Source organism: Bradyrhizobium sp. Arg237L, assembly GCF_029990105.1.
GTDB lineage: Bacteria > Pseudomonadota > Alphaproteobacteria > Rhizobiales > Xanthobacteraceae > Bradyrhizobium.
The window spans coordinates 57,672-115,342 of the sequence record NZ_JAQMIL010000019.1 but is presented as its reverse complement, the minus strand read 5'-3'; the positions used below and the strand labels follow the sequence as shown (position 1 = coordinate 115,342).

General features: G+C 62.6%; 52 protein-coding genes (2 of these 52 cut by a window edge). 33 read left to right on the top strand and 19 right to left on the bottom strand.

Translation table 11 applies throughout. The annotated features are described in order from the left end of the window. The 9 genes from OZ411_RS14340 to OZ411_RS14300 form a co-directional block, all read left to right on the top strand. Positions 1-98: the 3' end of an amidohydrolase family protein gene (locus OZ411_RS14340; RefSeq protein WP_282528464.1), read on the top strand. The gene continues 925 nt to the left of window position 1, outside the view; only the last 98 of its 1,023 coding nucleotides appear in the window; its start codon lies off the left edge, out of view; it ends in the stop codon at positions 96-98. Between the two features lie 5 nt (positions 99-103). Continuing rightward, the gene (locus OZ411_RS14335; protein WP_282528463.1) at positions 104-949 is read left to right on the top strand and encodes an iron-sulfur cluster assembly protein; all 846 of its coding nucleotides are present in this window, start codon (positions 104-106) and stop codon (positions 947-949) included. Positions 950-1,040: 91 nt separating this feature from the next. Further along, complete coding sequence (locus OZ411_RS14330; protein WP_282528462.1) at positions 1,041-2,672, top strand: molecular chaperone GroEL; 1,632 nt, start codon at positions 1,041-1,043, stop codon at positions 2,670-2,672. Positions 2,673-2,984: 312 nt separating this feature from the next. After that, positions 2,985-3,479, top strand: coding sequence for a hypothetical protein (locus OZ411_RS14325; protein ID WP_130577621.1), 495 nt, complete (start codon positions 2,985-2,987; stop codon positions 3,477-3,479). 121 nt (positions 3,480-3,600) lie between these two features. Then, positions 3,601-5,643, top strand: coding sequence for a sigma-54-dependent Fis family transcriptional regulator (locus OZ411_RS14320; protein ID WP_282528461.1), 2,043 nt, complete (start codon positions 3,601-3,603; stop codon positions 5,641-5,643). A gap of 14 nt (positions 5,644-5,657) precedes the next feature. After that, a complete protein-coding gene (locus OZ411_RS14315) occupies positions 5,658-6,107 on the top strand; it encodes a hypothetical protein (protein ID WP_282528460.1) in 450 nt (149 codons plus the stop codon). A gap of 26 nt (positions 6,108-6,133) precedes the next feature. After that, positions 6,134-6,427, top strand: coding sequence for a hypothetical protein (locus OZ411_RS14310; protein ID WP_282528459.1), 294 nt, complete (start codon positions 6,134-6,136; stop codon positions 6,425-6,427). An 8-nt stretch (positions 6,428-6,435) separates the two neighbouring features. Continuing rightward, positions 6,436-7,551, top strand: a complete 1,116-nt coding sequence (locus OZ411_RS14305; RefSeq protein WP_282528458.1) for a WD40 repeat domain-containing protein — start codon at positions 6,436-6,438, stop codon at positions 7,549-7,551. 20 nt (positions 7,552-7,571) lie between these two features. Beyond that, entirely contained in the window at positions 7,572-7,805 is a 234-nt protein-coding gene (locus OZ411_RS14300) for a hypothetical protein (RefSeq protein ID WP_245475742.1), read from the top strand. Positions 7,806-7,819: 14 nt separating this feature from the next. Here OZ411_RS14300 and OZ411_RS14295 read toward each other — a convergent pair whose 3' ends face one another. The 6 genes from OZ411_RS14295 to OZ411_RS14270 are packed head-to-tail and all read right to left on the bottom strand — an operon-like array spanning position 7,820 to position 14,039. After that, entirely contained in the window at positions 7,820-8,854 is a 1,035-nt protein-coding gene (locus OZ411_RS14295; protein ID WP_282528457.1) for a tripartite tricarboxylate transporter substrate binding protein, read from the bottom strand. Beyond that, a complete protein-coding gene (locus OZ411_RS14290) occupies positions 8,847-9,986 on the bottom strand; it encodes a mandelate racemase/muconate lactonizing enzyme family protein (RefSeq protein WP_282528456.1) in 1,140 nt (379 codons plus the stop codon). Before OZ411_RS14290 ends, OZ411_RS14295 begins: the two co-directional genes overlap by 8 nt. Positions 9,987-9,995: 9 nt before the next feature. Next, the gene (locus OZ411_RS14285) at positions 9,996-10,958 is read right to left on the bottom strand and encodes an NAD(P)-dependent oxidoreductase (protein WP_282528455.1); all 963 of its coding nucleotides are present in this window, start codon (positions 10,956-10,958) and stop codon (positions 9,996-9,998) included. Then, positions 10,951-11,856, bottom strand: a complete 906-nt coding sequence (locus tag OZ411_RS14280; protein WP_282528454.1) for a fumarylacetoacetate hydrolase family protein — start codon at positions 11,854-11,856, stop codon at positions 10,951-10,953. The genes OZ411_RS14285 and OZ411_RS14280 overlap by 8 nt, the downstream gene beginning before the upstream one ends. Positions 11,857-11,871: 15 nt before the next feature. Next, positions 11,872-13,011 (bottom strand): mandelate racemase/muconate lactonizing enzyme family protein, encoded by a 1,140-nt coding sequence (locus OZ411_RS14275; protein WP_282528453.1) that lies wholly within the window; start codon positions 13,009-13,011, stop codon positions 11,872-11,874. Positions 13,012-13,070: 59 nt separating this feature from the next. After that, positions 13,071-14,039 carry a tripartite tricarboxylate transporter substrate binding protein gene (locus tag OZ411_RS14270; protein WP_282528452.1) on the bottom strand — a complete coding sequence of 323 codons (969 nt, stop codon included), beginning with the start codon at positions 14,037-14,039 and terminating at the stop codon, positions 13,071-13,073. Positions 14,040-14,117: 78 nt separating this feature from the next. On the opposite strand from OZ411_RS14270, the gene OZ411_RS14265 reads away from it, so the two are divergent. Next, a complete protein-coding gene (locus tag OZ411_RS14265) occupies positions 14,118-14,852 on the top strand; it encodes a GntR family transcriptional regulator (RefSeq protein ID WP_282528451.1) in 735 nt (244 codons plus the stop codon). Between the two features lie 49 nt (positions 14,853-14,901). On the opposite strand, the gene OZ411_RS14260 is transcribed toward OZ411_RS14265, so the two are convergent. Beyond that, positions 14,902-15,780: an IclR family transcriptional regulator gene (locus OZ411_RS14260; protein ID WP_282528450.1), complete on the bottom strand. Its 879-nt coding sequence runs from the start codon at positions 15,778-15,780 to the stop codon at positions 14,902-14,904. Between the two features lie 105 nt (positions 15,781-15,885). Further along, on the bottom strand, positions 15,886-16,800 hold the full coding sequence (locus OZ411_RS14255; protein ID WP_282528449.1) for a dihydrodipicolinate synthase family protein: 915 nt from the start codon (positions 16,798-16,800) through the stop codon (positions 15,886-15,888). Between the two features lie 242 nt (positions 16,801-17,042). Between OZ411_RS14255 and OZ411_RS14250 the strand changes: the two genes are divergently transcribed. The 7 genes from OZ411_RS14250 (at position 17,043) to OZ411_RS14220 (ending at position 27,262) form a co-directional block, all read left to right on the top strand. Beyond that, positions 17,043-18,380, top strand: a complete 1,338-nt coding sequence (locus tag OZ411_RS14250) for an MFS transporter (protein ID WP_282528448.1) — start codon at positions 17,043-17,045, stop codon at positions 18,378-18,380. 69 nt (positions 18,381-18,449) lie between these two features. Further along, positions 18,450-19,607 (top strand): ABC transporter substrate-binding protein, encoded by a 1,158-nt coding sequence (locus OZ411_RS14245; protein ID WP_282528447.1) that lies wholly within the window; start codon positions 18,450-18,452, stop codon positions 19,605-19,607. A 55-nt stretch (positions 19,608-19,662) separates the two neighbouring features. After that, positions 19,663-20,544 (top strand): branched-chain amino acid ABC transporter permease, encoded by an 882-nt coding sequence (locus OZ411_RS14240; RefSeq protein WP_130577607.1) that lies wholly within the window; start codon positions 19,663-19,665, stop codon positions 20,542-20,544. Continuing rightward, entirely contained in the window at positions 20,545-21,543 is a 999-nt protein-coding gene (locus tag OZ411_RS14235) for a branched-chain amino acid ABC transporter permease (RefSeq protein WP_130577606.1), read from the top strand. Then, positions 21,527-23,023 carry an ATP-binding cassette domain-containing protein gene (locus OZ411_RS14230; protein ID WP_282528446.1) on the top strand — a complete coding sequence of 499 codons (1,497 nt, stop codon included), beginning with the start codon at positions 21,527-21,529 and terminating at the stop codon, positions 23,021-23,023. The genes OZ411_RS14235 and OZ411_RS14230 overlap by 17 nt, the downstream gene beginning before the upstream one ends. Before the next feature lie 102 nt (positions 23,024-23,125). Next, the gene (locus OZ411_RS14225) at positions 23,126-24,535 is read left to right on the top strand and encodes an FAD-linked oxidase C-terminal domain-containing protein (RefSeq protein WP_282528445.1); all 1,410 of its coding nucleotides are present in this window, start codon (positions 23,126-23,128) and stop codon (positions 24,533-24,535) included. 381 nt (positions 24,536-24,916) lie between these two features. Then, positions 24,917-27,262, top strand: coding sequence for a TonB-dependent receptor (locus tag OZ411_RS14220; protein ID WP_282528444.1), 2,346 nt, complete (start codon positions 24,917-24,919; stop codon positions 27,260-27,262). 78 nt (positions 27,263-27,340) lie between these two features. On the opposite strand, the gene OZ411_RS14215 is transcribed toward OZ411_RS14220, so the two are convergent. Together OZ411_RS14215 and sdhA are read right to left on the bottom strand one after the other, a co-directional pair. Beyond that, positions 27,341-28,156, bottom strand: a complete 816-nt coding sequence (locus OZ411_RS14215; RefSeq protein ID WP_282528443.1) for a 4'-phosphopantetheinyl transferase superfamily protein — start codon at positions 28,154-28,156, stop codon at positions 27,341-27,343. Positions 28,157-28,358: 202 nt separating this feature from the next. Further along, a complete protein-coding gene (gene sdhA / locus OZ411_RS14210) occupies positions 28,359-30,155 on the bottom strand; it encodes a succinate dehydrogenase flavoprotein subunit (protein ID WP_282528475.1) in 1,797 nt (598 codons plus the stop codon). 371 nt (positions 30,156-30,526) lie between these two features. Here sdhA and OZ411_RS14205 point away from each other — a divergent pair, with 371 nt between their 5' ends. The 10 genes from OZ411_RS14205 to OZ411_RS14160 all read left to right on the top strand — a co-directional run bounded on the left by OZ411_RS14205 (position 30,527) and on the right by OZ411_RS14160 (position 44,401). Beyond that, on the top strand, positions 30,527-31,468 hold the full coding sequence (locus OZ411_RS14205) for an alpha/beta hydrolase (protein ID WP_282528442.1): 942 nt from the start codon (positions 30,527-30,529) through the stop codon (positions 31,466-31,468). Between the two features lie 152 nt (positions 31,469-31,620). Then, positions 31,621-32,544, top strand: coding sequence for a LysR substrate-binding domain-containing protein (locus OZ411_RS14200; RefSeq protein ID WP_282528441.1), 924 nt, complete (start codon positions 31,621-31,623; stop codon positions 32,542-32,544). Between the two features lie 68 nt (positions 32,545-32,612). Then, positions 32,613-33,890, top strand: coding sequence for a 4-aminobutyrate--2-oxoglutarate transaminase (gene gabT / locus OZ411_RS14195; protein WP_130579797.1), 1,278 nt, complete (start codon positions 32,613-32,615; stop codon positions 33,888-33,890). A gap of 76 nt (positions 33,891-33,966) precedes the next feature. Next, a complete protein-coding gene (locus tag OZ411_RS14190; protein ID WP_130579798.1) occupies positions 33,967-35,262 on the top strand; it encodes an ArgE/DapE family deacylase in 1,296 nt (431 codons plus the stop codon). Positions 35,263-35,337: 75 nt separating this feature from the next. After that, positions 35,338-36,927 (top strand): ABC transporter substrate-binding protein, encoded by a 1,590-nt coding sequence (locus OZ411_RS14185; protein WP_282528440.1) that lies wholly within the window; start codon positions 35,338-35,340, stop codon positions 36,925-36,927. Beyond that, positions 36,924-37,946: an ABC transporter permease gene (locus tag OZ411_RS14180; protein WP_282528439.1), complete on the top strand. Its 1,023-nt coding sequence runs from the start codon at positions 36,924-36,926 to the stop codon at positions 37,944-37,946. Before OZ411_RS14185 ends, OZ411_RS14180 begins: the two co-directional genes overlap by 4 nt. Before the next feature lie 8 nt (positions 37,947-37,954). Continuing rightward, entirely contained in the window at positions 37,955-38,794 is an 840-nt protein-coding gene (locus OZ411_RS14175) for an ABC transporter permease (RefSeq protein ID WP_282528438.1), read from the top strand. Beyond that, a complete protein-coding gene (locus tag OZ411_RS14170; RefSeq protein WP_282528437.1) occupies positions 38,791-40,446 on the top strand; it encodes an ABC transporter ATP-binding protein in 1,656 nt (551 codons plus the stop codon). Before OZ411_RS14175 ends, OZ411_RS14170 begins: the two co-directional genes overlap by 4 nt. Before the next feature lie 34 nt (positions 40,447-40,480). Beyond that, positions 40,481-42,040: an acetolactate synthase large subunit gene (locus OZ411_RS14165; protein ID WP_282528436.1), complete on the top strand. Its 1,560-nt coding sequence runs from the start codon at positions 40,481-40,483 to the stop codon at positions 42,038-42,040. Positions 42,041-42,076: 36 nt separating this feature from the next. Then, positions 42,077-44,401 (top strand): molybdopterin guanine dinucleotide-containing S/N-oxide reductase, encoded by a 2,325-nt coding sequence (locus tag OZ411_RS14160; RefSeq protein WP_282528435.1) that lies wholly within the window; start codon positions 42,077-42,079, stop codon positions 44,399-44,401. A gap of 30 nt (positions 44,402-44,431) precedes the next feature. Here the strand turns inward: OZ411_RS14160 and OZ411_RS14155 are convergent, their stop codons facing one another. From OZ411_RS14155 to OZ411_RS14130, 6 genes are all read right to left on the bottom strand, one after another. Next, positions 44,432-45,142: an ABC transporter ATP-binding protein gene (locus tag OZ411_RS14155; RefSeq protein WP_282528434.1), complete on the bottom strand. Its 711-nt coding sequence runs from the start codon at positions 45,140-45,142 to the stop codon at positions 44,432-44,434. Then, on the bottom strand, positions 45,139-45,891 hold the full coding sequence (locus OZ411_RS14150) for an ABC transporter ATP-binding protein (RefSeq protein WP_282528433.1): 753 nt from the start codon (positions 45,889-45,891) through the stop codon (positions 45,139-45,141). Before OZ411_RS14150 ends, OZ411_RS14155 begins: the two co-directional genes overlap by 4 nt. Then, positions 45,888-46,724 (bottom strand): branched-chain amino acid ABC transporter permease, encoded by an 837-nt coding sequence (locus OZ411_RS14145; RefSeq protein WP_130579807.1) that lies wholly within the window; start codon positions 46,722-46,724, stop codon positions 45,888-45,890. The genes OZ411_RS14150 and OZ411_RS14145 overlap by 4 nt, the downstream gene beginning before the upstream one ends. After that, positions 46,724-47,602, bottom strand: a complete 879-nt coding sequence (locus tag OZ411_RS14140) for a branched-chain amino acid ABC transporter permease (protein ID WP_282528432.1) — start codon at positions 47,600-47,602, stop codon at positions 46,724-46,726. The genes OZ411_RS14145 and OZ411_RS14140 overlap by 1 nt, the downstream gene beginning before the upstream one ends. Before the next feature lie 73 nt (positions 47,603-47,675). Continuing rightward, positions 47,676-48,899, bottom strand: coding sequence for an ABC transporter substrate-binding protein (locus tag OZ411_RS14135; RefSeq protein WP_282528431.1), 1,224 nt, complete (start codon positions 48,897-48,899; stop codon positions 47,676-47,678). 208 nt (positions 48,900-49,107) lie between these two features. Beyond that, entirely contained in the window at positions 49,108-49,746 is a 639-nt protein-coding gene (locus OZ411_RS14130; protein WP_130579810.1) for a MarR family transcriptional regulator, read from the bottom strand. A gap of 211 nt (positions 49,747-49,957) precedes the next feature. On the opposite strand from OZ411_RS14130, the gene OZ411_RS14125 reads away from it, so the two are divergent. Beyond that, on the top strand, positions 49,958-51,460 hold the full coding sequence (locus tag OZ411_RS14125; RefSeq protein WP_282528430.1) for a 4-hydroxyphenylacetate 3-hydroxylase N-terminal domain-containing protein: 1,503 nt from the start codon (positions 49,958-49,960) through the stop codon (positions 51,458-51,460). A 53-nt stretch (positions 51,461-51,513) separates the two neighbouring features. On the opposite strand, the gene OZ411_RS14120 is transcribed toward OZ411_RS14125, so the two are convergent. From OZ411_RS14120 to OZ411_RS14110, 3 genes are all read right to left on the bottom strand, one after another. Next, positions 51,514-52,710 carry an amidohydrolase family protein gene (locus OZ411_RS14120; RefSeq protein ID WP_282528429.1) on the bottom strand — a complete coding sequence of 399 codons (1,197 nt, stop codon included), beginning with the start codon at positions 52,708-52,710 and terminating at the stop codon, positions 51,514-51,516. Between the two features lie 23 nt (positions 52,711-52,733). Next, positions 52,734-53,315: an amino acid synthesis family protein gene (locus tag OZ411_RS14115; protein WP_282528428.1), complete on the bottom strand. Its 582-nt coding sequence runs from the start codon at positions 53,313-53,315 to the stop codon at positions 52,734-52,736. A 142-nt stretch (positions 53,316-53,457) separates the two neighbouring features. Then, a complete protein-coding gene (locus tag OZ411_RS14110; RefSeq protein WP_282528427.1) occupies positions 53,458-53,877 on the bottom strand; it encodes a MarR family winged helix-turn-helix transcriptional regulator in 420 nt (139 codons plus the stop codon). A gap of 344 nt (positions 53,878-54,221) precedes the next feature. On the opposite strand from OZ411_RS14110, the gene OZ411_RS14105 reads away from it, so the two are divergent. The 5 genes in view from OZ411_RS14105 to OZ411_RS14085 are tightly spaced (at most 27 nt apart) and all read left to right on the top strand, a layout consistent with a single transcriptional unit that may run on beyond the window. Beyond that, entirely contained in the window at positions 54,222-54,752 is a 531-nt protein-coding gene (locus OZ411_RS14105) for a flavin reductase family protein (protein WP_282528426.1), read from the top strand. A 27-nt stretch (positions 54,753-54,779) separates the two neighbouring features. Next, a complete protein-coding gene (locus tag OZ411_RS14100) occupies positions 54,780-56,279 on the top strand; it encodes a 4-hydroxyphenylacetate 3-hydroxylase N-terminal domain-containing protein (protein WP_282528425.1) in 1,500 nt (499 codons plus the stop codon). Positions 56,280-56,297: 18 nt separating this feature from the next. Further along, on the top strand, positions 56,298-56,678 hold the full coding sequence (locus tag OZ411_RS14095; RefSeq protein WP_225705032.1) for a cupin domain-containing protein: 381 nt from the start codon (positions 56,298-56,300) through the stop codon (positions 56,676-56,678). Further along, positions 56,668-57,273, top strand: a complete 606-nt coding sequence (locus OZ411_RS14090) for a UbiX family flavin prenyltransferase (protein WP_282528474.1) — start codon at positions 56,668-56,670, stop codon at positions 57,271-57,273. The genes OZ411_RS14095 and OZ411_RS14090 overlap by 11 nt, the downstream gene beginning before the upstream one ends. Continuing rightward, positions 57,270-57,671, top strand: partial view of a TIGR02444 family protein gene (locus tag OZ411_RS14085; protein WP_282528424.1) — the 5' portion only. The gene runs 174 nt beyond the window's last position; only the first 402 of its 576 coding nucleotides appear in the window; it begins with the start codon at positions 57,270-57,272; the stop codon falls past the right edge of the window. Before OZ411_RS14090 ends, OZ411_RS14085 begins: the two co-directional genes overlap by 4 nt.

Sequence of the window (57,671 nt, the reverse complement as noted above, 5' to 3'; positions counted from 1 at the left end):
AGATCCTTGGTCTCAACGCTGCGCGCCTCTACGGCGTGGACGTCGAGGCGCAGAGGGGCAAGGTCGCGGGAAGCGCGCACGCGACCGCGGCGGAGTGACAACGATGGATGCTGTCCTTCTGCATCATGACCAAAGGACCCGCGAGGTGTGGGCACGCCTCGCGTTGGTCACCGATCCCGAGTTGGACGAGTCGGTCACAGAGCTTGGATTTATTGAGCGTGTCACCATCGATGATAGTTGCGGGGTCGATATCGTCTTTCGCCTGCCGACCTATTGGTGTTCGGCGAACTTCGCGTTCCTCATGGCCGACGACATGCGTCGGGCGGTTTCCTCGCTGCCGTGGGTTCGCGAGGCGCGGCCACAGCTCCGGGATCACATGGTCGCGGAGGAGATCAATCGTGGCGTCAGCGAAGGCAAATCATTCGGCGACGCACTCAAGGACTTCGCCTCTGGAGGGTCGCTCGAAGAGGTGCGCGAGAAGTTTCGCCGCAAGGCGTTCGAGCGACGCCAGGAGGTCATGATATTGGCCTTGCGCGAGGCCGGTTATGACGACCAGGCGATTTGTCAGATGAATCTGAGCACCTACGACAAGGTCGATTTCGACTCGGAGGAGGCCGCGCACCAGAAGCCGCGCTATCGCGAGCTTCTGGTTGAACGGCGCCTTGCCTGGCTGCCCGGCGATCAGGCCTTCGTCACCTATGACGGGTGCTCCATCAAACGCTACGAACTCGCCTCATATCTGCAGCGGTTGCGGGGGGTTCGCATCAACATGGAGTTCAATAGCTCGTTGTGCAGAGGTCTTCTTGCGGCGCGCTATCGCGAACCCGAAGGGAATAGCGCGGGACGGACTCCTGTCGACGCGGCGCCGTGTGGAGGCTGCGGCAGTGGCTGTGCCGCGCGGTCCGTCGAGCCGCCCGTGACGGCCGAGAATTCCGCGGCGCTTGCATGAGGCAAGCGGCTTGCTGGTGCCAATAGCGGGAGCGGTCAGCAAGTCCGCCCCAGCATATAAACAAGAGACGACCACGTGGGAGTAAAACGCTATGCCGAAAGTTCTGCTGCATGACATAGAGGCCCGACGCGCTCTCGCACGCGGAGTCCAGAAGCTCGCCGCCGCGGTCGAATCGACACTCGGTCCCAAGGGCATGAACGCGATGGTCGACCGGCCGATTGGCACACCCATCGTATCGCGCGATGGCGTCACCATCGCGTCTGAAATCGAATTGCCCGACCGCTTCGAGAACATGGGCGCGCAGGTGGTGCGCGAGGTCTCGATGCAGACCAACGCAGTCGCCGGCGACGGTACGACAACGGCGATGGTGCTCGCAAACGGCCTGATTCAAGGCGGGGTGGCAGCCCTGGAGCGCGGCGCCAAATCGGTTGATCTCTGCAAGGGTATTGATCGCGCCGTCGAGGTCGTTGTCGAGACCCTGAAGAGTTCGGCAATTGGCGTGTCGGACCGCAAGACGCTGCAGGCGGTGGCGACGATCGCGTCGACCGACTCCCATCTGGGCGATCTAATCGCGGAGGCGGTGGAGCGTGTCGGTAAGGACGGCATCATCAGTTCCGAGTACGGGCTGACGACCAGCACGACGCTCGAAGTCGTCGAAGGCATGTCGTTCGACCGCGGTTACATCTCCCATCACATGGTGACGGATGTCGAGAAGATGGAAGTGGTGCTGGATCAGCCCTACATTCTTCTGACTGATCTTAAGATCAAAACGCCGAGCGAACTGTCGGCGCTGCGCGCGACGGTCGCCGCGACCGGGCGACCACTTGTCATCGTCGCTGAAGAGATTGCGCCCGAAGTCGTCGTTACGCTGCTTGGCGATGGCAACCGTGGCAAGGTGCTGGTGGTCAATCCACCCGACTATGGCCACTGGCGCAAGGCGATGATGGACGATCTCGCCATTATAACGGGGGGACGGGTAATCGCTCGCGAGCTTGGTGGCAAGTTGGAAGAAACCAGCCTTGCCGATCTCGGAACCGCGCGGCAGGTTCGGGCAAGTGGGCGCGAAACGGTGATCATTCGCGGCGGTGGCGACGACGCGGCGATCGCGGCGCGGCGCCAGCAGGTGGCCAAGCAACATGATCTGGCACCACCCAACATCGAGCAGGACAAGCTCAAGGAGCGGCTGGCGAAGCTCTCAGGCGGGACGGCCGTGATCCTTGCGGGTGGCGTCACGCCCGTCGAGCAAAAACGGACGATCCAGTTGATCGACGATGCGCTCAGTGCGGCGCGTGCTGCAGCCGAGGAGGGCATCGTGCCGGGTGGCGGCACCGCATTGGCGCAGTGCGCGCCGGTGGTCGTGCGTACGCTCGGCAACGTCAATGGCGACCTCGGCGAAGGCATCAAGTTGGTGCGCGAAACACTATCCCGTCCCGCTGCATTCATTGCCCGGAATGCGGGCTATGATGCGGAGAAGGTCGTGGCCGACCTGCTGAGCGCGCCGGCGGGCGTCGGATTCGATGCCGCGAACGGTGTCTTCATCGACATGGTTTCAGCAGGGATCGTCGATCCGGTGCGGGTGACTTATACCGCGCTTCGAAACGCGGCTTCCGTCGCCACGCTGGTGCTGACCACCAACACGCTTGTTGCCGACGTGCCGGAGCACCTCGATCCGACACAGGGGCCGGCACTGGGCGGCGGGGCAGAGAAGCTTGGGCGTGCATGAGGCATGTGTCCGCGGTCCGTGTTCCGCCGCGCCGTCCAGGGATCCGGCGAGCGGGATATTGCGGCCAGATACTCAGTTCTATTGAGAAACCGAGTGCCCAGCGACGCGCGAATCGAACGTCGCGGCATCGAAATCATCACCGGGGAAGGAGAGGTTATGCGTAAGCACGCTGCGGCGTAACCTTTGTGGTCGAACGATTGGACGGTGACAACTATCGAGAACGGGTTACAATCTTAAAAGCTCCGGCGTGAGCCGAAGGAGGTGATGCACAAGCCTCCACGGCCGTCCGACCAACCGGGGCGGGAGGAAAACATGGTCCACATCATTTCCAAGCGCGACGGTCCGCACCGGGAAGAGGTGGCGGCGAAGGACTTCATTCAGAAGAACCGCACGAAGATCGACGCGATCGCCAATCATCTGACGGCTGGGCGCTGGCAGGAATTGCGCAATCCCGCCCCTGTTCCGCAACCCCAGCCATCAGGCAAGCTCTGGTTGACGCCGCCAGGCCGCCCCAGAGAGATGGAACCCTATGTACGGATCAGTCTTAACGGCCGTGTCGTGATCGCTGATCTCGCATCGGGGCGACAACTCCATTTTGTCGGCGAACTGCGCGGAAAGGGCCAAGCGCGATACTTCGCTCTGGCCACGCGCGAGAACGGAATCTTCGATCCGCTGGATGAGGAGCTCTGCAAGGTCCTCGCCGACCTTGAGGGAGTGAGTGTGCCCGACGAGGTGTCCGAGGAGCGCCTGGAACAGGTTATCGCCCGCCGTCTCGGGTTGGATGCGATCGCCAAAAGCGTCGAATGATCTCCGTAAACCGAACCTGTGGGGATGACGATCCCGATTAGGTCCGATTCAGGTCGCTTCTGCCGATCGGGTTGCTGTTTGCCAACGTACGTATGGTGCTCCAATGCTGACGGAAACGCTCATGGCTAAGCCGCCGTTCTCCCTGGAAGGCTACAAAGTTCCGGGCGCCACGGACGCGGAGCAGGGGCGGCCATACGATGAGCGAGAAACCAACAGGGCGTGGGAAAACTTTCTGACGTTCGGAGACCTCAGGCGTGAGAACGCACCGGTGCGAGGCCTCATCGAGGACTCTTGGCAGCGCAGTGTCAAGTCCGGGGTCAATGCTCATGGCAACGGCAGCAATCTCGTCGCCTCGCCGGACGATCTTTACGAACTGCGTCTGAAGAATGATGACTTGCTTGATTCGAGCGCGGAGACCTTTCGCCGCGTCGCGCAGGTGCTTGGCGACGCGGCCACGATGGTGGTCATCACCGACAGCAATGGCGTCGTGCTGGACGTGGGGGGCGATCGGCGGACGATTGATGCGGGCCACGATATTCGCCTGGAAATCGGCGCCGCCTGGGGCGAGACGATCACCGGCACCAACGGCATCGGCACAGCGCTCGTCACCGGAAAACCGGTTCATGTCCATGCGGCCGAGCACTTTTCCGAGGGCATCAAGGCATGGACCTGCGTCGGCAGTCCCATTCGCAGTCCGATCGACGGCAGCATTATCGGCATCGTCGATTTTTCCGGACCCCAGGCGATCTTTCACCGGCATAATGTGGCGCTGGCGGTCGTCGCGGCCAATCATATCGAACTTGCGCTCTCGGAAAAGATTCGCATCGAGAGAATGCGGCTGCTCGAGGCGAGCATTTCTCGAATGCCCGGGATGAACAGCGCTGACGGCGTCGTAATTCTTGATCGGTTCGGCAGGGTTGTTCATCACAACGACATGGCGTCGGTCCGCTGGCGGCGGATTGCGCAGTCGCAGGACTTGAGCATCGGAACGCAGCTAATCCCAAGCAGCGAGGGCTTCTTGGCTAGAGAGCTTGCGAATGGACTGCCCGAGGAACTGCGCGAGCAGCGGATCGAGCCGTTGGTGGTCGACGGGGTGGTGAAGGGCGCGATGCTGGTGCTCGCATCGAGGCCGCGCGTGAATCCTGCCGCATTCCAAATGTCGCCGGCAGCCCACGCGGCACTCATGTCGGCTAAGGAAGCAATTGTCGGATGCAGTGAAGCATTGCTGCAAACCGTCGAGAAGGTTGAGCGGGCGGCGCTTGGCCGGACGGCAATTCTGCTTGAGGGCGAGACGGGGGTCGGCAAGGAACTATTTGCGCGCCTGGTTCACGCCGCCAGCCAGAAGACGGGCAAGGAGCCGTTCATTGCCTTCAATTGCGGTGCGGTATCGAAAGAGCTTCTCGGCGGCGAATTGTTCGGCCATGCGCCAGGCGCCTTCACCGGCGCCACGCGCGAGGGGAGGCCTGGACGGTTTGAGTTTGCCAATGGCGGCGTGCTCAGCCTCGACGAGATCGGCGAGATGTCACTGGATCTGCAGCCTTATCTGCTCCGCGTGCTGGAAGAGCGCGCGGTATACCGGCTCGGTGAGAGCAAGCCGCGCCCGGTGGACGTCCGGCTCGTAGCGTCGACCAATCGGAACTTGAAGCAGGAAGTGGCGGAGGGACGGTTCCGAAAAGATCTGTATTTCCGGATCGGTGTCGTCAAATTTATCATCCCGCCGCTTCGCGAGCGCTTGGGCGACGTCGAGATATTGATCGATCATTTCAATAGACAGTTCGCCGCGACCTATAGCACCGAACCGCTGCGTTTCGAGGCAGCCACGATGGAATTGCTGCGGCGCTATAGCTGGCCGGGAAACGTTCGCGAACTGCGCAATCTGATCGAGAACCTTGTGCTGATGACGCTCACCGGCATCGTCACCCCCAGGGACTTACCGGAGGATTTCCGGGAAGCTGCGGCTCAGATACCCTCGGCGCGCTCGCCGGCGGAGCATGACCCAGCGTCGGGAGGCGACGAGATCGCGCGCTTCGACGAGATGGAGCGTCGGGCCATCGAGAGGGCCGTCGCAAACGCTGGCGGCAACATTGCCGCCGCCGCCGAAAAGCTGGGGCTTTCGCGTGCCACGCTGTATCGCAAATTGCATCAATACCGTTCGCGGACCTGAGGATAGGGCCAGGCATGCCGACTGTCTGGGATGAACAGAAGGGCGAAGGAGAGCCGGTCGCTGCGGCGACGGTGGCGTCGCAGATCCTTGCGCGCGCGGACAGCGACATAACCTTTATGGTGCACCTGATCGGCGAAAGCCAAAATCTCCTGGTGCGGCATTTCATCGTGTTCATCGAGACCGAACTCGCAAGGCGCGGCATCAGTTATGGCGCACATCCGCTACTGCGTCCCTTCATCGAAACGCATGCACGCGAGCTGACCGATTTCATCTTGCAGGGGATCGGCTTACGGCATCAGTTCGGCCTGCAGACGCTCGAGACGATGGCCGGCGATCCGGCGCGGTTGCTCAGGGTCGATCTGTGGGACTCGCTGCAATCTCACATCAATGATGCGCAGCAACACTTCGTGTCCGGTGTCGGTGGCCTGCAGCGAATCCTGGTTCAGATCGAGACAGATTCATGAGTGGCGATTCTCCGACGCTTGTGGAAATGTTGAAGCAGCGGTTGCTGGTCGTTCAGGAGATATCGTCCGCGCAATCGCGCAATCTTCTGAACCGTCAGCTTGGCGGCGGGGCGGAATTCGAGATTCAGCGGATCGAGCGGGAGATTGCGGCGACAGGCGCCTCGCATGCGCTTGCCACGGCCCTCGAGGACGCGCGGGGACGCTTGCAAAACGCAAATGCTGGAATGGCGGTATGCGATGCTCATTGCGCCGCGCTGGAGCGACGCCTCGAAGAGCTGGACAGGTGGATTGCCGACGCAGGTTGGCCCATCCGAATGTGAGGCGATCGATGGACACGATGGAAGCAGAGACCGTAACGCTCTATGAATTGCTTGGACGGCACTGGACTCTAGGCGCGCCCGTTACCAGTGTGGCGTTCGACCCCGTGGGACAGATGGTTGCGTTCGCGCTCGCCGATGGTGCATTGGCGATAGCTCCCCTGACTGACATCGAGCCGCCGCAGGATCGCTGTCGTATCGCGCTCGACGGAGGCCGGGCAACGATTTCACCGCGACGGAAACCGGTGCCACCGTTGACGAAAGTCGCAATCAGTGATGCTCCATTTCATCTCGCCCCGCTCGGGACTTCGGGCTTCATCGCAAGTGATCGCAGCCGATTGTTGAGCGTGTCGGCATCCGGTGTCACACAGCTAGCCGCAAACCATGGTTCGCCGATTGATCTCGTAGCGCCGGTGCAGGCTGGCGGCATCCTGGCTGCCTCTGGCGGGTCGGTCATATCTTATGACTCCAATGGCAACGTCGGCTGGCTCCAGGAGCGTGCGGGAGGAAATGCATCGGCAATCGCCGTATCACGGGATAGTCGGCGCTTTGCGATGGGAGTCGACGGCTGTCTGCTCATTCGTGCCTACGGGCCACGACCCGAGCCGGCGGCCTCATTCGAGTTAGGCTCCATCTCAACCTTGTCATGGAGCCCCGACGGAAGCTGGTTGGCCATATCAGCCGCAAAAACGGGCATTGTGTTGCTGCGCCTTGCCGATGCGCGGATCGTCCGGATTCCCGGCTATCCCACGAGCGTTGCGTCCCTTTCGTGGAGTGCAGACTCTCGCGTCCTTGTTACGAGCGGAGCCTATCGGATGATCGCATGGGACGTTTCGAGTCTCAACGACGCCAGCGAACAGCCGGTCAACCTCGCGACCGGCCGCGCCAGATTCGTCCTCGTCGAGGCGGTGGATATGCACCCGGAGCGTCGGCTGGTCGCAGCAGGTTATGGCGACGGCGTGGTCGTTGTCGCAAGGATCGGAGAAGCCGACGAACTGGTCGTCAAACAGCCCGGTCGAGGTCCTGTCCACGCCTTGCAATGGTCCCGCGATGGTCAGCATCTTGCAATTGGAACAAGCGACGGGGAGGCGGCAATCGTGACGTTTCCGCCGAACGTTTTCAAATAACCGGACCCGGTTTAAACAGCTTGATCTGGCTGCAGGCGGAGAGCCGTGCCGCGATCATCAGGAGGAAAATCATGACAGCTACTCGATCGCCAAATGAAGCCGAAAGCAAAGACCAGTTCTTCAAGGAACTGGCGGAGCTTTCCGAGCGGATGATCGCCGCGCATGGAAAGGAGTTTTCGATGGGCGCTCTGGTGCTGGCCGCAAGGTTCATCGCCGAGAATAAACCGTTCGAGCGAAGCGCAGTAACACAGTGACGTGCAACGAAAACTTACTCCGGCTGAATATTGGCGTCCTTCACGACCTTGGCCCACTTCTGGATCTCGCTGCGAATGTGATCCGCGAATTGCGAGGGTGAGCCGCCAACGGGGTCGACGCCCTGATCCTGGAATCGACGCTTGACGTCGTCCGTCCCGAGGATCGCATTCAGTTCTGAATTCAGTTTGCGGACGATCTCCGGCCGCATCCCGGCAGGCCCGACGATGCCAAACCAGACCGTGACCTCGTAACCGGGAACGCCGGCTTCCGAAACCGTCGGAACGCTTCCCGTAAGCGTCGAGCGTGCCGTGCTGCTGACGCCGAGCGCGCGCAACTTGCCGGCATTGACCTGCGGCAGCACGTTTGGCGTATTGTCGAACGCCGCATCGATGTGATCGCCAAGCAGATCGTTCACCATCGGTGCGCTTCCCTTGTAGGGGACATGCACGATATCGATTCCGGTCATGCTCTTGAACAACTCCATTGAGAGGTGGTTCGACGAACCGATGCCCGTGGACCCGTAAGAGACCTTGCCCGGATTGTTTCGGGCGTAGTCGACGAAATCCTTGACCGAATGGATCGGCATGGCGGGTCTTACGACGAGAAGATTCTGCGTCTGACCCGCAAAAATCAGCGGCGTGAAGTCCTTTACGGTGTCGTAAGGCAGGCTCCTGTAAATGCTTGGGTTGGAGCCGAACGGAAACGCCACGCCGAGCAGTGTATATCCGTCGGGTGCGGATTTGGCGACCGCGTCGGTCCCGATCAGCGTGCCGCCACCCGGCCGGTTCTCGACGACGACGGGAACGCCCCATGCCTCCTGAAGTTTTTGCGACACGATCCGGCCCAGCGTGTCGTTGAACGCGCCCGGTGGGTAGGGAACGATGTAGCGGATCGTGTGGCTGGGGTAGGTGTCCGGATCGGCTGTTGCAGGCGCGACAGGGGTCTGCGCGGAGGCCGCGCCCGTCAACAGAAGCAGGAACGCGCCGCAGGCGAAGTAAGCAAGACGCGTGGCGCGCGATTTGACTTCAGCCTGCAGCGGTTCAGACATAGCAGGGGCCCTCGATCAGCGGATGCGCGTTGATGAAAGCCTCGTTGATCTCGACCCCGAGGCCAGGTGTTTCAGACGGCTTGACGCAACCTTCGGCGTCGAGCGTGTACGGGACGCCGCCGACCTCGTCGCGGAACGGATTGTGCTTGGCGACGTCGCCCTCGAAATAGCCGGGGGCATCGACGGCCGCGAGCACGTTGATGGTTGCCGCCATGTTGATGCCGGTCGCGGAGGTATGTGGATTGAAGGACAGTTTCCACGCATAAGCCATCCCGGCGATCCGCATCGCCTCGGTGACGCCGCCGGTCTTGGACAGATCCGGCTGCACAAAGCTGACGGCGCCATCCTCGATCAGGCGGGTGAATTCGAAGCGCGTGAAATGATTTTCGCCGGCCGCCAGCGGCGTCGAGCCGAGCGAGGCGGCGGTCCGGTACGAACGATAATCCTGCGCCGGGAACGGCTCCTCGAGCCATCCGATCTCTAGCTCGTCATAGGCCGGCATCACGCGGCGCACGTCATCGACCGTATAGCCGGTGTTGGCGTCGACCAGAATTTCTATGGTGTCTCCGACCGCCTCGCGGACCGCCGTGGCACGCGCTACGTCGTCGCGCGCATTGTCGCCGACGCGAAGCTTGATCGCCCTGTAGCCCTGCGCGACGTAGCCCAGCGCCTCCTGCGCCAGCGACTCCGGCGCCTGCCATCCGAGCGAGATGCCGCCCGCATAGGCCTTGATCGGCTTTGAGGCGCCGCCGAGCAGCCGGTACAATGGCCAGCCCGCCGCCTTGGCGCGGATATCCCACAGCGCCAGATCGAGGCCGCTGAGCGCCATTGCGGCGGCATAGCCCATGCCATGGCTCGCCAACTGCATCTGGTAGACGCGCTGCCAGACCCCGACCACGTTCATCGCATCCATACCGACGACCAGTTCGGAGATCGTGGTGTCGATCAGCTTCGCGATCGCACCGGGGCAGCGGCCGTGATGGGCTTCGCCCCATCCGACGAGGCCCTCATCCGTCGTGACCTTGACCAACACCGCGTCGCGCTTCACGGCACGGCCGATGCCCAACCGGACGTTCTGGCCCTGCGGTACGGGATAGGAGATCGGGACCGCCTTGATCGATGTGATACGCATTTTGAAACCTCAGACCGTCTTGTGTTCGGGATTGACGAGATTGAGCGGCTGCTCGCCGCGCAGGATTCGGAGCATTTCTTCGGCCGAACCAACCGCCATCGCGCGGCCGCTGGAGGCGGTGATCCCCGCGGTATGCGGCGTTAGCAGCAGGTTGGGACAATCGAACAGCGCATCGTCGGGCGGCAGCGGCTGGACATCGAACACATCGAGCGCGGCACCGGCGAGCTTGCCTGACCGCAACGCGTAGATGATGGCGGGCGTGTCGACCACGGCGCCACGCGAGACGTTCACCAGGACGGATTGCGGCCGCATATGTGCCAGCAGATCGTGGCTGACGAGCCTGCGCGTCTCGTCGGTCAGCGCGCAACAGACCACCACGGCGTTGCTCCGCGCGAACAGCTCCACGAGCGTGACTTCCTCGACATCAGGCGGCAGCGATCCCTTGCGGCGCGACGTGCCGAGCACCTTCATGCCAAAACCGTTGCTCGCGATGTTGGCGATGCGGCGCCCGATCGTTCCTACGCCGAGGATGCCGAGTGTCGTTCCGCTCAACTCGGTAAGGCCGTCCGCCATCGCGCGGCTGGTCGCCCAGCCTTCGGCGCGCATCAGCGCATCCACGCGCTGCAACGGCCGGCGCAGATGCATCAAGGCCGACATGACATATTCGGCCACCGCGTTGGTGTTGCTTCCGGGCAGGTTCGCAACCGCGACGCCGCGTGCCGTGGCGGCTGCGACCGGGATGAAGTCGAGGCCGACGCCGTGACGGACGATACCCTTGAGGCGCGGCGCGTGATCGACGATGTCGTCGGGCAATTTCGCGCGCACGATGATGCCATCGGCGTCAGCGGCGCATTGGCGCAGCGTCTCCGGCCTGGTGTCCGACGCGACGATCAGCCGAACGTGCGGGGTGAGAAGTGCCTCGCCATCGCGATGCATGGCGTTGGTCAAGAGGACGACGGGTTTCTCAGGCATCTGGCGCAGGCCCTTCGATGATTGGATTTTGCAGGCGGCCGAGACCTTCAACCTCGACCTCGGCGGTCGAGCCAGGCCTGAGCCAAGCCGGCGGCTTGTGCAGACCGGCCACGCCGGCCGGCGTGCCGGTGGCGACGATGTCGCCGGGTTCGAGGGCCTGTTGCCGCGACAGATAGGAGACGAGGTCGGCAACATTGAACAGCATGTTCGCTGTCGAACCGGACTGCAGCGTGCGGCCGTCCACTTTCAGCGTCACGGTGAGCGCGTGCGGATCCGGCACCTCGTCGCGGGAGGCGAGGTATGGTCCGAAGGGGCCGAAGGTCGGGTAGTTCTTGCCGCGGTCGAAATGGCCGTCGGCCTTGATGATCTCGCTCGCGCTGACGTCGTTGAAGCAGCCATAGGCGACGACGTGATCGAGCGCACGCTCCTTGCTGACGTTCTCGGCGCGCGTGCCGATCACGGCCGCGAGTTCCGCCTCGTAGGTGACGCCGCCAATCGTTGCCGGCAGCACGATGGGCCGTTCCGGCCCGATGATCGTTCGCGGTGCCTTCATGAACAGCACCGGTTGCTCGGGCGGCGGCATACAGCGTTCGGCCACCGCGTCGCGGTAGTTATGCGCGATGCCGAAGATGCGCCGCGGCGCCGGCAGTGGCGCCATCAGCGTGACCGCGTCGCGCGAAAGCCGTGCCGCTACCGCAAGGCCATGCACGTTAATGCGTTCCACGACTTTGGGCAGACTGGCCTCGATCAGGGCCTGCATCTGCGGCGCCGCGCCGCCGAGGGATTCGCGCATCGCCGGATGCGCCAGATCGACGATCGCATCGGCGTCGCCGGTGCTGTTGCCCAGTAGCACGCCGGCGCGCGAAAAGCCTTGCTCGGTGAAGGTGACGAATTTCATGAACGGACCATCGATTCACGCCACACGGTAGCGGTCGATCACGCCGCGATCGATCTCGATGCCGAGCCCCCCGCCGGTCGGGACCGCGACCTTGCCCTTGACCTGAACGATCGGTTCGACCGCCAGATGGTCGCGAAATGGGTTTTCCTCCTGCTCGAATTCCAGCATCGGCGGCATCGGAAACAGGCTCGGCGGCTGGTTCGGGATCGATGCCAGGAAGTGGATGGTGGCGGCAAGGCCGACTGCGGAACCCCAGGCATGGGGCACGCATTCCACGCCATGCGTTGTAGCGAGTGTCGCGATCTTCTTGCATTCGGTGATGCCGCCCGCCGCGCAGACGTCCGGCTGCACGATGTCCATCGCCTTGCGCACGATGGCGTCGCGGAAGCCCCAGCGGGTAAATTCGTTCTCGCCGCCGGCGACTGCCATGTCGAGCGCGCGCGAAACCTCCACATAGCCGTCGATGTCTTCCGGCGAGATGGGCTCTTCGAACCACTCGATGTCGAGGTCTTCGAGCTTGCGGCCGAGACGGATCGCAGCGGGCACAGTGAAGCAATGATTGGCGTCGACCATCAGCTTGATCCCGGAGCCGATTGCCTCGCGTACGGCTTTCACGCGCTCGAAGTCGCGCTTGATCGATCCAAGCCCGATCTTCATTTTGATCGCCTTGAAGCCGGCCTCAACGTAACCCGTCGCTTCCTCGACGGCTTCATCGACCAGCCGGTCCATGTCGGTGAAGTAGAGCCCGGTGGCGTAGGCGTCGACCTCGGTGCGGAAGGCGCCGCCGATCAGCTTGTGCACTGGCTTGTTGCAGGCCTTGCCGATAATGTCCCAGAGCGCGATGTCGATGCCGCTGATGGCTGCGATCGACATGCCCTTTGGCCCGTAATCCTTGATCCGGTTGTAGAGGTCTTCCCAGATCACCTCGACGTCGAACGGATCGTGGCCGATCACGCGCGGGGCAAGCTGGGTCTCGATAAAGGCTTTTGCGACCGCCGATGGGCCGTAGCATTCGCCCCAGCCGACGATGCCGTCATTCGTTTCGATCTCGACCAGGCAGGTGCCGCGTGTCTTATAGAGCCAGCCGCGCGAGGAGGTGAAGGGACGTTGCACCGGAGCGGCGACGACGTGACAGGTGATCTTCTTGATGGACAAGCGCGTGAACCTTGGTTGGAGAGTGTTGGGATTACGAGCCGCGATTCCGCCGGACCCGCCTATTCCTTCGGAAAGACCTGTGACGCCACAGTGCCGAACGTGGCTGCGACGTTGTCGACTTCCTTGGTCAGCGCATCACCGGTCAGGTCGTCGACAAGGAACACGTTCTTCTTGGCGAATTCCTTGAAGCGCGGGTCCTGAATGGCGGCGCGGAACGCGGTGATCAGCTTGGTGCGGACGTCGTCGGGGAGGTTTGCCGGACCAACGACGTAAGCCATCTGGACGACGGGGCCGTAGGGAAAGACGTCGTAGCCCTTCTCCTTGAAGGTCGGTACGTCCGGAAACATCTCCAGCCGCTCATTGGCGAAGATGCCGATCGGCTTCAGCAGGCCTTCCTGGATCTGGCCAAGTGTTTCCGAGGGCTTCAACACGCCGGAATCGACGTGCTGACCGAGCAGGTCGGCCACCACTTTCGATCCGCCGGTGTAGGGCACGTTGACGAAGTTCACGCCCGCCGCGCGCGCCGTCATCAAGGCGAAGATGTGGTTTAGATTGTAATTGCCGGGGGTGCCGATCGTGACCTTGTCGGGATTGCCCTTCATGTACTTGATGAAGTCGTCGAGCGATTTCTGCTCGGCCTTGGTCGAGACCAGGAGCATCAGGGGATCGGTCGAGACGCGCGCGATGTGGGTGAATTGCGCATTCGTCAGCGGCGCCTTGCCCTGCGCCATCAGCGCCAGCGTCGAGCTGGTCCCCATGCCCAGCGTGTAACCGTCCGGCGCTGCACTCGCGACCCGGCGCATGCCGATCACGCCGGTCGCGCCGACGACGTTTTCGATGACGATCTTGATCCCATGTTCGCGCAGAATCGGGTCGAGCGCCCGAGCCGCGACGTCATTTGAGCCGCCCGCGTTCCATGGCACGATGAAGGTGATGTCCCGCTGGGGAAAGCTCGATTGACCGTGGCTGGCCGGCGTCTGGAACAGCGAGATCACGCATGCCAGGGCGATCGCGGCGACTTTTTGCATGGTTGTGTTTCCTCCCATTTTGTTGTTTGTTATAACAAACATCGTCGGCAGGTCAAGCCTAGCGCCTGGCTGAGGGATTTGCGCGATGTCGCGCGCCGCGATACCGAGCGTTGTATGACGGCATTGAAACGAATCGAGCGTGAACCGCTGTGGGACCTCGCACACGCACAGTTGCGGGATGCGCTGCTGGCCGGGCGGTTCGAGCCCGGCACGGTCTTGACCTTGCGCTCACTGGCCGAAAGTTTCGGGACGTCGATCACACCGGTACGCGACGCCGTCACCCGTCTGGTGGCGCAAGGCGTGCTGCAACAGGGGCCGCGCAATTCAGCGATCGTGCCGCACCTGTCCCGCCGCGAGCTTTCGGACCTGACGGTGGTGCGTTGCGCCCTGGAAGGGCGCGCAGCGCGGGAGGCCGCGTTGCACCGGCATGAAGATGCCACGCTGCGAAAGCTGCAAGAGCGGCTTTCGACGATGCAGTCGCTGATCGCTGCGCGCAAGCTCGAGAGCTACCTCGAACATCACCGCAAGTTTCACTTCGGCATCTATGCGATGTCGGGCATTCCGCTACTCGTCGAGACCATCGAGAACATGTGGCTGCGCTGCGGGCCGGTGTTGTCCTACGTGATCCCCGAATACGTGGTCCTGCTGAAGGGCTGGGATCATCACACCGCGGCGCTGAAGGCTATCGTCGCAGGCGACGCCGATGGCGCCGAACGCGAGATCGTCGCCGATATTAGCGACGCCGCGCACTACCTCGCGAGTCTTGCAGACTCGACGGGACAATTGAGGCGACCGTCGCTAGTCACCTCGTAGCTGCGCGCGGCACCGCGGACCGGCGAAGATGGAGGGTGAAGTCCTTCGATCAGGCGCCACGTTCGCCTTGTGCGGTTCCTGCCGCGGACCGTTGACGACGTTTGGGGGTGTTGCGCTCCGGCGCAGCGTCTGCGGCCCGGCCGTGCGAGTCAGGCTGGTAGCCCAGGCGGATCGACAGCAGCTCGGCGTGCGTCATCACGGTCCGGGCGAGTTCTGGCACCCATTCAGCCGTAACGCGCCGGCTCGGACCGCTCACGCTGATCGCCGCGAAGACGCGGCCTGCACTGTTGCGGATCGGCGCGCCGACACAGCGCAGCTCCGGCTCATGCTCGCAATCGTCCACCGAATAGCCGCGGGACCTGATTGCCGCGAGCTCGGTCTTTAGCCGCTTCGGCTCAACGATCGTGCTCGGCGTGAAACGAGGCAGGCCGGCGCGGATGACCCGGTCGATCACGGCGTCGCTCTGGAATGCGAGCGCCGCCTTACCCACGCCCGTCGAGTGACAGGGCGAGGCTTCCATCGTGATGACGGTGTTGTGCGGGCGGGCAGCAATTTGGCTGCGGCGATTGACGAAGACCATTTGCGCGCCGTCGAAGATGCAGAGATGCACATCCTCGCCACTGAGCTTGGCAAGCGTATCGACGAAAGGCGGCGCCTCGCGATACAGCGGAAGGTTCATGAGTGCGCTGCCGCCGAGCTCGAACAGTTTTATGCCAAGGCGGTAGCGATCGCGGCTCGCGTCCTGTTCCAGGAACCCGACGCTGCGCAGGCTATCTACAATGCGATGAACGGTGGTGCGCGGCAGGCCGGTGCGGCGCGCGATCTCGACAACGCTCAGCTCGGGGTCGGTCGAGGAGAAGGCCTCCAGGACCTCGAGCATCTTGAAGAGCGACTTCACGCTCTGTCGACTGCTGTCGACGCTAGTCATGTCGGACCTTTCGGGTGGCGTCACCACGCAATATCCAGGACGCGAACCATATCCGACTTAGACGGAATCGGGCGCGGCGGCAATGCCGCGCCCTTTGTCGTGTGCTCACTCGGCCGCGACCAGCCTCACGCCGCCTTCGACCTCGAGCAAAGGCTTGAGCGCAGCAGCGATCGCGTTCTTCTGCCGGCTGGTCGGAGCCGGCATCGGCTGCCGCGGAAGCCCGCTCGGCGATCCCTGGAGGGTGAGGGCATGCTTCACGCAGGCCGGGAGATTGTCGCCGACGATCGTGTTCCAGAACCGCAACAGGCGCTTGTGGATCTCGATCCCGGTGGCGTGGTCGCCGCGCTGGACCGCGTTCCACAGTGCCACGCAGGCGCCGGGCACTGCAGCCGGGTTTGCTGCAATCGTGCCATGCGCGCCGAGCGCGAAGGATGGATAGAGCAGCGCATCGACCGCCGTCAGCACGACCTTGCCCGCGGGCACGTCGAGCAAGAGATCGGCCATCAGCTTGAGGTCGCCGGCGCTCTGCTTGACGCCGATCACGCCGGGCAGCTCGTTCATGATCCGCAGCAGCAGCGCAGGGCTCAGGTAGTTCCAGGGCACGACGTTGTAGATGATGACCGGCTGCTTGACCGACTCGGACAGCGTCTTGAAGTGGCCGACCGTCGCATCCTCGTCTGGCTTGAAGAGATAATGCACCGGCGTGATCTGGAGCGCAGCGACGTCGACCGATTCAATGGCACGGGCGCGGGCAATCGCTTCGCGGGTCGAGTTGGCGATGATGCCGGCGACGAGCGGCACCTTGCCGTTCAGCTCCTCTGCGCAGGCCTCGATCAAGCGGCGGAATTCGTCGGCGGTAAGCGTGTGACCCTCACCAGTGCTGCCGCCGACGCAGACGCCATGCACGCCCTTCTCGAGCAAGAACTTCACCTGGCGACGGAAAGCCTTTTCGTCGATGTCACCGTTCTGATCGAACGGCGTGGTGAGGGGCGGAATGATACCGGTAATCTTTGCTGGCACGTTATCCTCCTTTATTGTCCGGAATGTGGACATTTTGTATGCCAAATGCGCGCAGGACGTCAAGCGTGTTCGCTCAAGCGTGTTCGCTGAAGTATCGAAACATGCGTTGAATGTGCGGGATGGCTAGCGATCCGGCGGAAAAATCCTCTTGACATGTGGAATAAGTCGCTGCTCTTGTTGTCCGCAATATGGACAAAAGTCCAGGCAGGAATGTCTTCCTGCCGAAGCCGGAGGACGACGTCATGAGCGGAATGGTTAGGTCGATCGGGTCCAGCCGGGTGGCAGACCAAGCGGCCGCTTCGATCAAGGGTCGGGCCTCGGGCGACATCCGGAAGGTTGCTGTGGCGAGCGCCATCGGCAACATGATCGAGTATTACGACTTCACGCTCTACGCGACCGCGACCGCGCTCGTCTTCAACAAGATCTTCTTCCCGAGTTCCGATCCCTTGGTTGGATCGCTGCTCGCTTTCGCGACATTCTTCGTGGGCTATTGTGCAAGGCCGCTCGGCGGCGTGCTGTTCGGCCATTTCGGAGACCGCGTCGGCCGAAAAACGGCGCTGCTCATCACTATCCTGATCATGGGACTTGGGACTTTCCTCATCGGACTCATGCCGACCTATGAGCAGGTCGGTGTGTTAGCGCCGATCTGTCTCATCGGGCTGCGGCTGTTGCAGGGAATTGGCATCGGCGGCGAATATGGCGGCGGCATGGTGATGACGGTGGAGCATGCGCCGGCCGACAGGCGCGGTTTCTTCAGCTCGCTCGTCCACATCGGCGTGCCCGCCGGATTCCTGATCCCGATCGCGCTTTTGGGAATCCTGTCGACCTCCATGAGCGAGGCTGACTTCCTCGCCTGGGGCTGGCGGATTCCGTTCCTGTTTTCGATCGTCCTCGTCGGGATCGGGCTCTTCATCCGCTTCAAGATCTCGGAGACGCCCGAGTTCAAGCGGGTGCTGAGCGAGGAGGGGGCTGCCAGCGTGCCGGTGGTCGAGGCGGTCCGCAATCACAAGGGTAACATCCTGTTCGGCATCGGTGCCAAGGTCGCCGAGAGCGGGCTGTTCAACATCTACGCCGTGTTCGCGATCACCTACTGCAAGACCAAGCTCGGGCCGCCGAGCCAGACAATCCTGAACGGCGTGCTCGTCGGCTGTGCGCTCGAATGCCTGACGCTGCCGCTGTTCGGTGCACTGTCGGACCGGGTCGATCGTCGCGCCGTCTATGTCGGCGGCATGATCTTCCAGGCCGCGCTCGCGCTCGTCTTCTTCCAGATGCTGAACACCGGGCACACCGGCATGATCTGGCTCGCGATCGCGCTAGGTCTCGCGCTTGGTCATGGCTCGGTCTACGGCGCGCAAGGCGCCTACTTCTCGGAGCTGTTTCCGGCGCGCATCCGCTACAGCGGCCTCTCGCTCGTGCAGCAGCTCGGCCCGATCCTCGGCGGCGGCCTCTCGCCGCTGATCGCAACCGCACTCCTCGCCGAGTACGGCTCGGCCTATTGGGTGGCCGGCTACATGGTCGCCATCGCGCTCCTCTCGGCCGCCTGCACCTTCGGCCTTCGTCCGCTCCGCTCGGACAACTGAGCCGATCCCGCTCGCAAAACCAGCCGCTCGAGACGAGGCGGCATCGCAAAACCAAGTGAGGAAACTGCCATGGTCTCTACCTTGCGCTTCTCTCGACGCAGTCTGATCAAGGGCATTGCTGCCGTACCGCTCGCAATGCCGGCGATCCTCGGCCGCGCACACGCCGCCGATCCGATCCGCATCGGCATTTCCGGACCGATGACGGGTCAGTTCGCCCAGAACGGCCAGTGGATGAAGAATGGCGTCGCGATTGCGGTGAAGCAGATCAACGACAAGGGCGGCATCAAGGGGCGCATGATCGAGGTACGCATCGCCGACGATCTCGGGCCGAACCCAACTGCGGCGGCAAATGCCGTTACCAAGCTCGCGACCCAGGACGAGGTCGTGGCACTGGTAGGTCCGCACTACACGCCGGGCATCCTGCCGAACCTGCCGCTGCTTGCGAAATACAAGATCCCGTGCCTGACGGGCGCAACCGGACCTGTCGTCACCCAGCAAGGCAGCCCCTGGGTGTTTCGCGTCCGCCTGAATGATGCGATCGGCGCGGACCTTCTGGTCAAATACGTCACGGAAGATCTGCAATGGAAGAAGATCGGACTTGGCTACGTCAACACGGCCTTTGGGCAATCCGGCATTGGCGTGGTCAAGGCCTCCTTGACCAAGCGCGGCGTCGAGCCTGCGCTGGTGCAGGCCCACACCGACGCCACCAAGGATTACACCTCGCAGATTTTGGCCTTTCAGCAGGCCGGTGTCGACGGCATCATTGTCTGGACCGATGATCAGCCGGCGGGGCTCATTGCCAAGCAGAGCAAGACCCTCGGTGTGAAGTTCGGCATCGCCGGCAACACGGCATTCTCGCAGCCGATCTTCCTCGGCCTCGCCGGAGAGGGCGCCGACGGATGCATGGCGATCGGCGAGTTCGTCAAGGACAATCCCGACGAGCGGGTGGAGAGCTGGAAGAAGCTTTATTCGGCGGCTCATCCCGGCGACGAGCCGGAGCTCTACGCCACGGTCTATCACGACGCGGCAAAGCTGATCATCGCGGCGATGGAGCGCGCCGACGCCATTACGGGCGAGGGAATCCAGCAGGCGCTGACCGCGATCCGTGACTTCCCGGGCATCGTCACGCGCTATGGCTGGACCGGCAACGGCGACATGACCCATTCCGGCATCATCACCAAGGTCGCCGGCGGCAAGCCGGAGATCGTCAAGGCCATCAGCAGCTAACGAGCGTGCGACGCCGCCGGACCTCCGGTGGCCGGCACCGTGACGGGATCTTACGATGTTGCAGACTTTTATTCAGATCGTGTTGGTGGGATTGGCGATCGGCGCGGCCTATGCGCTGGTGGCGCTCGGCTACACGCTGATCTGGAATGCGGTCTCCCTGGTCAATTTTGCTCAGGGAGACCTCGTGATGCTCGGCGCCTTCGTCTCGGTCGGCTGGCTCGCCAATCGTCTCGGGATGCCGCTGTGGTTGAACCTCGTCACGATGCTGGTGATCCTTGGCATCTTCGGCGCCGCGCTGGCTTGGGGAATCTACCATCCCTTGCGCAACGCGCCGCAATTGTCGGCGATCGTGGCAACGCTCGGCCTGTCCATGGCGTTGCAGAATATCGCCGTGATCATCTGGGGACCGCAGCCTCTCAACTTCGCTGGCCCCCTGGGCACGACCTCTGTGCAGTTGTTCGGCTCCACGATCTACGCGCAGTATCTCGTCATCCTGGCGGCGCTCGCCGTGATGATGGCGATCCAGCACACGCTGTTTCAGCATACGGCGCTCGGTCGCGCAATGCGCGCCACCGCGCAGGACGCTGAAGCTGCGCGGCTGATGGGCATTCCCACCGCCCGCATCATCGCTTTCATCTTTGCGTACGCTACCATGCTCGCAGCCTTGGCGGGCTGGCTGATCGCGCCGCTGTCTTACGTATCTTCCGACATGGGCGTTAACCTGTCGCTCCGTGCCTTCGCAGCGACCATCCTCGGCGGCTTCGGCTCGATCCCCGGCGCGCTCGTCGGTGGCCTGATCTTCGGCGTCATCGAGTCGGCGGGATCCTTCTACATCTCGTCGGAATATATCGACGTAATTGCGTTCGGCGTCTTGATCGCAGTTCTGATGTTCCGCCCGCAGGGCATTTTCGGCGAACTCGAACTGGAGCGTCCATAAATGACCGTCGACGGAAACACGCTGACGATGCGTACGCTCGCCCTTCTGGTGATCGGCGTTGCGATCCTTTGCGGCCTCGTCCTGCCGCAATTCCTGTCGGTGTATTATCTGCAGGTCGCAGACGTGACATTGATCAACATCCTCCTGGTCCTCGGGCTCAATTTTATTCTCGGCTTCGGCGGCCAGATGTCGCTCGCACAATGCGCATTCTTCGGCATCGGGGCGTATGGATTCACGCTGCTTCAGGCCGCAGGCATGCCGGTGCCGGTCGCCGCGATCGGCGCGATCGCAATCTCCGCCGCGGTGGGGATGGCGCTGGGCTGGCCGACATTGCGGCTGAAGGGGCACTACCTCGCCCTGTGTACGCTGGCTTTCGCGCTGATCGTCGAGCGGCTGCTGGTGAACTGGGAGGGACTGACCAACGGTGCCAACGGCATCACCGCAATCCCGGGCATCGGGCTTGCCGGTGAGAACGACAAGATGCTGTGGGTGTTGCTCGCGATCGTCGCTTGCGCCTATCTGCTCCAGGTCTGGATCGCCAATGGTCCGCTGGGTCTGCGCATCCGCGCGCTGCGCGACGATCCGCTGGCGGCGCAGGCCATCGGCGTCGACATTTCGCGGCTGAAGATCATGCTGTTCGTGATCTCGGCCGCCTATGGAGGTCTTGCCGGCATCTGCTACGTGCTGCTGCGCGGCTATATCAGCCCCGATGTTTTCTCGTGGCAGTCGACCTTCTCCTACCTCGCCATGGCGGTGGTCGGCGGCCTCGGCAGCCCCCTTGGCGCCGTGCTCGGGGCCATCCTCTATACCTTCGTGCCGGAGCTGTTGCGCTTCATGCAGGAATACTACTTTGCCGTCTTCGGCGTCATGGTCATCCTCGTGATCACCTTCTTCCCTGCCGGTCTCTCCGGACTGGTTCTCTCCGCCTTCCGCAGTCTTCGCCGGCGCGAAAAATCCTATGCACGATCGGACGTGACGCATCATGAACGCGCTGCTTGAGCTCTCCGGCGTCACCAAACGCTTCGGCGGCCTGACGGCGCTCGAAGACGTATCGCTCACCGTCGCGCAGGGCACGATCCATGCCGTGATCGGCCCCAACGGCTCAGGCAAGACCACGCTGTTCAACATCATCAGCGGCATCTATACGCCGACCGGAGGCGAGGTGCGTTTCGAAAGCGCCGTCGTCACGTCGAAGCCGTTGCACCAGCTCGCGGCAATGGGGCTGGCACGCACATTCCAGAATACCCGCCTGTTCGGCTCGATGACTGTGCGCCAGAATGTCCTTGCCGCGCGGCACGGCAGGGCTCATCCGTGGCGCTTCGACCAGGAAAACGCACGCCGGGTCGACGAGATCATTGCGTTCGTCGGGCTTGCCGACGTTGCCGATGCGAATGCCGCCTCGTTGCCGCAGGGACAAAGGCGGTTGCTCGAAATCGCCAAGGCGCTCGCGCTGGAGCCGCGCCTCGTGCTGCTTGACGAGCCGCATGGAGGTCTCAACCACGCCGAGACCGCGCGCCTGATCGAGGTGATCCGCCAGATGCATGCGCGCGGGATGACGATCCTCTTGATCGAGCACGAGATGGAAGTGGTGATGACGCTCGCCGACCGGATCACTGTGCTCAATTTCGGCAAGGTGCTGGCCGAGGGAGCGCCGGCTGAGATCCAGCGCAACGACGCCGTCATCGAGGCCTATCTCGGCCGTGCCGACCCCGAGGCGGAGCTCCATGAACAGGTCGGCCGCGCGAGCGAAGGCACCGGCGCGCCGCTGCTTGAGGTCTCCGATCTCGTGGTCCGCTACGGTGACATCGAGGCGGTCCGGCAGGTGTCGCTGAAGGTCGGTGTCGGCGAGTTCGTGGCGCTGCTCGGCAACAACGGAGCAGGCAAATCCTCCACGCTGAAGGCGATCGCGCGTCTGGCGCAGGCATCGGGCTCGGTGCGCTTCACAGGTCAGGAGCTGATCAGGGAGCCGACCGAGCGTCTGGTCGGAATGGGACTGGCGCTCGTTCCCGAGCGCCGGCGGCTGTTCGGCGGATTGACAGTCATCGAGAACCTCAAGATCGGCGCCTATGGGCGACCGCACGGTGAACTGGCGGGATTGATCGAGGAGATGCTCGAACTGTTCCCCAACCTCAAGCGCCTGTCGGCATCGCTGGCCTTCTCGCTCTCAGGCGGAGAGCAGCAGATGCTCGCCATTGCCCGCGCATTGATGAGCCGTCCGCGTCTGCTGCTGCTCGACGAGCCGTCGCTCGGACTTGCTCCGCTGCTGGTCGAGCAGGTTTTTGGCAAGCTCGTGGAAATCAATCGGCAGGGGACGGCGATCCTGCTGGTGGAGCAGAATGCCCGCATGGCGCTCGCCGTCGCGCACCGCGGTTATGTGCTGAGCTCGGGACGTATCGTTGCCGAGGGAAGCGCCGCCGAGGTCGCGCGCGATCCCCGCCTGATGGGCGCCTATCTCGGCCACGGCGAGGCCGCCGAATAAGCTAGCGGGCTGGATTTGGTGCTCACGAGAGCCGTCGCCGTCGCGGCTTGAAAGGCAGATCGCCGTGGTGCAGATGGAGGCCGGGTCACAACGGAGGCTGACATGAACGCCCACACCCTGCCGCGCCCAACAACCGAAGTCATCGCCGCTGTGCGCGCGAGGCTCGCCGAACGCCTGGGCGCGCGTGTCACGGTCTCGCAGGCGGTGCTCGACCAGCACAGCCACGGCGAAGGCCTGCCGGCAGTCGGTGTGCCCGATCTCGTGGTCTTTCCCGAGACCAACGAGGAGGTCGCCTTCGTTCTCGCGCTGTGCAACGAACACCGCGTGCCGGTCACGCCCTTTGGTGCGGGGTCTTCGCTGGAGGGCCAGCTTGCGGCCCTTGCCGGCGGCGTGTCGCTCGACATGACCCGTTTTGACAAAGTCCTGGAGGTTACACCGGACTCGCTCGACTGCCGGGTCCAGGCGGGCGTGACGCGCGAAGCCCTCAACGCGCATATCCGCGACACCGGCCTGTTCTTTCCGGTCGATCCAGGAGCCAATGCCTCGATCGGCGGCATGGCCGCCACGCGGGCCTCCGGCACCAATGCGGTGCGCTATGGCACGATGCGTGAGAACATTCTCGGCCTCACCGTCGTCACGCCCGATGGCCGCATCGTCCGCACCGGCAGCCGCGCGCGGAAGTCATCTGCTGGCCTCGATCTCACCCATCTCTATGTTGGCAGCGAAGGAACGCTCGGCGTCATCACCGAAATCCAGCTCAAGCTTTACGGCCAGCCGGAGACGATCGTTGCCGCCGTCTGCCAGTTTGCCTCGCTTGAAGGTGCTGTCGCCGCTGTCGTGACGGCGCTGCAATCCAATCTGAAGATGGCGCGCATTGAACTGCTCGACGAGGTGCAGATGCGCGCCGCAATCCGCTATTCGAAACTGGATTATGTGGAGACGCCGACGCTCTTTCTCGAGTTTCACGGCACGCCGAACGGAGTGCGCGAGGAAGTGGAGATGATGCAGGCGATAACAGCGGATCACGGCGGCGGCGCGTTTCAATTCGCCGAGCGGCCGGAAGACCGGACGCGGTTGTGGAAGGCGCGCCACAATTCCTATCAAGCGGTGATGGCGCTTGAGCCCGGTAAGGCCAATATGGGTACCGATGCCTGCGTGCCGATTTCGGCGCTGCCGGCCTGTCTGCTGGCGACCAAGGCGGACATCGTCGCATCTGGCCTGACGGCGCCGATCGTCGGCCACGTCGGTGATGGTAATTTCCATCTCGGGATCCTGTTCGATCCGAAGGACGCGCAAGAGACTGAGCGCGCCGAGGCGCTCGCCTTTCGCACCGCGCGCCGAGCCATTGCGATGGGGGGCACATGCTCAGGCGAACACGGCGTAGGGCTGCACAAGATCGTGCACATGCAAACGGAGCACGGTGAGGGGGTGGCGCTCATGAAGGCGGTAAAGACGGCGCTGGACCCGAGAGGAATCATGAATCCGGGAAAGATCTACCCGTTGAGCAACTGATTTCCCGCGCGCGCTGTTTGAAGACACCACGCTCTTTCCGCCGAATCTTTGGAAGCGAGTTTGGGAGATGTGGCTGCCACAACTTCCCAAATATTCATGGAAAGAATTCCCGAAGCTCCTGCTGAGAACGGCGTGCCAACATTCTCGGTCACGGAATCATTGTGGATCACCCGTGCTTATCGCGCGCATGGCGCATATTCTTTAGAACGATTTCAAAGAATCGCATGATGTTGTTCCGCCGCTGTTAAACAGGCGCTGCGAGCAATTCGCCGCAGGAGCATCGCGAGCTTAGATCATTTCTATTGGGCGTTTCTCCACCCCCTGCAGAAGCGCGTGTTAGGACGAATCCAGGGACCTGCAAGTTGCCTGGGGGTGTTAGGCATGACGTATGACGTCGGGGCGAGAAATGTTCTGCGTGCTGTTGCGCTGGGAGCGGCGAGTTACCTCGCGGTTTCCTTGGATTTTTTGGACAGTCAGAAAGTATTTGCACAAGGAAATTTGCCGCCCGTCACCGTAGACGCACCAACGAGATCAAGGGTGCGACAGACGAGCCAGAGGCCGCAGACCTCCACGACACGCGTGCAAAGGCGCGTTGCTGCCCCGGCTCCTCGCCGGGTTGAGCCGGTCCCGTATGCGGTGCCTTCGACGGGAACGCTTGGCGCGCCGCCCGCTCCCTATGCCGGTGGACAGGTCGCAACAGGCGGAAGCCTAGGACTGCTGGGCAACCGCAGCGTGATGGATACGCCGTTCAACCAGACCAGCTACACGGCGGAGCTGATTCAGAATCAACAGGCGCGTACTATCCGCGACGTTTTGGCGAACGATCCTTCCGTCAGAGTGGTGCAGGCGGCGGGCGGTGGCGCCGATAGCCTCTTCATCCGCGGCTTCTACTATGACAGTTGCGATTACGCGTTGAACGGACTTTACGGAATCGCACCGTGCTATTCTACCGGTGCGAACTTCATAGAGCGGGTCGAAGTGCTGAAAGGGCCGAGCGCGGTGCTCAACGGCATGACGGTCGGAGGCACCGGTGTCGCAAGCGGCGGCGCCGTCGGCGGCAGTGTCAATCTCCTCACCAAGCATGCGCCCGACGTCGATATTACGCAGCTCACCGGATTTTACATTTCGAAGTCTCAGTTTGGCGAGGCCATCGACGTCAGTCGGCGCTACGGCGAGCACAAGGAGTGGGGCGTTCGGCTAAACAGCACCTATCGCAACGGCAATACGCCCTGGAACCGCCAGAACGACGAACTCGGCAATGTGGTGCTGGGCCTCGACTATCGTGGCGAGAACGCGCGCATGGCGGTCGATATCGGTTACCAGGCCGACGTCCTGCATCCGCCGTTGCGGTTCTTCACCATCGCTCCAACCACGACCTTCATCCCTCCACCGCCGAAGGCCGGAACCAATTTCCAGGTACCTTGGGCGTTCTATGAGCCGACGGACTTCTTCTCGACCGCGAGAGGCGAGGTCGACTTGACCGACTGGATGACCGCGTACGCGTCGTTCGGCTATCACGACAGCAACATCAACTATGCCTATCCGTCGCCTATTCTCACCAACGCGACGCGAACGGGAGCACTCCAGGTGGGAGGCCTGGCTTCGAACCCGTTCACCGGAAAGGAGACATTCGAGACCTTTGCGGGCGAAGCCGGTGTTCGCATCAACGCGGATACGGGCCCGATCAATCACGCGATCAACGTCGGTTACTCGATCAACGATCGAACCTATAGCCAGCGCGTTCTGACGCCCCCGGGCGGCGGTACGATCTTCTGGAACCTCTACACCGAGCCGACCAATATTCCTCGTCCCAAATTCACTGTGGTCGGCGCCAATCAGCTCACCGGCGTCAACCTCTGGAGCGTCGGTGTTTCCGACACGATGTCATTCCTGAACAAGCGCGTTCAGCTAACGGTTGGCGTCCGCCGTCAGACCGCAGGAAGCGAGGTCACTAATTTTCTTACGCCCGCATCAAGCAGGCCGGAGAGCGACGCTTCGGTATGGACGCCGGCTTACGCAATCGTCGTGAGACCGGTCGAAAACATCTCGCTCTATGCGAACTACATCGAAGGTCTTCAAACACCGGTCGTCGTGTCCGGCGCGTTTTCCAACGTGGGAACCGTGTTTCCACCGGCTCAAACCAAGCAGGCCGAGGCGGGCGTGAAGATCGATACAGGTCGTCTCACCACGACCATGAGCGTATTCGATATCTCTCAGCCGAGCATCATTGCGGTGCCTGGGCTGCCGCAACCCTCGCAGCAGCTCAACGGCGAGCAGCGCAACCGCGGTGTGGAACTCAACGTGTTCGGCGAGATCACGCCCGAGCTTCGATTGCTGGGTGGCGTAGCCTTGATCCGAGGTGAACAGGTCAGAACGCCTGGCGGTCTCACCGATGGCAGAACGGCCATCGGCGTGCCGGCCGTCGCTGCGAACATCGGTGCGGAGTGGGACACGCCGTTCGTGCGCGATCTCACGCTGACCGGGAGGGTGATCTACACCAGCTCGCAATATGTCAACGTGACGAACACACTCGCGCTGCCTGAATGGACGAGGGTGGATCTCGGCGCGCGATACACCTTCACCTCTCCCTGGAACGGTAAGCCGATCGTGGTTCGTGCCAGCGTCGAAAACGTCTTCAACGAGGCCTACTGGGCATCCGCTTATAGCGGCGTGATCACGCTCGCCGCTCCGCGCACGTATCTGCTGTCGACGACGTTCAATTTCTGAGACTGCGCCACGTTGCTGGCCTCCATGATTTACCGCCGTGGATTTTCGTCCACGGCGGTATTTTTGTCGGTGCTTCCGTCAGGTGTCAGAAGGGGCGATAAGGTGCCATTGCGCGACAGATCCAAGCGCAGGAGGTACCGCGAGGACCGTTGGGCTTGGTCCTGCATCGACGATGACCTCATTTGGCGGAACTGCGAAACCTAGTCCGGCGGCTTTCAGCAATGCCTCCTTGAGGGTCCAATAGCGGAGAAACAATCGGGACCGGGATATCTCCGACGCTTTCCGCAGAGCAGCTTGTTCTTCGGCGGCCAGGACCAGCTCGCTCATGGAATCCAGATGATCCACTTCGCGTAGGGGTTCGACGTCGACCCCGATGGGCATGCGTGCTGTTGCGACGGCAACGGCGCCCCTGGCATGACTGAGGCTGAAGTCGATTTCCTGCGGATCGATGAGAAGGACCGGCTTGCCATTCGCCGACGGTGCAAACCGCAGGGCATTGGGCGGTCGGCCTACTATATGTCCAAGGATCAGACGTGCTCCGGCGTGGGCGGCCAGATAACTGCGCCGATCCTCATGATGCCGGAGTCGCGCCAAGTGGTTCGTTTCCTGCACGTCAAGCAGCGCGGCACTTTGCTCAAGAAGAAGCGCGGTAGGGCCGGGCGTGGCGCCTTCCTCCGGCGGGGAGACTGCGGCCAGCCAGAACGCGATCTCTCGGGGTGTCGGTCCTCTGACCGGCGCCGGGAGGTTCGGATGGGGCAACCATCGCAGGCGCAACTCATCGTTTTCTGGCGTGACACGCTTGACAGCGATTGCCCAGGCGACCGCCGTTGTTGCCTGCAACGCGGTAAGCGATGAGGCGAAGCCTTCCTGTCCGGTGTAGACAGCGTTTTTCATGCAAGGTTGATCAATCTTACAGCGGCTCCGGTTCGATGCTCTCAGCCAATTGGCTACGGCAAGCGGCGATTCGAAAGGAATATCGATTAGAATCCATCCGACGACCTACAATGGAGTCGAAGCTTCCTTGTATTGTCGGTAACATCGGCCACCGGTTTTCTTGAACTGAGCGACATATCCAGCATTGAGCGGTACCCCTCGATCAGTACACGCGCTCTTTTGGCGGGATTGACTGGACCTCGTTTGAGAGAGGCTGCAAATGCACTGGTCTGTAGTCGAGGCGCGCACGGCCATCATCGTCGAGCCAGCACAGGGTGTGTTTCAGCCAGTTTTCGTCATCGCGTTTGGGGAAGTCTTCCCGCGCATGGGCGCCGCGGCTTTCCTTGCGACCGATCGCTGAATGAAGGCTGACGCTCGCCTGCGCAAGCATGTTGTCCAGTTCGAGTGTTTCGGCCAGATCGGTGTTGAATATCATCGTGTGATCGGTCACTCCAACGTCATTCCGCATCGTGGCGATCACGTCGTTAAGCTTTGCCAGTCCTTCGTCCAGCAGAGCGCCGGTACGGAACACGGCGCAGTGGCGTTGCATGGTCTGTTGCATGGCCAGCCTGATGTCGCCGGCGACAGTCTTGCCTTTGGCCCACCTGATGCGATCGAGACGCGCGATGGCACGATCGGTCGCCTCGTCGGGCGCTGGTGCGTGGCCCTCTTGCGGACGCAAGGTCTCTATCACGCGGTGAGCCGCCGCCCGTCCAAACACGATGATGTCGAGAAGCGAATTGGAGCCAAGGCGGTTCGCGCCATGCACCGAAACGCAAGCCGCTTCCCCGATCGCCATCAGTCCTGGAACGACTGTTTCCGGATCGCCGTGGCGAGACGTGACGGCTTCGCCATGCAGATTGGTCGGAACTCCGCCCATGTTGTAATGGACGGTGGGCAGCACCGGAATTGGCTGGCGTGTGACGTCGACGCCTGCGAAGATTTTCGCGGTCTCGCTGATACCCGGCAGGCGCGTGTGCAGGAGCTCCGGGTCGAGGTGCTCCAGATGTAGTTCGATATAGTCCTTGCGCGGACCGCAGCCGCGCCCTTCGTTGATCTCAATCGTCATGGCGCGGCATACGACGTCGCGTCCGGCAAGATCCTTTGCGCTTGGTGCGTAACGCTCCATGAAGCGCTCGCCTTCGGAGTTGGTGAGATAGCCGCCTTCGCCGCGCGCCCCTTCCGTGATCAGGCAACCGGAGCCATAGATGCCGCTCGGGTGAAACTGTGTGAATTCCATATCCTCGAGCGGCAATCCGGCCCTCAGGGCCATCGCGTTGCCGTCGCCGGTAGAGGTGTGGGCGGCGGTGCAGGAGAAGTAGACGCGGCCGTAACCACCAGTCGCCAGCACAGTGCGGTGAGCATTGAAGCGGTGGATGGTCCCATCTTCCATGTTCCACGCCAACAGACCCCGACAGGCGCCATCGTCATCCATCAGCAGGTCCAACGCGAAATACTCGATGAAAAACTCCGTGCTGTGAGTCAGGCACTGCTGATAGAGCGTGTGCAGAATGGCATGGCCCGTCCGATCGGCCGCCGCACAGGTGCGCTGGGCCATCTTCTTTCCGTACGCGATGGTCTGGCCGCCAAAGGGACGTTGATAGATCCGACCATCCGCGGTGCGGGAGAAGGGCACGCCAAAGTGCTCCAGTTCCAGCACCGCGGGCACGGCTTCGCGGCACATGTATTCGATCGCGTCCTGATCACCGAGCCAGTCGGAGCCCTTGACCGTGTCGTACATGTGAAAGCGCCAATCGTCGCCATCGCCCATGTTTCCAAGCGAGGCCGCCATGCCGCCTTGCGCGGCGACGGTGTGGCTGCGCGTCGGAAAGACCTTTGTGACGCAGGCCGTCTTGAGACCTGACGATGCCATTCCCAGTGCCGCGCGCAGTCCGGCGCCTCCGGCACCGACGATCACCACATCATAATTGTGGTCGATGATTTCGTACGCCTTAGCCATCCTGCTGTTCTCCCAAGTTTGCGAACTGGTCTTTCTGAGTTCAGCGGTATTCATCGGATCGGCGAACAAAAGGCTTATCGATCTCCGACCGTTCTAGCGACACCACTCAATATGGCATCGAGCAGGCCAAATTCCATCGGCCTGGCTGTGACCATGCCCATCGCTTCGCGGCGAGATTCCGATATCGTCAAATGAGATGATACGTATCTCGTTATTTGAATTTTCAGGACGGAGATCGAGCCTATATCTTCCTGCATCAGATATTCAGGGGATCCCGATGGCAAACGTCGTCGCGCTTCGCTGTTCGGAGGACTTGTCTCTTCGCGGGTTTCGGTCGCACGTCGGCCAATCGCATTGCCGGAGGTAAGGATATGAAGCTCCCAACCGTTCTATCGGCCGTCGCCGCGCTAGCCGTTGGTCATGGCGCCCGGGCCGCAGCCTTGCCATCGACCTCGGCCACGATCACTTATCATCGCACGCAGGTGGATGGCGTCGGCATCTTCTATCGTGAAGCGGGGCCGAGCGACGCGCCGACGATTGTGCTGTTGCACGGCTTTCCGTCCTCCTCGCGGATGTTCGATGCTTTGCTTCCGCTTCTTGCCACGCGCTATCACCTGATCGCACCTGATTATCCGGGGTTCGGCCAGAGCGAGGCTCCGCCGCCCTCACGTTACGCTTACACGTTCGACCATCTCGCCCAGACCACGAACGCCTTACTCGAGCAGCTCAAGATCAGCCGCTACGTCCTGTACCTGCAGGACTATGGCGGTCCGGTTGGCTACCGCATCACGGTGGCTCATCCCGAGCGGGTGCGCGCGCTTGTGATCCAGAATGCGAACGCCTACAGCGAAGGGCTCGGCGCCAAATGGACCGGCATTGCGCAATATTGGGCCGATCGTGATGCCCACCCGGAGCAGGTCGACGCTTTCACCTCGCTCGAAGGCGCCAAGGCCCGTCACATCGGCAACAGCCCCAATCTCGAGCGCTACAACCCCGATACATGGACCGACGAATATGCGTTCCTGTCCCGACCTGGGCAGCGAGAAATCCAGGCGGACCTGCTTTACGACTACCGCACGAACGTGGCCTCTTACCCCGCATGGCAAGCGTTTCTGCGCGAGCACAAGCCGCCGACGCTCATCGTGTGGGGACGCTATGATCCATCCTTCATTGCACCGGGCGCGGAGGCGTTCAGGCGCGACCTGCCGGATGCGGAGATTCATCTGCTCGACGCCGGTCACTTCGCGCTCGACGAGAAGGTCGACGACATAGCACGTCTGATGATCGACTTCCTGTCGAAGCAGCCCGAATAGGCCTAAAGCGAACGACACGGGGAGAGAATGTGTCGATGGCCCTTGTGTAGGAGCGAACAGGGCACCCGACGATGTGTCTGTTCTAATTGAAGAAAATATTTAGGTGAGGCATAACCCTCGGCGATTGAAGCGCTGATTGTCTCCACACCCCTATGACCAGGCCCCGGGTTCCATCCCTTGTTGCGTTGAGAGCTTTTGAAGCTGTTGGCCGCACCGGCAGTATGCGTGCCGCTGGCGATGAGCTGGCGGTGAGCCATACCGTCGTTTCGCGTCACATCCAGAACCTCCAGGAAAGCCTCGGCGTCACGCTCGTCCGCGCCCAAGGTCGCGGCGTCATGCTCACCGAACGAGGTTCGTTTCTCTATGAGCAATTGTCGCAAGCGTTTGAGATCATCGCGCGCGCTACGGTTGCGGTGCGTCCTCCGTCGCGAACCACCCTTAACATCTGGTGTATTCCCGGCATCGCCAACCGTCGTTTGCTGCAGAGGCTTCCCGAACTGACGGGCCCACCAAACCGATGGGAAGTCAACCTGCAGCCAACATTATCGCACCCCGATCTCTCGCGTGGTGAGGCGGATGCCGAGATCGTCTATGCCGATGTGATCACCACGCATCTCGATCTCGCGTCCGAGCCCTTGATCCGGCCGAGGGTCTTCCCGGTGGCCAGCCCGAGCTATCTGGCGCGTCATCCGGCCATCACGAGCCTGACCGACTTGGCCTCGATCGCGTTGATCCACGAGGAATCGACGGAGCAATGGGAGCGCTGGTTTCGGCTGGCCGGATTGGTCGATTTGCCGCAGCTCGGCGGCCAGCGTCTTTGGCATGCCCATCTCGCCATCGAGGCGGCGCGACTGGGGCAGGGCGTGGCGATCGCCAATGACGTCCTGGTCGAGGACGACCTTCGCACCGGCGCGTTGGTCGAACTCCTCTCTACCTCCGTCTATATGGGAACGTACCAATTGGTCGCTTTGAAAGAGCGCTGGCGCGACCTGGCGATTGTTGCATTGCGGAATTGGCTACAAAATGTGCTGGCCAGCGCACCGAACGGTCCGACCGGTGCATGTGAGTCACCATAGCGCGATAATAAAACTGGTTGTTCGTTCGATAGCGCCAACTACGGTCCCCTCAACTTGGGGAAGTAAGAATGGCGCTAAACTCCGAACTGATGTCACGCAGGCAGTCTGCGGTGGTCCGTGGTGTTGGTCATGCCACACCGGTTTTCGCTGAGCGGGCACTCAACAGCGAGCTTTGGGACGTCGAGGGGCGACGTTACGTTGATTTTGCCGGTGGCATTGCGGTTCTCAACACCGGTCATCGCCATCCGCGGGTGATCAAGGCGGTTCGCGATCAGTTGGATCGCTTTACGCACACCTGTTTCCAGGTCGCCCCCTATGACTCCTATGTTGAACTCGCCGAGCGTCTCAATGCGCTGGCGCCGATCAGCGGGCCGCTGAAGTCGATACTGCTCACGACCGGCGCCGAGGCTACCGAGAATGCGGTCAAGATCGCTCGTGCGGCAACCGGCCGCACCGGTGTCATCGCGTTCACGGGGGGCTTCCACGGGCGCACCGCCTTTGCGTCGGTGATGACGGGAAAAGTCGTCCCTTACAAGAAGGGTGTTGTTTCCCCTCTGCCCGGCGTGTGGCATGTGCCATTTCCGATCAGTGGCAGCGAAATTAGTGTCGACGACGCGCTGCGCTATATCGGTTTCATTTTCAAGGCCGATATCGATGCATCCCAGGTGGCGGCGATCATCATCGAGCCGGTGCAAGGCGAAGGCGGTTTCCACCAGGCTCCCCCCGAACTCATGCGCGGGCTGCGCCGCATTTGCGACGAGAATGGGATCGTGCTGATCGCGGACGAAGTTCAGACCGGATTCGGTCGGACTGGAAAAATGTTCGCGATGGAGCACTACGACGTCAAGCCGGACCTCATCTGTGTCGCGAAAAGCCTTGCCGGTGGCTTGCCGCTATCGGGCGTGATCGGACGTGCCGCGATCATGGATGCGGCGGAGCCGGGTGGCCTCGGAGGCACATATGCAGGTCATCCGCTGGCATGCGCGGCGGCGCTTGCGGTCCTCGATGTGTTCGAGCAAGAGAACCTTCTTGCGCGCGCCAATGAGATCGGCGCGCGCTTGCGCGATGCGATCGATCGTTTCGCGCAGGCCAATCATCTGCTGCCGATTTCCCGGGCTCGCGGATTGGGCGCGATGATCGCCTTTGATGTGCTCAAGCAACGGGGGAGCAACGAGCCGGACGCTGAAGCCACCAGTCAGGTCACCAGGCTCGCGCACCAGAACGGCCTGATCCTGCTGTCCTGCGGCACGACTGCGAACACGATTCGGATCTTGGTCCCGCTCACGGCGTCGGACGAGATCGTGGACGAGGGACTTTCGATCCTCGAATCCTGCCTCGTCGCCTGAACTCCACGACCGGCGAAAATCGACCAGACCAACAATGGGCATTCGGTGAAATGACCCTTGCGCACAGGAGACGACCTTGGAAACTGAGCTGACCAAGACCAACAGTCTTGCCGAAGAATTGCGGGCTGCTGTCGATCGCAACTTTGACGACCAGGTCGCCTTCCTCGAGCGTCTGGTGCAATTCCGCAGTCTGCGCGGCCAGGAGGCTCCGCTCCAAGCCTGGATGGCCGAGCGCCTGGCCGAGCGCGGCTACAAGGTCGATGCCTTCAGTCTCGCCGATGTCGACCTGATGAGCCATCCGAAGGCGGCCCCGATGGACGGGATCGATCTTGCCGGCTCGAGGCAAGTCGTGGCGACCCATGACGGCGACGGGAAGGGACGTAGCCTGATCATGCAGGGCCACATCGACGTGGTGCCGGAAGGCCCGCTCGATTTCTGGGATTTTCCGCCGTTTGACGGTGTGGTGCGCGACGGCTGGATGCACGGCCGCGGCGCTCAGGACATGAAGGCCGGCGTCTCGGCGATGATCTACGCGCTCGATGCGATCCGGGCCGCGGGCTATGCGCCGCAGGGCCGCATCCACCTGCAGACCGTCACCGAGGAAGAAAGCACCGGCAACGGCGCACTGTCGACGTTGATGCGCGGCTATCGCGCCGACGCGTGCCTGATTCCCGAGCCGATCGGCCACAAGCTCTTGCGCGCGCAGGTCGGCGCGATCTGGTTCAGGGTGCGGGTGCGGGGCACGCCGGCACATGTCGCCTATTCAGAGAATGGCACCAGCGCCATTTTGTCCGGCATGCACGTGATCCGTGCGTTCCAGGACTACACCAAGCGGCTCAACGAACAGGCCGTGGATCATCCGTGGTTCAAGACGGTCAAATCGCCGATCAAGTTCAATGTCGGCATCATCAAGGGCGGCGACTGGGCGAGCTCGACGGCGGCCTGGTGCGAGTTCGATTGCCGGCTCGGCCTGCTTCCGGGGACGACGCCGCAGGAGGCGATGCGTGGCATTGAGAAGTGCCTCGCCGACGCACAGGCCACCGACAGCTTCCTGTCGAGCAATCCGGCTGAACTGATCTGGAGCGGTTTCCAGGCTGATCCGTCGGTCTTGGAGCCTGGAAGCGAAGCCGAGCAGGTGCTCGCCTCGGTGCATCAAGTGGTTTTCAACGAGCCGATGCAATTGCAGATCGGCACCGCCGTTACCGATACGCGCTACTACAAAGTGGATTATGGAATTCCGGCGCTGTGCTACGGCCATTTCGGCATCGGGCCGCATGCGTTCAATGAACGCGTCGATCTCGAAAGCGTCCGCAAGATCACACTGAGCATCGCGCTCTTCGTCGCCAACTGGTGCGGGTTGAAGAAGCTGTGATGGTCGCCGCCGCATCTGCGGCCGGCGCGTCTCATCCAGAGAGCCATGTAAACAGGAAGGGGGGATGTCATGGGAATGAATAGACGTGAATTCGGCAAGTTGGGACTGGTCGCAGGAATGGCCAGCGTTGCGGGAATCCCGCTCGGCTTGCACCGTGCCGCGGGGCAGACGCGCGGCGGCACGCTCAGCACGATTATCCATCCGGAGCCGGCCATGCTGGTCTCCGCGATCAGTCAGCTCCAGCCGACGCTGACGGTCGGCGGCAAGATCTACGAGAGCTTGCTGCGCTACGATTTTGACCTGAAGCCGGTCCCGGGATTGGCGCAGTCCTGGAGCGTCTCGCCCGACGGGTTGACCTATACGTTCAAGCTGTTCCCGAACATCACCTTCCACGATGGCAAGCCGCTGACGGCCGACGACGTCATCTTCTCGATGACCAAGATTCTGCCCGAGACCCACGCGCGGGCCCGGCCGATCTTCACCCGCATTGAAAGCGCGGAAGCTCCCGATCCGCTGACCGTTGTGTTCAAGCTCAAGTCGCCGTTTTCCCCGTTCCTGGGAGCGTTCGATTGCACCACGGCGCCGATCTTGCCGAAGCACATCTACGAAGGCACCGACTTCAAGACCAACCCCGCGAACGACAAGGCAATCGGTTGCGGTCCATTCAAGCTGAAGGAATGGGTGCGAGGGTCGCACATTCACCTGATCAAGCATGAGGGCTATTACCGCGCCGGTGAACCTCATATCGACGAGATCATCTACCGGGTCATTCCGGACGCAGCGGCGCGTTCGGTCGCGTTAGAGCAGGGAACCGTCAAGCTGACGCAGTGGAGCGACATCGAGCAGTACGACGTCGCTCGCCTTACGAAGCTGCCCCATCTCGACATGACGACGAAGGGATATGAATACTTCGCGCCGCATCTGTGGCTCGAACTGAACAACCGGATTGCGCCGATGAACGACAAGCGCTTCCGTCAGGCGGTGATGTACGCGATCGACCGAAAAGCCCTGCTCCAGCGCGTCTACTTCGGTCTGGGCAAGATTGCGACCGGTCCGATCTCGTCGAAGACCCGGTTCTACGAGAAGAACGTAAAGCAGTACGAATACTCACCGGACAAGGCAAAGGCTCTTCTCGACGAGATGGGATTGAAGCCGGGCGCAGACGGCAAGCGGATCACCGTTCCGTTCCTGGTCACGCCATCGGGCGAACTCTATCGTCGTGTCGCTGAGTTCTTGCGCCAGTCGCTGCTGCGAGTCGGCATCGACATCCAGTTTGAAGGTACCGATGTCGCGGGCTGGATCCAGAAGGTCAGCAACTGGGAGTACTCGATGACGACGAATCTCGTCTATCAGCTCGGGGATCCCGCCATCGGCGTGTCACGAACCTACATTTCGTCGAACATCCGCAAAGGCATCATGTTTTCCAACACGGCCGGATATGCCAATCCGGAAGCCGATCGCCTTTTCGAGGAAGCGGCGACCGCCACGTCGGACGAGAAGCGGCAAGAGCTCTACAGCGCGGTGCAGAAGATCGTGGTCGAAGATGTGCCGATCGTATGGCTGTTGGAACAGGACTTTCCGACGTTCACCGACAAGAAGCTCAAGAATGTGACCACGACTGCCATCGGCGTTCACGAGACCTTCGGCGCGGTCCGGTTCGAATGAGCGTTGTCGCCATCACCAAGTACGGAGGCCGCTTGTCGGCCTACGTGCTGGGCATCGCTTACGGAGCGGTGAAGATCATCGGCGTGATCCTGGTCATCGCGACCTTCAACTTTATTCTCGTTCACGCGGCGCCCGGCGACCCGGCGCAGGTGATCGCAGGACAAAGCGGTGCCGCCGACGAAACATTGCTCCGTCAGATACGGTCAGCCTACGGCCTCGATCAGCCGTACCTGGTGCAACTGGCTAGCTCCCTGAAGAAAACGCTGACGCTTGATCTCGGCTATTCCTATCGGCAGCAGCGGACAGTGTTGTCGCTGCTGCTCGAGCGGCTGCCCGCGACCTTGCTGCTCACTGGTACAGCATTCATCTTGTCGCTCGTCTGCGGCACGGCGCTTGGGACCATAGCCGGCACGCGCGCGGGAAAATGGTCCGACACGTTCTTTACCATCGTCTCACTGCTGCTTTATGCCTTGCCGGTGTTCTGGCTCGGCCTGATGCTCGTGCTGCTGTTTTCCGTGCAGCTCAATTGGCTTCCCCCATTCGGCTACGCGACGATCGGCGTCGAGATGACGACGTGGCAGCGCATCGCGGATATTGCCCAGCACATGGTCCTGCCGACCTTGTCGCTGGCCGCTGTCTATCTCGCGATCTACGCCCGGCTGATGCGTTCCTCGATCATCGAGGTCAAGCAGCAGGATTTCATCAAGACGGCGCGCGCCAAGGGCGTGACCGAGTCCCAGATCGTGATGCGCCATCTGCTTCGCAACGCGATCCTGCCCGTTATCACGGTCGCCGGAATGCAGGCCGGCGCCGTGGTTGGTGGCGCGGTTGTCGTCGAGACCGTGTTCGCCTGGCCCGGCTTGGGACGGCTGATCTATGACGCCGTGCTGCAGCGCGACTATCCGGTCATGCAGGGCATCTTCCTGGTCATGTCGATCGTCGTCATCGGGCTGAATCTGCTCACCGAGGCGGTCTATCGCATGGTGGATCCGCGCATCTCCGTAGGAAGTGTGAAGTGAGGCGAGCCATGAAGACCCTGGCATCCTTTCTTCGGTACCCGGCCGGCGTCATCGGACTGGTCATCCTGACCGGAGTCGTCGTGCTGGCCATCGTGGCGCCGACCCTGTTTCCCGTCGATCCCTGGGATATGGTGGCCGCGCCGTTCCAGCCGCCGTTCGACGGCGAGACGTGGCTCGGCTCCGACATGCTCGGCCGCGACGTCGCCGCCTGTATTGCCTATGGCGCGCGGGTCTCGCTCCTCATTGGCGTGTCGTCGACACTTGCGGCGCTCGCGATCGGCGTCACCGTGGGAGCCGTTGCCGGCTATTTCGGCGGCCGCGTCGACGACATTCTGATGCGCTTTGTCGAATTGTTCCAGACCATCCCGGGCTTCATTCTTGCCATCCTGCTGGTGGCGACGCTCGGGCCTTCACTGAGCAACGTGATCCTCGCGATCGGCGCCGTGAGCTGGCCTCAGCTTGCGCGGCTGACGCGCGCCGAGTTTCTGCGGCTGCGGAGCAGGGAGTTCGTGCAGGCCGCGGTCTGTCAGGGACAGCCGCCGGTGTCGGTGGTGATGCGTCACATCCTGCCGAACGCCGTGTCGCCGATCATCGTGACCGGCTCGCTGATGATCGCCAGCTCGATCCTGATCGAAAGCGCGCTGAGCTTCATGGGGCTCGGTGACCCCAATTTGATGTCCTGGGGATTCATGATCGGCGCGTCCCGGTCGGTGATGCGCCAGGCGTGGTGGATGAGCGTGTTCCCCGGGATAGCCATTTTCCTCACCGTGCTGGCGATCAACCTCGTTGGCGAAGGACTGAACGATACCCTGAACCCGAGACTGTCGCGGAAGGCGCGAGGTGCATGACGGACGAACCGCTGCTTGCAATCGAAAATCTGTCCGTTGCCTTGCCCACGGGTGGCGACCGGCAGTTCGCGGTGGAGAACGTCTCGCTTGCCGTACGTCGCAACGAGATCGTTTGCCTGGTCGGCGAATCCGGTTCGGGTAAGTCGATTACCGCGCACGCCGTGCTCCGGTTGCTGCCGCCGGCTCTTCACGTTGCCGCGGGCGCCATCCGTTTCAATGATACGGACCTCGCGACGGCGAATGAAGGGGCAATGCGGGCGCTGCGGGGCGGCCCGATATCGATGATCTTCCAGGAGCCGCTCAGCGCGCTCAATCCGCTGACGCGCGTCGGTCAGCAGATCGCGGAAGCCATCATCACCCACGCTGGCGCGAAGCTGCCCCGTTCCGAGGTGGACGCGCGAGTCATCGAATTGATCGCGGCAGTCGGCCTGCCTGATCCTCCGGCACTCGCCCGCAGCTATCCATTCCAGCTCTCCGGCGGTCAGCGCCAACGCATCATGATCGCGATCGCAATGGCCAACGAGCCGGCGCTGCTGCTCGCCGACGAGCCGACGACCGCACTTGACGTCACCACGCAAAAGCAAATCCTCGGCTTGATCCGGAAGTTGCAGGCCGAGCGGGGAATGGGCGTCCTGTTCATCACGCATGACTTCGGCGTCGTTGCCGACATCGCCGACCGTGTCGTCGTCATGCGCAACGGCTGTGTGGTCGAGCAGGGCACAGTCGACGAGGTCCTCCGCGCCCCCAAGAATGAGTACACCAAGGCGCTCATTGCGGCAGTGCCGGGTGGCCGGCCCGCCACAACGCGCAGCCATGCCCTGGGCAGCGATCCGTTGTTGGACGCCCGCGGTCTCAACAAGGTGTTCGCGACCCGGCAGGGCGCTTTCAGGCCGGTGCGACGGGTATCGGCCGTGCAGGACGTCGCCCTCACGCTGCGACCGCGCGAGACGGTCGCCGTCGTCGGGGAGTCCGGATCGGGCAAATCGACGCTCGCGCGCATGATCATGCGGCTGATCGAGCCCGACACCGGTACGATCGATTTCGATGGGGTGGACTTTCTCAAATTGAAAGGCGCGCAGTTGCGCGCGATGCGCCGCAAGGTGCAGATCGTCTTTCAAGATCCCTTTGCGGCCCTCGATCCACGACAAAAGGTCGGCGAAGCCATCGCGCGCGGACCGATGACCTATGGAACGCCGCCGGTCGAAGCCATTGCGGGCGCAAAGCGACTGTTGGCGCGAGTAGGGCTCAAGGAGAGCGCATACCAACGTTACCCTCATGAGTTCTCCGGCGGCCAACGCCAGCGCATCTGTATCGCGCGCGCGATCGCGTTGAAGCCGCTGGTGCTGGTCGCGGACGAGGCCGTTTCGGCGCTCGACGTTTCGGTGCAACAGCACATCCTGGAATTGCTGGCGGAGCTGCGCGAGGAAATGAACCTGGCAATGCTGTTCATCACGCACGACTTGCGCGTCGCATCGGAGATCGCCGACAGGATCGTGGTGATGCGGCGCGGCGAAATCGTCGAGCAGGGTGAAACGCAATCGGTATTCGGCGCGCCGCAGCACGCGTACACCCGCGAGCTGCTCGAGGCCATCCCGGGGCGCTCGTTGTTCGGTCGGCCTCACGAACCGTCGGTCAACGTATGTTTCGCCTAGGCGCTCGCGAACGGGAAACACGGGGCGGAATGACATGAAGACTGGTGCGGATCATCTCTGTGACGCGCTGCTCGCGCTTGGCGTCGATACCTGCTTCGCCAATCCGGGCACGTCGGAGATGCACTTTGTCGCCGCGCTCGATCGTCGGCTGGACATGCGATGCGTGCTTGGGCTGTTCGAGGGCGTCGTCACCGGAGCTGCCGATGGCTACGGCCGGATGACGGACCGGCCCGCGGCCACGCTTTTGCACCTCGGGCCGGGCCTCGCGAACGGGCTCGCCAACCTCCACAACGCCAGGCGCGCCGGCACGCCGATCATCAACATCGTCGGCGAGCATTCGACCGCGCACCTTCCGCTCGACGCGCCGTTGACGAGCGACATCGAAACGCTCGCCCGGCCGATGTCCGCGTTCGTGCGCCGGATCGGCAGTGCCGCCTCGATCGAGCGGGATGTCACTGAGGCCTGGGACGCGAGCCTGGCGAACGGCATCGCGACGCTGATCTTGCCGGCGGATATGGCCTGGTCGGAACGGTCAGCCGGGGCTCCGCTCGCCAAGCGTTCGCCACCGCCGAGGCGCGAAGTCGATCCAGACAAGTTCAAGACGGTCGTCGAGCAGTTGCGCAGCGGTTGCAAGGCGGCACTGATTCTGTCGGGGCAGGCCTTGCGTGCCGATGCGCTTGCCGATGCCGAAAGGATTTGCGCCAAGACCGGTGCGCGGCTGTTTGCGCAGGGCGTCAATGGGCGCATCGAGCGCGGGCGCGGTCGGGCGCCGATCGAAAAGATATCCTTCGCCTGGGAGCCGGGCCGCGCCGCACTGGCTGATCTCGACATGATCGTGCTGATCGGTGCCAAGGAGCCGGTCACCTTCTTTGGCTACCCAACGCAGTCGGGTCGTCTCGCGCCTGAGGGGTGCAGCGTGGTCGAACTCGGCGGGCTCGGTCACGATCTGAAGGGAATTCTCGCCCATCTTGCGGAAGCTGTCGGCGCCAAGTCGGCAGCAGGTTTGCAGACAAGTCACCGGCCGCCAGCCGAGATGTCGCTCCAAGCCGACGGTCCCCTGACCGCCGAAATGATCAATCGCGTGGTCGCTGCGAAGCTGCCGGAGAACGCGATCGTGTGCGACGAGGCGATCACTTCCGCCGGCTTCTACGAGCTGTCCTACAATGCGCCGGCACACGATTATCTGCAGATCACGGGCGGTGCCATCGGGATCGGAGTGCCGATGGCGGCGGGGGCCGCGATCGCCTGTCCCGGGCGCAAGGTCGTGTCGCTTCAGGCTGATGGCAGCGGCCTCTACACGCTTCAGGGGCTCTGGACGCAAGCGCGCGAGAAGCTCGATATCGTGACCATCATCTTTGCCAACCGTGGCTACGCAATCCTCCACGGCGAAATGCGCAAGGTTGGTGTCGCCAGCCCCGGCCAAAATGCCCGCCGCATGCTCGACATCGAGGATCCCGAGATCGATTGGGTCAAGCTCGCGGGTGGCATGGGCGTAGCAGCAGAACGCGTGACGACCGTCCAGCGTTTCGCGGAAGTGTTCGATGCCGCGCTTCGGCAGCGCGGGCCGTTCGTCATCGAGGCGTCGTTGCCGTAACTTCTGAGAGGCGACATTCCATAGACGAGCAACCGCATGACGCATTCCAACCCGACCGATCGTGACGGGGCCTTTGCGACGCACAGCGCGCATTGGGGAGCGTTTTCGGCGCGCTGGGACGGTCAGGATGTCTCGATCCTGCCCTACGCCGGCGATCCGGCGCCATCGCCGATCCTCGCCAATTTCAAAGGTGCCCTACGCCACAAGGCGCGTATCCTCAAGCCGATGGTCCGCCGCAACTGGCTCGAGCATGGGCCTGGCCCGCAGCGGCGCGAAATCGGCGACGAGTTTGTCGAATGCGGATGGGACACCGCGCTCGATCTGCTCGCCGGTGAACTCGCGCGCGTTCGCGACAATTTCGGCTCGCGAGCAATCTATGGAGGCTCGTACGGCTGGGCCAGCGCGGGACGTTTTCATCATGCGCAGAGCCAGATCCACCGCTTTCTCAATTTGGTTTGCGGCGGCTATGTGCGTTCGGTCAACAGCTACAGCGCGGGGGCCTCGTCAGTGATTCTGCCGCATGTGATGGGGCCGTTCGAGGCGCTTTCGCGGCGTAATGTCACCTGGGACCAGGTGTGCACCCACACCGATGTCGTGCTCGCGTTCGGCGGCATGCCGATCAAGAACTCGATGATCGCCAGCGGCGGGCTGAGCCGTCATGTCGAGCCCGACGCCATGCGCGAGGCGGTCAAGCGAGGCACGCGGTTCATCTCGATCAGCCCATTGCGCGACGATTTCCCGGCTGAGGCCAAGGCCGAGTGGATTCCGATTCGTCCGGGCACCGACGTTGCCGTGATGCTCGCGATGGCGCACACCTTGCTCGCCGAAAATCTTTGTGACCGCGCGTTTGTCGACCGCTACACGACGGGCTTCGACGTGTTCGAGCGCTATCTTCGCGGCGACAGCGACGGACAGCCCAAGCATGCCGATTGGGCGGCTGCGATCAGCGGAATTGCGGCCGACAGGATCAGGGACATCGCCCGCTTGCTCGTCCGGAATCGCAGCCTCATCGCCGTGGCCCACGCGTTGCAGCGCGCGCAGTATGGCGAGCAGCCGGTGTGGGCCGCCGCGGTACTTGCCGCAATGGTCGGTCAGGTCGGTCTGCCCGGCGGCGGCTACAATTATGCGCTCGGTGCGATGGGGCACACGGGCCGCCGCGTCAACGCCGTGCCAATTCCGACGATGCCGCAGGGAACCAACCCGGTTCGCGAATTCATTCCGGTGGCGCGGATTTCCGACATGCTGCTGAATCCGGGCGCGTCATTCGCGTATAACGGCCGCGAGCTGCAGTATCCCGACATCAAGCTCGTCTATTGGGCGGGCGGCAATCCGTTCCATCATCATCAGGACATTCATCGTCTGGGTCAGGCATTCGCGCGCCCTGACACGATCGTGGTCCATGAACTCGCCTGGACCGCGATGGCACGGTCCGCTGACATTGTGCTGCCTGCGACGATGACGCTGGAGCGCGACGATATCGGCGCGGCGGCGACCGATCCGCGATTGATCGCGATGCGCCAGGTCGCGCCGCCCATCGGTGAAGCGCGTGACGACTTCGCAATTCTCTGCGATCTCGCCGACCGGCTTGGCGCCGCAAGCGTCTTTGCCGAAGGACGCGATGCCGCGCAGTGGATGCGTCATCTCTATGAGCCGACGCGGTGCGCCTTGGCCGAGCGCGGCTGGGAGGCGCCTGATTTCGAGGAGTTCTGGGAACGTGGCGAATTGGCGCTTCCGTCGGAACCGGACGACGGAGGCATCTTGCGTCGCTTCCGAACGAAGCCAGAAGAGAATCCGCTGCCGACGCCCAGCGGCAAGATCGAGATATTCTCGGAGACGATTGCCGGCTACGGCTATGACGATTGCCCGGGCCATCCCACCTGGCTCGCCTCCACCGAGCAGCCGGACACGACGGCTCCATTGTGGCTGGTTGCCAATCAGCCGGCGACGCGGCTTCATGGCCAGCTCGATTTCGGTGGGTACAGCCAGTCCCGGAAGATCGAGGGCAGGGAAGTCGCGCGGATGCATCCGGACGATGCCGCGCCGCGCGGGATCGTCGACGGCGATGTCATCAGGATCTTCAACGCACGCGGCGCCTGCCTCGCGGCGGCGGAGGTGACCGACGACGTCATGCGGGGCGTCGTCAATTTGCCGACTGGCGCCTGGTACGATCCCGCCCCGGGTGACGCAGAGAATCCGCTTTGCCTCCATGGCAATCCCAATGTACTGACGCGCGACGTCGGCACGTCACGACTGGCTCAAGGCTGCTGCGGGCAAATCACGGTCGTCGATTGCGAGAAGTTCGTCGGAACGGCTCCGGCGGTCCGAGCCTATGAGCCGCCGATCCCCGTGAAATCTCTCTGAGCCATTCCGACGTCCCGCACTGGACGGAGCTCAACCGTGTCCTCCGAGAAAGGCGTCCGAGACAGCGGGATCTTCGATCAACTTCTGTGCCGGGCCCGATGTTACCACGCGGCCAGTCTCGAGCAGATACGCCCGATCCGCTACCTTCAAGGTTTGACGCGCCTTTTGCTCGACCAACAGCACGGACAATCCTTCGGCGCGGGTCTCGGCAATGACGCCAAAGAGGTAGGCCGTGGCCTGGGGAGCAAGGCCGAGCGATGGTTCATCCAGGAGCAGCAGGCGCGGTTTCGATAGCAGCGCGCGCGCCGTCGCCAGCAATTGCTGCTCGCCGCCGCTGAGCAGGCTCGCCGCGTTGTGACGCCGCTGGCCCAGAATCGGAAAGCGCTCCTGCATGCGCTTGAGGTCCGCGATCGCCTGGCTCTTGTCCGCGCGGGTGTAGATCCCCATCGCCAGATTTTCCTCGACCGTCATGCGTCCGAGAATGCCGCGCCCTTCGGGCACCAGCACGATGCCGCGGCGAACGTTGCGTTCGGCGTCATTCGGCCTGAGCTTTTGGTCTTTGTAGACGATCTCGCCCTGGAACGGTAAGAGGCCGGCGATCGCCCGGGCAATCGTGCTCTTGCCTGCGCCATTGGCGCCGAGCAACGCGACGATCTCGCCTTCAGTGACGTCGATATCCACGCCGCGCACCGCGGTGATAGCGCCATACCGAACCTGCAGCCCCCGAGCCGAGAGTATCATTCGTCCTTACCGAGATAGGCGTCGAGGACGCGAGGATTCGTCCGGACTTCGCTTGGCGCGCCTTCCGCGATCAGCACGCCGAAATCGAGCACATAGAGATAATCGCACAGCCGCATCACGAAGTTCATGTCGTGTTCGATGAGGAGGATCGTCAACCCAGTTGCGCGAAGCTTCAGCATCAGTTGCCGGACCTCTTCGGCCTCGTCATGGTTCATGCCGGCCACGGGTTCGTCGAGCAGCAACAGTTTTGGCCGCGCGGTGAGGGCACGCGCCATCTCCACCCGGCGCTGCATTCCATAAGGCAGCGATTTGGCGGGGCGGTCGCGCAAGTCCGTCAAGCCGAAGAACTCCATCACCTCCACCGCGCGCACCTGCGCGGCGGGGTCGCCCCAGCCGACCGGCAGCAATCGGCGCCACCAGGACTCGCGGTGCGGCTGCGCCACAAGCAGATGCTCCCAGACCGTCATGCTGGGGAAGAGGCGGATATTCTGGAAGGTTCGCGCAATGCCTTCGCGCGCGATTTGGTGGGGAGGCAGGCCGTTCAGCGCCGTGCCATTGAGGCGAACCGTGCCGGAATCGGCGCGATAAGCTCCGGTGATGACGTTGAACAGCGTCGTCTTTCCGGCTCCGTTGGGACCGATGATGCCGACGATCTTGCCCTCAGGCACACCGCTGGTCACGGCGGACAGCGCATGGATGCCGCCGAAGCTTTTCGTGACCTCGGTAAGTTGAAGGAGCGGCGCGCTCATGATGCCGCCTTCCTGAACGTGAGCCCACGCAGCAGCGTGCGGTCGACGATACCCTGGCGACGCACCAGGAGCACCAGGATCAGCAGCGTGCCGAAGGCGGCGAGGCGCCAGTCGGCGATCGGCCGCAGGAATTCGGGCAGGAAGACCAGCAATATTGCGCCGATCAGCGAGCCCAGCCCGAGCGTGGAGCCGCCGAGGATGGTCGCGAGCACGAAGTCGATCGAGCGCTCGAAGCCGAAATTGGCGGGTTCGATATAGACGTGATGATGCGCGAACAGCCCTCCGGAGATCGCAGCAACAGCCGCGCCGATCCCGAATGCGCCAACCTTGATCGCCACGGTGTTTAGCCCGACCAGCCCCGCCGCGGTCTCGTCGTCGTGCACGGCCTGCATCTCGAGCCACACGCGCGAGCGCTCGACGAGGATCAGGACCACGAGGATCCCGCCGGCCCATGCCCAGATATACCCGACCGAAATGTGCGCCATGCCGTGAAAGCCGCCGGACCCGCCCATCGCCGGGAAGTTGATGAAGAAGCTGCGGATCATCTCGCCGAAGCCGAGCGTGGCCATCGCAAGATAGATGCCCTTCAGTCGAAGCGCAGGGAAACCCACGATCACGCCGATGGTGCCAGCCGCGATCGCCGAGACGATCAGCGCCGGCGTGATCGGCATGCCGAGTTCGACCGTGAGGTAGGAACTCAGATAGGCCCCGATCGCCATGAAAGCCGCGTTGCCGAGCGACAATTGGCCGGTCGCGAGAATGATGTAAACGCTGAGCGCGCCGAGCAGCAGGATGCCGGCTTCAGCAAACAGGCTGGCATAATAGGTCGACATCACACGCGCTGGCCCTGGTCGGAACGCGCGCCGCCGAGCAGACCTTGTGGGCGCAGCAAGAGGATCAGAATCATGAAGCCGTACACGACGAAGTCGCGGACCTGCGAGCCGCCATAGGCCACCGTGAGCACCTCGACCACGCCGATCAGGGGACCCGCGAGCAGCGCGCCCCAGATGTTGGTGGTGCCCCCGATGACCATCACGGCGACCGCCTTCAGCCCGATTTCGACGCCGAGATATGGCGTGATGGCGCCATAATGCAGCGCGATCAGGACGCCTGCAACGCCGGCGAGCGCGCCTGACAGCGCGAAGGCAAACAAGGTCAGCCGGTCCGCCGAGACGCCGAGCAGGCGCGACACCTCGCGGTTTTCGGCGACCGCCCGCAGCGCACGGCCGATGGTCGTTCGCTGCACGGTGTAGGCGATCAGCGTCACCAGCACGATGGTGGCGCCGACGACGATCAACTGCATCTGGCCGATATTGACCGGGCCGAGTGTATACTGCCGCCCCAGATATTCGTCAGGCAATTGCAACGGGTCGGAGCCCCAGAGATTTGTCGCGACGTTCTGCAGGATGATCGAGAAGCCGAGCGTGCTCAGCATCGGTGTGACAACAGGGGTGCCCCGCAGCGGCTGATAGCCAATCCTCTCGATCACCATGGCCGCAATGGCCGCGCCTGCCATGCCGCCGAGCACGGCGACAGGAAGGGGAAAGTTCGCGGCGATCAGCGTGAATCCGAAATAGCCGCCGATCATGAAGAGTTCGGCGATCGCCAGATTGAGGATGCCGAGAATTCCCATCACGATGGAGAACGACAGCGCCAGCAGCGTGTAGATCGCTCCGAGCGTGAGGCCGTTCACGAGTTGCTGCCACAGCATGAAGTTTTCAGTCGGTCGGATGTTAAAGAGAGTGGCCGGGCAAAACCCGGGCACCGAATGGCTGCGGCGTCGATCAGCAGCCGGCGTGGTTGGGTGCGGAGCTGCAGCCGCGGACCTTGGTGTCCCAGGCGCCGTTCTGACCCTGCAGCACGTAGAACGCCTTGATCGCGTCGCCGTCGTCGTTGAAGCCGATCGGGCCGCCGAGACCCTGGAAGCCCTCCAGCTTGGCTAGATGGTCCCGAACCTTGGTGCGGTCGGCCTCGACGTCTGCAGGCTTGCCGGTCACGCCGGACTTCTTGATCGCATCGATATACATGCTGACGATCTCATAGATGTTGGCGTCATACATGCTCGGTTCGATCTCGGCCGGCAAACCGCTCTCCTTGCGCAACAGCGGCTGCAGATTGGCGACGAACTTCTCGGCCGCTTCGCCTTTCATGGTGGCGAAGAAGGTCGCCGGCGCAATGATCGGAATTTCCGGCGCGGCCTTGAGGATCGCCGACGAAATCAACTGGGTGGCGCCGACCACCGGCTTGATCAAGCCCTGGCGCTTCATCTCGCGCAGCACGGTGATGGCCTGGCTATAGTCCGCGCTGACGACCACACCGTCCGGGTTCAGCGATTTCAGCTTGGTGATCTGGGCGCTGACGTCGAGATCGCCGGTGTTGAACGATAGCGGGTCGGATTCGTTGACGATGGCGATCTCGTTCGCCTTTAGCACGGCGGGCATGATCGCCTTGCCGACGGTCGACGCGGTGGCATCCTTGGCATCGAAGATAATGCCGACGGTCTTGATGTTGAACGCCTTCTTGAAATACGGCACCGTCGTTTTGGCGAGCACGCCTTCGTCGATCGTATTGCGGAAGGCCCAGGGGCGATTCAGCTTGGCCACTCCCGGTTTCGAGGAGGCCTGCGAGGTTGCGACCACCTTCATCTCATTGGCGACCGGAAACGTCACTTCGGCGGCGCTGCTGGTCAGCGGGCCTGCGACTGCGAGAACCTTTTCGTCGCCCGCCAGTTTGCGCAGCGAGCTCGCCGCCTGGGCCGGCTTGGCGCCGTCGTCGAGAATGGTGATCTTCAGCTTGGCGCCGTTGATGCCGCCGGCATCGTTGGTCTGCTTCTCCAGCATCCGCAGCGTGACGCTGTTGCTGCGGCCCCATTCGGCGAACGGGCCACTGCTCGGCACGATCGCACCAAGCGCGATCTCCGGAGTTTGCGCCAACGCGCTGCCCACGCTCAGCGAGATCACGGCGAGGGTGCCTAGCAGCCGCGACGGGTTCAATATGACCTTCAACATCGACTTCTTTCCGTTGCTGTTAACCATGGCTGCCTACAGCAGCCGATCTCGGAAGCCTGCAATGCACGCGGCGTGCCAGTGGCCCCGCGGCGTTCCCAATGCTCCAATAGATTTGGCTCTTTGACAAACGAAAATTTCGCAGCTTTGCAAATTAGTTCTCTTTAGAAGCTATTTTTTCGGCAACCGCGGTGAAGTTTGCGGCAACCTGTCACGCCTTGCCGGTCTTCCGCGGCTTCGACGCGGGTTTGCGCGACGGCGGGGCGATCGGCTGGATATTGGTTTCGGCCAGGTATCGCTGCAGTGCGATAGCGCGGTCGCTCGACTCGACCAGGCGCTGCACCAGGTCGAGCAGCAGCTCGAACTCACGCGCGCTCAGGCAGCCGAATTCTGCGTCGTTGACCTGCATTTGCGTCGGCGCCAGCCGCTCGAGCAATTCGACGCCCCGCGACGTGACGCTGAGCGAGAGCCGTCGGCGGTCGCCCTGATGCGCCGCCTTTTCGATCAAGCCCTTGCTTTCCAGCTTGTTGGTCACGGTGGTGACGAAGGCGCCACTGAGATGGAGGTGGTCGGCGACGGTCTTGACGTGGACGTCGCCTTGCGCCGCCAGATGCCGGATCGCGATCAGCGTGGTGTACTCGATTCCGGGAAGGCCGATGACGGCGGCATGGCCGTCGCGCAGGGTCTGATGCCGGGCCAGAAATCCGAACAGGCTGTGCACCAGTTTGCGAAACTGCTGGTCGGAGCCGTCTACGAGCAGTTCAGGGCGGGAGGTCGTGAGCGCAGTGCGATGGGTGATGCGTCCGGCGCCGGGCTTGGTGGTGATGGCGCGCGCTGCTGTCTTGGCCAAGGGATCATCTCATTGATTGGGTTCGTCGGAAGATTGAACGCTCCCAATGGCAATTGCAATGCTTGTAATTGCAATGCTTGTGCCCGGATGGGCACAGCGTTTATTGCCGCCTTGACATTCAGTTCATAATAGCTTCGGATATTAGCTATCTAATCCTGCATCGGGCTGGCACGAGGTGCCATTTGTTCGATGTTCTTTTTTGGGGATCGCGATGGACGAGGCATCATCCGGGGCGGCTGCGGGCGGTTTGGTCAAGAACGGCGCCGAGCACGTCGCAAGCGTGCGGGACGGCAGGGCGGTCTTTCTCGACGGCGAGCGCGTCGCCGATGTATCGACGCATCCTGCCTACCGTCATGCCGTCGAGTCGGCCGGTGTGCTGTACGATTATCAGGCGCATCCCGACAATCTGGAGCGGATGACTTTTGACGTCGGCGGCGGCCGGCGCATCAGCCGCGCCTGGCAGCTCCCGAGGAGCTATGAGGATCTGGTCGAGCGTCGAAAGGCGCTGGTGGAGTGGGCCGAATTGTCATGCGGCTATCTCGGCCGGTCACCGGACCACGTCGCGTCTTCGATGTCCGGCATGATGATGGGCATCGAGGTTTTCGAAAATTATGACCCGAAGCGCGCTCAGGCGTTTCGCGACTGGTTCGACTACGCCCGCAAGAGCGACCTGTTTATGACTTACGTCATCAACAACGTGCAGGGCGACCGCTCCAAGGCGTTTGGCAGTCAGGGCAAGGGCGCCGAGGACATGGTGGCCCGTATCGTCGACGAGGACGCTTCCGGCATCACCATTCGCGGCGCCAAGCTGTTTGCCACCAGTGCGATCATGGCGAATGAGCTGTTTGTGGGCTCCGGCCAGCCGCTCCGGCCGGGTGAGGAGCATCTGGCATTTTCCTGTGCGCTGCCGATGGGCACCAAGGGATTGAAAATGCTGTCGCGAAAGTCGTTCGAGGCGCACGCGGTCAGCGAATACGATAATCCGCTCGCCTATCGCTACGACGAGAACGATGCCCTGGTGTTCTTCGACGACGTCAAGGTGCCGTGGGAACGCGTCTTCCTGCTGCGCAACACCGACATGTGCCGAGCGCAGCTCCACGATACGCCGGCGCACATCTATCAGAACTATCAGGCGCAGATCCGGCTTTCGGTCAAGCTGCGGTTTCTGGTCGGCCTGGCGCGCGGCATTGCGCAGACCATCGGCACCATCAATTTCCCGCCGGTGGTCGATACGCTCGGCAAGCTCGCGTCGCAGGCCGCGCTGATCGAGGGCATGGTGTTCGGCATGGAAGCCGGCGGCGCCATGCGCGGCGAATATTTCCTGCCCAACAAGCATCTGCTTTATGCGGCGCAGGTCCAGTCGCAGGAAATGTACCCGCAGATCATCAGCACTATCAGGGAATTGGCCGGTGGAGCGCTGTTGATGCTGCCGTCATCGGTGCGGGATTTTGCCAATCCGGACCTGGCCGACATCATCTCGCTCACTCAGATCTCGCCGGCGATGAGCGGCGAGCAGCGGGTCAAGATGCTGAAAATGACCTGGGATGCGGTCGGCTCGGAATTCGCTTCGCGCCATCTGCAGTACGAGATGTTCTACGCCGGTGCGCAGTTCGTCACCCGCGGTCACAGCTATCGCACCTATGACTGGGATCGCGCCTCAGGCCTCGCCGACCGATTGGCGAGCAAGTACCGGTTGCCGGATTTCGAGAATTAGAAGCGTTTTCGAGCGAAGTGGACCCCGGTTCGCGTGAAGAAAACGCGTCAGGTCTAATGCGCGGCGCCTGAGAAGTCGCGGGGCAGGCGGTTTTCCGCGACGCGCACGTTGCGGATGCCGGCCGGCGTGTTGCGGCTGCGACCCACAAAGCGCGGAACGCCTGCCGTCAATACGGCTGATACCGCGGGGACGTCGCCGTTACGCAATGCCGACAAGGCGTCATCCTGCGAGCCGCCGGCGCAGGCATCGATGAGGAGCACGTCGGCGTCCTTGCCGGGCTGCAGCAGGCCGGTGTTGAGCCGATAGACGCGCGCGTTGTTGCCGGTCGCCGCGGCGATCGCCTGTTCCGGCGGCATGCCGCCGAGGCTTGCGAGGTGGCTGATCGTGTAGAACATGCCGAGCGGCATGATGCCGCTTCCGGTCGGCGTATCGGTGGCGATCAACAGCCGCTCCGGCTGGCCCGCATCATCGAGCAGTTTGGCCGTCAGCAGCGCGGTGCGCAGATTGCCCGCGGTGCAAAGCTGCAAGGCAATGGTGCTCTCGTTGACCAGCCGGGCAAAGCCCGCCTCCGGCATTGCCACCGGACCGCCATTGACGTGAAAGGACACGGTGGGATTGGACGCCAGCACATGCTCGGCCCAGATCCCTGACGAGCCTGGGATTGACGAGCCGCCGGTGTGCATGGTGGTCACCATGCCCAATCGTCGCGCCGCCAGCATCAATGGTGCATAGTCGAAGGGCGTGGCAAATGCGCCGAACCCAGCCTTGGCAAGCCAGATGCCGGCACCTGCGAGTTCCTCGAGATCACCTTCAGTGAGGCCAGGCTCGAGAATGACCGAGCCGGCATGAACCCGCACGCCGCCGGGACGATAATCCAGGAAGCAGGCCCGCGCCGCCAGCGCTAGCGCCTTGACGCCGGCCGCATCCTTCGGCCGGCCCGGCACATGCACCTCCGATGCGGTGATCGCCGTCGTCGTGCCGCCGTGCAGATAGCTTTCGAGATAGCCGACGACGCGCTGGCGCGGGGTGTAATCGCCGAACGTGATGTGCACGTGGCTGTCGATCAGTCCGGGCATCGCCGTCGTTCCCGCGGCATCAATCACCACGTCGCAAGCTGCGACCGCGTCAGCAGAAAGCGTTCCGATCTCGACGATCTTGCCGTCGTTGATCAGAATGCCGTCGCCCTTCGCGAAGGGAATGGCGAGGTCGCCCGTAACGATAGTGCCGATATTGACGATCGCGGTGCGCATGGAGTGTTTCCGTCTCGCTAGGGTCAGTGCAGTCCGTCCTCGCCGACGATGGCGTCGGCGGATAGGCCTCCAACGCGCGCGTTGAGGCGGCCGCGATTGGCGAGGCAGACGATCAGCGCGATTTCGTCGGCGGCCGGCGCGTCCGGCGGCAGCGTCACCGAGACGCCGTCGTAGTGTGAGCGGACGTAAAGGGCGTCCTTATGGGCCAATGGAACATCGATCAGGCACCCAGGCGCCGCGAGTTTCGTGAAGGAGGGGATCCAGGCCTTGGCGCCGCCGACGGCCTCCCGTAGCGGCGTCGCAAAGGTCGTGGTCAGCAAGGCGTTGGCATGCTCGAGTTCGCCGCCGAGGCCGACGACGCCGCCCTTGCCATAGCTTTCAGCCTTGTGCGGCCCGAGCGCCTCGATCGCCAGCTTGGCCAGCACTGCTCCAATCTCCGCGCTGGCAGCCGTCCCTTCGGACAAGTCTTCGACGTAGCGGCCGGCATAGGGATTCTGGATGATCGCGACCGCGGCAACGCGGCGCAGCGGCCTGGCGTGGCGCTGGCCAGCCTCGACCTCCTTGTGATCGGTGAAACAGAGCAGGCGCCTGACATCGAGTTTCATTTTAAATGGTCTCTCCCAAAACTGCCGCCGCAAATCTGCCGCATCAAATATGTTTGGGCAATAGCTTAGTTGCGAAGCGAGGGCATGGGCCAGGTGCTAACCTGAGGTGGATGCGGGGAGCGCGCGAGCCGAGGTAGCCCAGTCACGAAGCCTCACGATCCCACAGCGCGCGTTGGCGGCCACGCAATGTATTCTCGATCAGGTGTGCGGCCTCGTCCGCGGCATCGACCATGCCGGTCATCAGCTTGCGCATTTTTCGGAAGTCGGTTGCCGACAACCCGCGAAACAGCATGTCGTTGACCGGACGCTGTACCGCCGCCAACTCGCTGAGCAGGGTTCGGCCCTTCGGGCTTACCGCGAGGATGACCCGTCGCCGATCCTCCGAATCGGCGTCCTTGTGGACAAGGCCCCTGGCGACGAGCTTGTTGATCTCGATTGTGGCGAACGCGCCGCTGAAATGCAGATGTTCGGCGACCTGGTTCACGCCAATCTTCCTGTCCTTGCCGCTCAGATGTGCGACCGCGATCAGAACCGTATATTGCGTTCCGGACAGTCCGATCACTGCGCCAAGTTGACTCCGTACTGTCTGCAACCTTGCAAAAAAGCCGAGCGCGTCGTGAATGAAGCGTCGGAAGGCCCAGTCGGACCCATCCACCATCAAATGCGGGATCGAGACCGTTGGCTCAATTCGAGGCTTTTGTGCCTTCCGATTGGTCTTGGCCGTCCGTGATCTTGTCTTCGTCGGCATGAGTTCCTCGCTGTTGCGCCGCGATGTAACGTCTGGCACAAGCGCGAACGGCTTGCGTTGCGCTGCCGCAAAGTTCGGCGTCGGCTTGCTTGACAGCGGTCTTTTTGCCTCGATAATATAGCTTTGTTATAAAGCTAATTATGGGCTTGTGACTCCTGATGACCGCAACCTCAGATCTCGATGTGCGCGCCTTCCGCCGGGCGTTGGGGCAGTTTGCCACCGGGGTTGCCGTCATCACCGCGCAGGCCGCCGACGGAAGCGCGATCGGGTTGACCATGAGCTCGTTCAATTCCGTCTCGGTCGATCCTCCACTGATTCTGTTCTCGATCGACCGCAAGGCATTCAGTTTGGCTGCGATGACGGAAGCCAAGGGCTATGCCGTAAACATCCTGGGTCATGATCAGCAACATCTGTCGAACCAATTCGCCCGGGCGCTCGGCGACAAATGGACCGCGGTGGAGCACACGATCGGCCATATGTCGGCGCCGCTGCTCGCCGGCGCGCTGGCGCATTTCGAATGCGTGCCCTATGCGCAGTATGACGGAGGTGACCATGTGATCTTCGTCGGGAGGGTCGTGCGGTTTTCCGCCCATCCTCCCAAAGAACCGCTTATATTCTTTGGTGGGGCCTATCGCAGCCTCGCCGGAACCGAAAGCAGCCCGGAATGGCCGCTTCCAATGCACTACTAAATCCATCCAGGGGATCTCGAGGCCTTCATGATCAAGACTGGCGCACAGCACATTGCGAGCCTACGCGACGGACGCGAAGTTTATCTTGATGGCGAACTGGTGACCGATGTCACCACTCACCTGGCGTTCCGCGGCGCGGTGGCCTCAGTCGGTCGGATGTTCGACTTCCAGAGCGCGCCGGAAAATCGCGATCTCATGACATTCGAGACCGACACCGGCACGCGCGCCAATCGCATCTGGGAGTTGCCCGGCAGCTACGACGCGCTGGTCAGGCGCCGGCGCGGCCTGGAAGCCTGGACCGAGTTGCATGCCGGCTTCATGGGCCGGGCGCCGGACCATGTCGCCTCATGCATCGCGGGCATGTATATGGGGCTCGAGGTTTTCGAGGCCTATGACAAGGAGCGCGCCAAGGCGCTTGCAGACTATTACCGCTATGCTCGCGACAACGATCTCTATCTGACTTACGTCATCATCAATCCACAGGCGGACCGTTCGAAGAGCGCCGCCGGGCAGGCCGATCCATACCTGAGCGCGGGCATCGTGTCGCGCGATGCCGACGGCATCACCGTGCGCGGCGCCAAGATGCTGGCGACCGGCGGGATCATGGCCAACGAGGTGTTCGTCACCTGCATCCAGCCGTTGCAGCCGGGCGATGAAAAATACGCGATCTCCTTTGCGATCCCGATGAACACCAAGGGATTGAAGATCCTCTCGCGCAAATCCTACGAGGCGGCGGCGGGGGCGGTGTTCGACAGCCCGCTGGCGAGCCGCTTCGACGAGAACGATGCGGTTCTGTATTTCGACGACGTCAAGGTGCCCTGGAACAGGGTGTTCATCGTCGATGATATCGCGATGTGCCAGAAGCAGTTCCATGTCACGCCGGCACATGTTTATCAGAACTACCAGGCCATGATCCGCCTCTCGATCAAGTTGCGCTTCCTTGCAGGAATCGCGCACCGTATCGCGGAAACCAATGGCATCATCGGTTTCCCGCAGGTCAAGGAGACGCTCGGCCAGCTTGCGGCCGAAGTCAGCATGGTGGAAGCGTTCATGGTCGCGATGGAGACCAAGGGCCAGCAGCGCGGCGCCTATTTCGTGCCGGATCGGCAGATGCTCTACGGGGCGCAGACCATGACGCAGCAGCTCTATGCCAAGATCATCAACGCGCTGCGCGAACTTGCCGGCGGCGGCATGATCATGCTGCCGTCCTCCGTGAAGGATTTCGACAATCCGGATCTGGCCAAGCTGATCGGCAAGACCCAGCAGTCGCCGGCCGCCGGCGCCGTGGACAAGGTGAAGTTCTACAAGCTCGCCTGGGATGCGGTCGGCTCGGAATTCGCCTCGCGGCATGCGCAATATGAAATGTTCTATGCCGGTGCGACCTTCGTCACCAAGGGGCATGCCTTCCGCACCTATGACTGGCAGAAGTCGGCGGCGTTGCTCGACAAGATGCTGTCGAGTTACGATCTGGCGGACGAATTGACCAATGACCAAAAACCGGCTTCATCGTCCCGGGCGGTCGCCTAAACCTCAGGAAAGTCGAAAATGGCAATCAACAAGCTTCACGACGAATTCCGCGCCATCGATATGTCCAGCGGGTGGGAGACGCCCGCGGGCTATCCGGCCGGTATCCAGCAGAAGATCCTCTCGGGCGCCCTGGACGAGGTGAACAAGCGTGGCAGCCGCACTCGCCTGCTTCGATTCGAGCCGGGCGTTTACACGACCAAGCCGTTCGTGCACGAATATTGGGAAGAGGTCTTCCTGTTTTCGGGCGACCTGATCGTCGGCAATGACGAGCAGGGCAATGGAGGCGAGTCGTTCAAGCCGAATACCTATGCCTGCCGCCCACCGGGCGTCTATCATGGACCATTCAAGTCGGTGACCGGCTGCCTTCTGATGGAGATCCACTATTTCGATCCGGCCTGAGGGCGAGCCGAGGCGTCTGATCGTCGGCATCACCGGAGCATCCGGCGCCACTTATGGCGTCCGGCTGTTGCGGCTGTTGAAGTCGACGCCGATCGAGACTCATCTAGTGATGAGCCGCTCGGCAAAGATCACGCTGACCCGGGAACTGGACGTCAAGGTCTCGGACGTGACGGCCTTGGCGGACGTCGTCCACCAGGCCGACAATATCGGCGCCTCGATCTCAAGCGGCTCGTTCAAGACGCTCGGAATGGTGATCGCGCCGTGTTCGATGCGGAGCCTTGCCGAGATCGCCAGCGGCGTGACGTCGTCGCTGGTGACCCGTGCCGCCGACGTGGTGTTGAAGGAGCGGCGCCGGCTCGTGCTGATGGTGCGCGAGGCGCCGCTGCATCTCGGCCATCTCAAGTCGATGGTGGCTGCGACGGAAAGCGGCGCCATCGTCTATCCGCCGGTGCCGGCGTTCTACGCGCGCCCCGAGAGCCTCGATCAAATGGTTGACCACACGCTCGGCCGCGTCCTCGACCTCTTTGATATCTCGACCGATGTGGTCAGTCGTTGGCAGGGGCTCGTGCCTGCCGACACCAAGGAATCGCGTTGAGCGGCGAGGCGCCTGGGCCGGAGCGTGGCGCCTCGGCGGGCGCGAGCCAGGAGATCGATGCGGAAAGCTGGGCGTTTGCGCTGGAGCTTTATGCCGAGCCCGGTATCGCCGATGCCTGCCTTCAATTGCAGAACGAATGCGGCGTCGACGTCATGATGTTGTTGATGGCGACGTTTGCCGCCGTTCGCCGTGGGGTCGCACTGGCGCCATCCGATGTTGCAGGGATGGACGCGGCATGTCGCGGCTGGCGTGAGCAGATCGTGCTTCCCCTGCGCGCGCTGCGCACGACGTTGAAGTCGGGCCCTGCGCCGGCGCCAAACGAGCAGACCGAGAAATTGCGGTCGAGCATTAAGGCCGCCGAACTGTCCGCCGAACGGTTGCAGAATGAAGTGCTCGCG

What these genes read in the sequence shown, in the direction of transcription:
- OZ411_RS14335 (WP_282528463.1), top strand. Translation starts at nt 104, where the DNA reads ATGGATGCTGTCCTTCTGCATCATGACCAAAGGACCCGCGAGGTGTGG.
- OZ411_RS14330 (WP_282528462.1), top strand. Translation starts at nt 1,041, where the DNA reads ATGCCGAAAGTTCTGCTGCATGACATAGAGGCCCGACGCGCTCTCGCA.
- OZ411_RS14325 (WP_130577621.1), top strand. Translation starts at nt 2,985, where the DNA reads ATGGTCCACATCATTTCCAAGCGCGACGGTCCGCACCGGGAAGAGGTG.
- OZ411_RS14320 (WP_282528461.1), top strand. Translation starts at nt 3,601, where the DNA reads ATGGCTAAGCCGCCGTTCTCCCTGGAAGGCTACAAAGTTCCGGGCGCC.
- OZ411_RS14315 (WP_282528460.1), top strand. Translation starts at nt 5,658, where the DNA reads ATGCCGACTGTCTGGGATGAACAGAAGGGCGAAGGAGAGCCGGTCGCT.
- OZ411_RS14310 (WP_282528459.1), top strand. Translation starts at nt 6,134, where the DNA reads ATGTTGAAGCAGCGGTTGCTGGTCGTTCAGGAGATATCGTCCGCGCAA.
- OZ411_RS14305 (WP_282528458.1), top strand. Translation starts at nt 6,436, where the DNA reads ATGGACACGATGGAAGCAGAGACCGTAACGCTCTATGAATTGCTTGGA.
- OZ411_RS14295 (WP_282528457.1), bottom strand. Translation starts at nt 8,854, where the DNA reads ATGTCTGAACCGCTGCAGGCTGAAGTCAAATCGCGCGCCACGCGTCTT.
- OZ411_RS14290 (WP_282528456.1), bottom strand. Translation starts at nt 9,986, where the DNA reads ATGCGTATCACATCGATCAAGGCGGTCCCGATCTCCTATCCCGTACCG.
- OZ411_RS14285 (WP_282528455.1), bottom strand. Translation starts at nt 10,958, where the DNA reads ATGCCTGAGAAACCCGTCGTCCTCTTGACCAACGCCATGCATCGCGAT.
- OZ411_RS14280 (WP_282528454.1), bottom strand. Translation starts at nt 11,856, where the DNA reads ATGAAATTCGTCACCTTCACCGAGCAAGGCTTTTCGCGCGCCGGCGTG.
- OZ411_RS14270 (WP_282528452.1), bottom strand. Translation starts at nt 14,039, where the DNA reads ATGCAAAAAGTCGCCGCGATCGCCCTGGCATGCGTGATCTCGCTGTTC.
- OZ411_RS14260 (WP_282528450.1), bottom strand. Translation starts at nt 15,780, where the DNA reads ATGACTAGCGTCGACAGCAGTCGACAGAGCGTGAAGTCGCTCTTCAAG.
- OZ411_RS14250 (WP_282528448.1), top strand. Translation starts at nt 17,043, where the DNA reads ATGAGCGGAATGGTTAGGTCGATCGGGTCCAGCCGGGTGGCAGACCAA.
- OZ411_RS14245 (WP_282528447.1), top strand. Translation starts at nt 18,450, where the DNA reads ATGGTCTCTACCTTGCGCTTCTCTCGACGCAGTCTGATCAAGGGCATT.
- OZ411_RS14240 (WP_130577607.1), top strand. Translation starts at nt 19,663, where the DNA reads ATGTTGCAGACTTTTATTCAGATCGTGTTGGTGGGATTGGCGATCGGC.
- OZ411_RS14235 (WP_130577606.1), top strand. Translation starts at nt 20,545, where the DNA reads ATGACCGTCGACGGAAACACGCTGACGATGCGTACGCTCGCCCTTCTG.
- OZ411_RS14230 (WP_282528446.1), top strand. Translation starts at nt 21,527, where the DNA reads ATGAACGCGCTGCTTGAGCTCTCCGGCGTCACCAAACGCTTCGGCGGC.
- OZ411_RS14225 (WP_282528445.1), top strand. Translation starts at nt 23,126, where the DNA reads ATGAACGCCCACACCCTGCCGCGCCCAACAACCGAAGTCATCGCCGCT.
- OZ411_RS14220 (WP_282528444.1), top strand. Translation starts at nt 24,917, where the DNA reads ATGACGTATGACGTCGGGGCGAGAAATGTTCTGCGTGCTGTTGCGCTG.
- OZ411_RS14215 (WP_282528443.1), bottom strand. Translation starts at nt 28,156, where the DNA reads ATGAAAAACGCTGTCTACACCGGACAGGAAGGCTTCGCCTCATCGCTT.
- sdhA (WP_282528475.1), bottom strand. Translation starts at nt 30,155, where the DNA reads ATGGCTAAGGCGTACGAAATCATCGACCACAATTATGATGTGGTGATC.
- OZ411_RS14205 (WP_282528442.1), top strand. Translation starts at nt 30,527, where the DNA reads ATGAAGCTCCCAACCGTTCTATCGGCCGTCGCCGCGCTAGCCGTTGGT.
- OZ411_RS14200 (WP_282528441.1), top strand. Translation starts at nt 31,621, where the DNA reads ATGACCAGGCCCCGGGTTCCATCCCTTGTTGCGTTGAGAGCTTTTGAA.
- gabT (WP_130579797.1), top strand. Translation starts at nt 32,613, where the DNA reads ATGGCGCTAAACTCCGAACTGATGTCACGCAGGCAGTCTGCGGTGGTC.
- OZ411_RS14185 (WP_282528440.1), top strand. Translation starts at nt 35,338, where the DNA reads ATGAATAGACGTGAATTCGGCAAGTTGGGACTGGTCGCAGGAATGGCC.
- OZ411_RS14180 (WP_282528439.1), top strand. Translation starts at nt 36,924, where the DNA reads ATGAGCGTTGTCGCCATCACCAAGTACGGAGGCCGCTTGTCGGCCTAC.
- OZ411_RS14175 (WP_282528438.1), top strand. Translation starts at nt 37,955, where the DNA reads ATGAAGACCCTGGCATCCTTTCTTCGGTACCCGGCCGGCGTCATCGGA.
- OZ411_RS14170 (WP_282528437.1), top strand. Translation starts at nt 38,791, where the DNA reads ATGACGGACGAACCGCTGCTTGCAATCGAAAATCTGTCCGTTGCCTTG.
- OZ411_RS14165 (WP_282528436.1), top strand. Translation starts at nt 40,481, where the DNA reads ATGAAGACTGGTGCGGATCATCTCTGTGACGCGCTGCTCGCGCTTGGC.
- OZ411_RS14160 (WP_282528435.1), top strand. Translation starts at nt 42,077, where the DNA reads ATGACGCATTCCAACCCGACCGATCGTGACGGGGCCTTTGCGACGCAC.
- OZ411_RS14155 (WP_282528434.1), bottom strand. Translation starts at nt 45,142, where the DNA reads ATGATACTCTCGGCTCGGGGGCTGCAGGTTCGGTATGGCGCTATCACC.
- OZ411_RS14150 (WP_282528433.1), bottom strand. Translation starts at nt 45,891, where the DNA reads ATGAGCGCGCCGCTCCTTCAACTTACCGAGGTCACGAAAAGCTTCGGC.
- OZ411_RS14145 (WP_130579807.1), bottom strand. Translation starts at nt 46,724, where the DNA reads ATGTCGACCTATTATGCCAGCCTGTTTGCTGAAGCCGGCATCCTGCTG.
- OZ411_RS14140 (WP_282528432.1), bottom strand. Translation starts at nt 47,602, where the DNA reads ATGCTGTGGCAGCAACTCGTGAACGGCCTCACGCTCGGAGCGATCTAC.
- OZ411_RS14135 (WP_282528431.1), bottom strand. Translation starts at nt 48,899, where the DNA reads ATGTTGAAGGTCATATTGAACCCGTCGCGGCTGCTAGGCACCCTCGCC.
- OZ411_RS14125 (WP_282528430.1), top strand. Translation starts at nt 49,958, where the DNA reads ATGGACGAGGCATCATCCGGGGCGGCTGCGGGCGGTTTGGTCAAGAAC.
- OZ411_RS14120 (WP_282528429.1), bottom strand. Translation starts at nt 52,710, where the DNA reads ATGCGCACCGCGATCGTCAATATCGGCACTATCGTTACGGGCGACCTC.
- OZ411_RS14115 (WP_282528428.1), bottom strand. Translation starts at nt 53,315, where the DNA reads ATGAAACTCGATGTCAGGCGCCTGCTCTGTTTCACCGATCACAAGGAG.
- OZ411_RS14105 (WP_282528426.1), top strand. Translation starts at nt 54,222, where the DNA reads ATGACCGCAACCTCAGATCTCGATGTGCGCGCCTTCCGCCGGGCGTTG.
- OZ411_RS14100 (WP_282528425.1), top strand. Translation starts at nt 54,780, where the DNA reads ATGATCAAGACTGGCGCACAGCACATTGCGAGCCTACGCGACGGACGC.
- OZ411_RS14095 (WP_225705032.1), top strand. Translation starts at nt 56,298, where the DNA reads ATGGCAATCAACAAGCTTCACGACGAATTCCGCGCCATCGATATGTCC.